Genomic DNA, 57,138 nt, shown 5'->3' on the forward strand with positions numbered 1-57,138 from the left:
TGGTGGGGACGGTCCGGGTCCCTCAGAAGGAGGACCCTTATCGCCCCTACTGGATCTCACGCAACCAGGCGATGTACTGGGGCGGCGATGCTGCGGTCCAACTGCGCAGCGGCATCGACGGCTGGGAGTTCACCAACGCCAATGCCATCAACGATGCCGGCGTCATCGTCGGCGCCGCTGCCGATATCGGGCCGGACGACTTCTTCGCGACGGCGACGCGAGCGGTCACGTGGAAGGACGGCGTGATGAGTTTTCTGCCCGGCACACAGGCGGCAGAGGCAAGCGCCGCCTTCGACATCAACGAGCACGGCTGGATCGTGGGTGATATCGCGGGGGACGCCGTGTTGTGGATGGACAACCGGGCTGCGAGCCTTGAATCGCTCGTCGATTCTCCCGGTGGACGCTGGGACCTGCAGGCCGCCACTGTGGTGAACGAGGCTGGCCAGATTCTCGTGAGCGGGCTCACCGAAGACGGGCTCGTTGGCTACGCAGTCCTCACCCAGGTGCCGGAGCCGGGCTCCGTGGTGCTCGCGCTGACAGGCCTTGGCATGGTGGGGGCCGGATGCCGTCAACGCTCGCACCGTCCCAAGGACGGTCGCCATCCCTCTATGCCCGGGTCGTCCCGCGCGCGACGTGCGCCCTTCATTGTTCTTGATCTTTGAATGGTTTTATCGGGGGATGGTGATTTATTGCCAGTTGTCCTCCCAATAAGCTGCTTCTCATCTCTCACTCAAGGAGCCGCTTATGACACGCAAGATTAAAGGCCCTTCCTCCTCACACAGGCGCTACTGCCGCTGATCGCCTACGACGAGCAGGCCAAGACTGAGTTGGTTGCGCTGTGCGCAGCACCAGGCGCATCGGTGTCGCGCCTGGCGCGCGAATGCGGCGTGAACGCGAACCAGTTGAGTCGCTGGGTGCGTGAGAACGCCGAACGCCGGCAACGTGCGCTCGCTGCGCCGGCTGTGCCTGCGCAAGCGGCAGTCGTGCCGATGACGATGGAGATGTCGACGCGCAGCCCGGCGGAGCCGACGATATGCGTTCACGCGCGGCAGCCCAACGGCGTGGTCGTGGAGCTGGGAGGCTGCGACCTAATCCAGGCCGGCCAGGTCATCGAAGTCCTCGGGAGGATGCGGTGTTCCGTCTCGACGAAGGGCCCAAGGTCTACTTGCACCGTGAGCCCATCGACTTCCGGCTGAACATCAACGGCCTGTCGGTGCTGGTGGAGCAGGGCCTCGGCCTGGACGCGTTCGCGTCATGCGTGTACGTGTTCAGCAACCGGCGGCGCAACCAGGTGAAGATCCTGGGCTGGGATCGAAACGGCTTCTGGCTGCTGCTCAAGCGCCTGGACAAGCGGCAGCTGTTCGCCGCCAAGAGCGAGGTCAGCGGCCTGCACCAGATGGACATGTTCTTCAACGAGGCCGAGGCCGAGGGCGCTTCGACCCAGGCAGCCGCTGAAGAGACCGACGACGACAAGATCGACGTCCCCGCCCACAAGCGTGCCAAGCGCGGCCCTAAGGCGCTGGATCCGGCGCTGCCGCGCGAGGTGGTGCGCCACGAGCTGCCCGAAGGCGAGCGCGTGTGCCCGCACGACGGCACACGCCTGAGCGAGATCGGCGTGGAGGTCAGCGAGCAGTTGGACATCGTGCCGCAGCAGGTGCGCGTGATCGCCACGAGCGGGTGAAGTACGCGTGCCCGTGTTGCGACGGCGGCATGCGCCTGGCGGCCAAGCCGCCGCAGGTGATCCCCAAGGGCCTGCTCAGCGAGGCGGCGCTGGCGTGGGTCATCACCTCCAGGTACCTCGCCAGCCTGCCGCTGTACCGCCAAGCGGCGCTGCTGGGCCGCTTCGGCGGCACGGACGTGTCGCGCAACACGCTGGCAGCCAGCGTCGTGAAGGTGGGCCAGGCGGTGCAGCCGGTCATCAACCTGATGCGCGACCAGTTGCTGGACTCGCCGCTGGTGTTCGGGGACGAGACCGAAGTGCAGGTGCTCAAGGAGCCGGGACGCAAGGCGCAGGTCAAGAGCTACATGTGGGTGCAGATGAGCGAAGCGTCAGGCATCGAAGGCACCGGGCCGCCGATCCGGATGTTCGCCTACTCGCCCAGCCGCAGCACCCAGACAGCCCGGCAGTTGTATGCCGGCCTGCGCAAGGCCGGCGTGCTGATGACCGGCGGCTACGAGCCCTACGAAGCGATCGCCAGGGAGCACGACCTCATGCACCTTGGATGCTGGGCCCATTGCCGGCGGGCGGTACGTGAACGACGCCCTGCAGGCGCTGCCCAAGGACAAGCGCGGCCCTGAGCAACTGACGATGCGGCTAATAGAGCTGATCGGCAAGCTCGCCGACACCGTCGCCGGTGCCCACGCAAGCGCCTACCTGTACTCGCTGCTGCAGACCTGCCGGGTCAACGGTATCGACGGCTACCGGTACCTACGAGTCCTGTTCATCGAGCTGCCGAAGGCGAAGACGGTCGATGACTACGCCGCGTTGCTGCCGTGGCGACTTTGACAGGCTGGTGCCGAGCCGTCTGACAAAGCCCTCGTCTGAGATACTGACTGGAACCCTGTCTCCGAATCGTCCGCGCAACGTCGGACTCATGGACCGCTCATGAATGTCGCTCTTGAATCGCCGAAACAGCCAGAGGTCGTGAAACTTATAGCCGACTTGGATGCCTACCAAGATACGCTGTATCCCGCTGAAGCGCGCTATGCGCTTGATCTCGACTCCTTGGCGCTTCCCAATGTACTGTTCGCCGTCGCGCGCGCCGACGAAGGCCTCGCCACCGGATGCGGTGCAATCGTCCTCAACGACAGCTACGGCGAAATCAAGCGCATGTTCGTCCGTCCAGAGGCTCGTAGAAATGGCACCGCGAGGCAAATCATCAAATTCCTGGAGGCAAGTGCCCGTTCTCAGGGCTGCCGAACACTCTTGCTAGAAACGGGCCCATATCAGCCAGAGGCACTGGCGTTTTACGCCAAGCAAGGCTATGAGCGATGCGGACCATTCGGCGACTACCCTGACCATCCGCTGAGCGTCTTCATGCGGAAGCAGCTTGCTTCGTGACTGTCAACCATGGCTGGCCCACAAGGCCGTGGTCTATTGATCGCTTACCAAGAAGCAGCACCACCAACGCGAGGATGTGCCGCCCCAAGATGACCTTTTCGACCCTGCTGCGCCTGTGCTTGCGCGTTGCCAGTGTGTTCAGCCGCATCGTTGTCTCCCTTGTTGTTGGCAAGTCCGCGCGCGCGGCGCCGGCTAAGCGCCGATGTGCGCGAGCGCAGCCCACAGGTCGTCGCACAGGTCTTGCGGGGCCTCCAAGCCGATGTGCAGGCGCACCAAGCGGCCTTCGTTCGGCTGTACCGGCAAGGCACGCAAGTGGTGGGCGATGGCGGGCATCACCAGGCTCTCGAAACCGCCCCAACTTGTGCCCAGCCCGAACAGTTGGAGGCCGTTTATGAAGCGCTCGAAGGCAGGTTCGCTGCACGATGCCAGCTCGACCGTGAACGGGCCAGGTGCACCCGTGAATTGCCGCTTCCACAGCGCATGCCCAGGGTCCGAGGCCAGGGCAGGAAACAGCACCTGCTTTATCTGGGGTTGCTCTTGCAGCCAGGACGCAACTGCGATGGCACTGGCGTGGTGCCTGTGCATCCGCAGGGCCAGGGTTCGCATGCCGCGCAGAGCCAGCGCGTACGAGTCGGCCGACACATGGGTGCCGTTGCGGTCGCACCACGCGCGCGTGGACTGCAAGGCTTCATAGGAGCCCGTGATCAAGCCGAGCATCACGTCGGAATGGCCGTTGATGTACTTGGTCGCCGCGTGGATCGAGATGGCGATGCCGAGCGCGTGCGCATTGAAGAACACCGGTGTGCCCCAGGTTGAATCGCACGCGACCGGAATGCCCTTGCTCGCGGCGAACCCGCAGACCGCCGCCACGTCGATCATGCGCATCGTCAGCGACGAGGGCACCTCGATGAACACCAGGCTGGCCCGCTCGGTCAGCTTGGACTTCAAGCTGTCCACGCTGTCGAAGTAGTCGATGTTGCACTGGAGCGGGGTCAGGACCTTGTCGCACAGGGCCTGCGTCGGCCCGTAGACGCCTTCCTGCACCAAAATCTGCCCGCCCACCTGGGCGTGCGCGCCGAGCACTGCGGCAATGGCGCTCAGGCCCGAGGGCGTCGCGATGCAGGTCTGCGCGCCGCAGATGCCCGCCATGGCGGCCTGCAACTCGAAGTTGGTCGATGTGCCCGAGCGGCCGTAGCGCGGCGACTCGAACACCACGCCCTTGTACGAGTCCTTGAACTCGGCCAAGGTCTGGAACACTGTGGTCGATGCCCGAACCACGGGCGGATTGACCGAGTTCACCGCCACGCTGGATTCGCGGCCGAGGTGGGTCAGCGCCGTGTCCAACTGCCAGGCTTGGTCGACCGGCGCTTTGCCGGGTTGCTGTTCGTTCGTCATGGTTCGATGGGTGGTAGGTTGGTCGGTGGTCAGCGTGCGACCGCGCGCCGGCGGGTGTTGGGCAGGAAGACCGTGGTCAAGCCGAGCAGGGGGAGGAAAAAAACGAGCTGGTAGACCCACACAATGCCGTAAGGCCTGCGGCTGCACCGACGATGCGGACGATGAAGCTTTGCAGCTTGGCGGTGGTCAAGCTCTCGGTGGCTCCGACATTGACGGTCTTGGTTGACATGAACGTGGCTCTGGGAAATGTTGGCGGCTGGCACAAAACGTGTGGCTGCACCGGGAGGCTCGAGGTTACGGCTGTACGAGAAGTCCGTCTCCCGACATCCCGCCAGAAGCTGTAGAGTTCCCGACATGGAACATTGCGGCCCCAAGAAGCACCTCGATTTCCACAACCATCCTCGCCCGCTGGTGGCGATGGAGAACCGCTGGGCTGCGGGCACCTCGACCGGCTGGCACTCGCATCCCCGAGGTCAATTGCTCTACGCGACCGAGGGCGTCATGGTCATTCACTCGGACGTGGGCTCATGGGTGGTGCCACCGAACCGTGCCCTGTGGATGGTGGCGGGGTTGCGCCACAGCGTCACCATGTCGGGCGACGTGCTCATGCGTACGGCCTACGTGGACGAGACGGTCGTCAAGCGCTTGCCAAAGGCAAGCTGCGTCATCAACGTGTCGCCGCTGCTGCGTGAGTTGCTGGTGGAGGCCCTGCGCCTTCCTGTCACGGGCGAACTGTCGCCACGGGACAAACGCCTCATCGGCCTGCTGATCGACGAACTTCGTGTGTCCAGCACGGTCGCGCTGCACCTTCCCATGCCGAGCGACGACAGGCTGCGGCCCATCTGCAATGCGCTGATCGCGCGGCCCGACGACCAGGCCAGCGCGACCGAATGGGCGCAGACCATCGGCGTGGGCGAACGCACCCTGCAACGCCGGTTCGCCAAGGGCACCGGCATGACCTTTTCGCAGTGGCGTGAGCAGGCGCGGCTGCTGGCCGCTCTGACTGCCATCGCGCAGGGTCGGAAGGTCATCGACGTTGCCCTGGACTGCGGCTACTCCAGCCACAGTGCGTTCACAGCGATGTTCCGGCGGCATTTCGGCTTGCCACCGTCAGCGTTCTACCAGTAGCGCGCTGGGCAGTTCCGCAAGCCGTGCCGTCACAGATTGGAAGGCTCGATAGTCCGGCACCGCGCTCGTTTGGCACCTTGTCTCACACTTCGACAGCTTCCCGCCGCTTGCTGCCGCAATATGTTCTGAGAACAAGTGTCTCAGACTGGCATGACCGAGACCAGTTGCCGGCTGCACAACGTCGACCCGTACACCTGCTTCGTTGACGTGCTGCAGCGCGTGGGCCAGCACCCGGCATCGTGCGCAGCCCCACTCACCCCAGGGCTGTAGAAGCAGAACTTCGCCAGCAACCCCCTGCGATCGGACCTCTACAACGTCACCGCCGCGCGGCGAACAACGCCGTCCAGTTACCGCTTACCGTCCGCGTCCAGCGTGGCCGCTTACACCAAGCTCGTGACGCCGAACGGATGTCAGCCCGAGAGCTTGCTGTCGGCCACAGCGGCCTCTTCTTAACTCGCCCATAGAGGAGGCGGGAAATCCCCATTGCAAGTTTTTGTGTCCTGATGCAACTTCCGCTGGCGTTGGATTTTTTCCTCGTCTCGGCTGCGCCGAGGCAAGGAACAGCGTCTTGTCGCGAGCGCAGACCGCCGCCGACGAGGATCGTGCGGGGCTGAAGGAGAACTTGCGAATGGACCGTCGTCGATTTGTCAGCCGGCTTACCGGAGCAGCTACCGCGCTGGGCACGGCCTCTTGGGTCGGCGGCAGCTGGGCAGCCGATGGGGCTCTGTCGGCCACCCACATCACCATCGGCAGTTCGCTGGCCCTGAGCGGGATGCTGGGCGGCTCCGGCGCTGACTATGTCAATGGCATGAAGGCCGCCTTCGAGGTGGTGAACCGCAACGGCGGCATCCATGGCCGCGAGTTGCGGCTGCAGGCCTTGGACGACGGCTACGTGCCGGCACGGACCGCCGCCAATGTCAAACAGATGCTCGACAGTGGCCAGGTGTTCTCGCTGATCTCCATCATGGGCACGGCCAACAATGCCGCGGTGCTGCCGATGATCGAGCAGCAGGGGGTGCCCTGTGTGGGGCCGATCACCGGCGCCGGCTCGCTGCGCCATGCCAAGCAGCGTTGGGTCTTTTACGTGCGCCCCAGCTACCAGGACGAAGTGCTGCGCGTTGTGCCGCAGTTGGTCCAGATGGGCCTGCAAGGCATCGGCATCGTCTACCTCGACAACCCGTTCGGCAAGGAAGTGCTCGAGGCGGCCGAGCGCACCTTGAGCAACAACAAGCTGCAGGCGGTGGGTGCCTTCGCCCTGGCGGTCGACGGCAGCAATGCCAGCCAGGTGGCTCAGCAGGTGTTCGACGCCAGGGCCGGCGCAGTGCTGATGGGCACGACCGGCGGTGCGACGACCAAGCTCGTATTGGCCCTGCGCGGCAAGGCGGCGGCGCTCCCTCTGCTGGGCGTGTCGGTGGCAGTGACCGCCGCAGAGGTGCCCAAGCTGGGCAGGGCAGCGCAAGGCATCGCCCAGGCGCTCGTGTTTCCCGACGCGAGCAGTGCAAAGTCGGCGGCGGTCCGCAACTTTCACAGCGCGCTGCGCACCGCCAAGCTCGACAACGGCGAGGCGAAGTCCGTCGAAAGCTGGATCAACGCCCAACTGCTCATCGAGGGGCTGCGCCGTGCCGGCCGCGACCTGACGCGCGAGAGGCTGCGTGCCGCCTTGGCGGGCATCCGGGAGTTGGACGTGGGCGAGTTCATGCTGGGGTTCCAGGGCAGCGCGCCTTTTGTCGCCTCGAACTCCATCAAGATCGGGGTGTTTGACGAGGGCGGGCGCCTGCGGGCTTGAGCCGGCGTGGCAGTCGCCCAGCGCCGCCGATACAGGCGGCCCCTGGCCCCGGGCCCTTGGTCGCATAGAACGAAGTGCAGCCGCGCCACCAGTCGCCCCTGTAGGTGGAGCGTGGTAGGCGATGGCGGTGGCGGCCGGTGCGGGCGCGGCGACGAAGGCCAGAGTGGCCGCTGCAAGCAGGGCAACGATCGAGCGCTACCGTCCGGCACAGGTGGCCAACGGCAACACGTGTCCGCACGACATGGGCTCCAGCAGGCGTGAAGTGCTGCCCACCCAGTCGTAGGCGTCCTGCCATGTCACCTCACCTCATCTCAGTGTGAGGGCAGCCTTGGGATATCGTTCATGTTCCGCGTATCACTTTGGTGCTGTGTGTGCGGGCTTCGCGTCGCCGGGAGGATGGGAGATCGGGTCGAGCGCGGCCCGAGCGTACTCCTGTCGGGCGCGTTGGTGGGGGCAGGGCTGCCAGGACAGCTCGGCAGCCTGCAGGTCGACGGTATAGGTGTCGGCATGCAGGGGAAAGGCCTCGAAGCGTGTCTCGTCACCTTCCAGTGTGAGGCATGTGGCGTCGAAGTACAGCGCGCTGCCATCCGCGTCGACCCAGCAGCATCGGCGCTGCAGGTCCACCACGTAGCTCGGCGTGCCCAGGTGCCCTTGCAGGCAGACATACCGCCCGCTGGCATCGCGCAGGCCCCGCTTCAGCCAGACGGCCAGTGCCGGCGCACGGACGTCGTCGCCCAACAGCACCCGCGCGGCGTCTTGCACCCAGGGCTGCAGGTCTGAGGGCGGCGTCGGCACTTCGGGTCGCCGAGCTTGCAGACGCAGTGCTGCGCGCAGCCGTGCCAGTGCTCGTGCAAGCCACATCGTCCAAGTTCCTTTCGATCGAAAGCGTCGCCTGCCGACGCCTCGACATCATGCCGCCTGAAGTTCGTCGATGTGGCGCACGCATCCGCGCCGAGCGGGCCCGATACCTGCGGGCAAGGTGTGATGAAAGGGCGCGGCCGGCCGCGTCGCCGGTCGAGCAGCGACGGCCGCCATGAAATCGCCACCGGCCGGCCGGCGCGAGTGGCGGCCCAAGGACCAATGACCAATGACCAATGACCAATGACCAATGACCAATGACCAATGACCAATGACCAATGACCAATGACGGCGGGGCCGATTCTGCGGTTTACAGGGTTCTCAGGCTAGATCCTTTTGAACAGTATTCAATAGCTTGCTTCACTGGTATTTTTTGCGCAAATTTTTGTCGGCAAAACCAATGGATGACAGCTCCTTGCAGGCTCATTCAATGGGATCACAAATGCCGTCTTCGGTAGAAAAACAGGGCCAAACACCAACGCGGATTCATCCAGTCAACACCCTGGATGGGTTTGTTTCATCTCCACTGTCTTCGGCCTGAATCGCCGGTTCGTTAATCAGTTTGCGGAGGTTTGCATGGAAAGCGCGGGAAGTTTGATCTACAACAACAAGGACTACAGAGAGGTACTTAACAAGCACTTTGTGGCAAGCCGCCACATCCACCAGGGCTTCTTTACTGGTTTGGAGTATGAAGATCGGATAGTATTCAATGGCAGATCCAGTCTGGAGGGTGGGCAGTTCCACCACTCCTTCAGTAAGGTAATTGATGACTTTTTTGCCACCCTCTTCAATCGAGCGCAGGAAAAGTATCTGGAGGAGCTGCTTCATCCGCTGGGCATCAAAGCTGACCATCGCATTCTGGATATCGGGTGCGGAGTCGGGTCGAATGCGATCTGGCTAGCCAGAAAGTATGGTTGCCAGGTTCACTGCATCGACCTGTCGCACGAGAACATTGAAACTGCCCGTCGCTATACAAGGGAAGAAGGGCTCGATCACTTGATCACCTTCGAGTGTATTGATGCGGCAGAGGTGAACTATCCGGATGCTTCATTCGATCATGCATTCTCTGTGGAATGCTTCTATTTCATTGATCAGAAAGAAAAGCTGCTCAAGAAATTACTCAAGCTGCTGAAGGATGATGGCATCTTCGCCATTTCGGATTATGTATTGAAGCGCCGGTGCGGCTATTTCACGCGCTATCTGGTCATGTGCCAATATGGCACATTCAATATTATGCAAACTTCGCTTTATCAGCCGCTGGTGAATTCGGCGGGATTTCAGCGTTGTACGGTGCGGGATGTAACCGCCGACACGATCATCCCTGGACTCAATCTTTTCAAGCTAGAGGATTTCAGAAGTGTTCAGGAGGAGTATCAGGCGCTGGAAGGAAAATGGATGGGTCTGCTGACTACCGCATTGGTCAAACGCTATGCACTCCCATTGGTTGAAGAAGGAAGATATGGCTTGAATTTCTTCCATTGCTATAAGTAGTCGGTCCTGAACGACTCGTTGTCACGCTCTAGCCACGCGTTGTTGGCGCGGCGAGGGCGAAGGCAGTTGCATGGCAAGCCGGGCGACGAGAGCGAAGTAGAGCACCCAAAGGTGCGCCAGGATCATCCTGAGGTTGAGGTGATCCTGCTCAGCGGCCTGAGCCTGCTTGGCTGGCAAGGCCGTCGTCGGCGCCAGACGGCATCCTGACGGGTGGCCGACGCAGGTCGCCGCCTGTCCTCAGGCCTCGCCTGCCTGGGCATGACGCCGCCGGCGCGGCGCCAAACGCATCCTCAAGCCCACCGCCGCCATCCCGATCGCGGTGTGCTCGGTCAGCGGGCGGCCGTCCGGCAGTGCCACCTCGACCAGCTCGAAGTTGCGCGCCAGCATCGCGATCACCATCCGCATCTCGAGCACGGCCAGGTAGCGTCCCGGGCACAGCCGCGGCCCCGAGCCGAAGGGCATCGACAGCCGCTTGGCCGTCGGGGCGGCGGCCGCCCCGGGATCGCTCAGCCAGCGCTCCGGCCGGAACTCGCCCGCCTGCTCGACGCGCTCTTCGTCGATGGCTCCCTTGCGCATCAGACACCAGACCGAAGTGCCCTTCGGGATCGCCACATCGCCGACGACCGTGTCTTCGTTCGCTTCGGCCCGGCTGATTGGCGCCACCGGGTGCAGCCGCATGGCCTCGTGAATGCAGCCCTCGATGTAGGGCAAGGTCGTCGCCTGTTCCAAGCTGGGAGGCAGCGCCGCCTCGCCCAGCGCGGCATCGGCCTCCTTGACCACCGCGCGCCAGGCCTCGGGATGGCGGTAGAGCAGCTGCAGGGTCCAGGCCAGCGAATGGGCCGTCGTGTCCTCGCCGGCCAGCAAGGTCGTGAAGACGTTGCCCACCACTTCGTGCTCGGGCATCTCCCGCCCGTCTGCGTCGCGGGCGACCAGCATGGCCTCGATCAGGTTGGGCGGCTTGCGGGCGCGGGCCGGGTCGGCCGCCAGGCGCATGCGGGCCGCAGCGATCAGCTCCCGCACCACCCGGTGGATGGCCTGCACGTCCCGGTCCAGCCGGCGGTCGGCCGGCAGGCGGAGATAGCGCCAGGACGCGAACAGCGCGGCCCTGCGCCGGAAGATGCGCGGCAGGGCCTTGTCCAGGTGAGCGTGCAGTTCGCTATAGCCCTGCTCGACCGTGTTGATGTCGACCCCGAAGGCGAGACCGGCGGTCACGTCCACCGTGTAGCGCATCAGATCGTCCGGCAGATCAAAGGAGCCACCGTCACGCGCTGCCTGCGACCAGCGTCGGCGCAGGCGCTCGGTCACGACGGCGAGCGATGGGAAGAACTGGCGCAGGTGCTCTGGATCGAGCGCCGACATCACCAGGCGGCGCTGGCGCCGCCAGTTGTCGCCTTCTGCGGTGAGCAAGCCGTCGATGCCGACCTCCTTGAACACCTCCTCCGTCTTGTGCCAGCGCCGCCACGTCCCGGGCCGGGCCCGCAGCACCTGCGTGATCGTGTTCGGGTCGGAGATCACCGCCAACGAGGTGCGCCCGAGTCGCAGCCGGTAGACAGGCCCGTAGCGACGCTCCCACTCTTCCAGACGCAGGTGGATGCGCTGTCGGTCGAGCTGCAACAGATTGCCCACCAGCGGCCAGGGCCGGGGACCCGGCAGCTCGTCGATGCGGCGCGTCCGGGCGGGCAGCGGTGGGTCGGGAACTTCGATGTGAATCGTGTCCATGTGAGGTGCTCCTGGTACTTGCCACGTCAAGTGTTCCTGCCGGGCCGTCGCTTGCAAGGCGCCGAAGAGGCAGGAGGACAGGCAGCTTCCCACCCACAACGGCGGAAGCCGAGAGCCTGTGTGAGCAAGGGAATTCACCCTCTACAGGGAGACGCCCCTTGGGCGAAGGCAGTGAGGCTCACGGTGAACGTGTCTTGACGCACCTGGTATGCGGCTGCCGGCGCGACGGCCGCTGGCTGAATGCTGCCGCCCGGTGTGCTGGGGGGTGAGTCTGCACCCCCGCTCACCAAACAGTGCCGCTCAACCGTCGCAGCCCTGGAACGCCATCGCAACAGAGAAGCCAAGCCGTGCGGCCTGGCACCTGCAGACCGGTCTTGACCTCGAGTGCGCTCTAGCCGTTTCAATCCGGTCTCAGGAGCAGACCACGGGCCGCGCGGAGCACAGGCCCTGGGTCTGCTCGACGTCAAGATCGATTTTCGAGCACTGGCCGGACCGCGGGAAACGGCCGCCGCTCGATCCCATGCGTTTTCCCGCGCCGATCCGGAGACTTTCGAGATGAGCCACGACAACAAACAGCTGATGCAAGGAATCTTCGACGAAATGGCCAAGGGCAACGGCCGGCCCTTTGTCGACGCGATGGCCGAGGACTTCTGCTGGAGCATCCCCGGCCAGTCCACCTGGTCGCGCCGCTGGGAGGGCAAACAGGCGGTGGTGAACGACTTGTTCCGGCCCTTGTTCGCGCGTTTCGCCGACACCTACGTCAGCCGGGCGCACCGCTTCATCGCGGAGGGGGACCACGTGGTGGTCCAGTGCCGCGGCGAGGTCACGACCAAAACCGGCAAGCGCTATGACAACGACTACTGCCTGGTGTGCCGGATCGTCGACGGCAAGCTGCGCGAACTGACCGAGTACATGGACACGGAGCTCGCGACGACAGCGCTGGGGGCGCCTTGAGCCCGATTGCACCGGACGGGCAACCCGACGAAGGACCCGCCGGTCGGTGCCGCTTGCGATGGCGGTAGCGTCCGTAGCGACGGCCGGTCTCGCGGAACGATACCGCGGCCTGTGATCGCCGCCGCGCAAGAGGCGCTGCTACGATGCCGACCCAAGCACAGGAGGGCGGCCTTGAACCTGCGTCTGGCACTGTATGAACTCGCGGAGCGGCATCGGCTTGATAGGTCGGAGATGCGGCAATTGCACCGGCTGGCAGGCCTGGCATCGGAGCCGGCCGCGCTGTCGTACTGGCTGCCGCGTGTGACCGCCGTGCTCGCGGCGGCGCTGGGCGGTCTGGGCCTGATCTTCTGGATCGCCGCCAACTGGGAGACCTTGGGTCGCTTCGGCCGCTTCGCGTTGCTGCAGGGCCTCGTGCTCGTGAGCTGCCTGGGAGCGCTGTGGCGACCCGGCGCGCGGGCGCCGCTGGCCGTGCTGGCCTTCCTGGGTGTCGGTGCTCTGTTCGGCTACTTCGGCCAGACCTACCAGACCGGCGCGGATCCGTGGCAGCTGTTCGCGCTTTGGGCGGTGCTGGCGCTGCCCCTGTGTCTGACGGTGCGCAGCGACGTGGTGTGGACACCCTGGGCGCTGGTGGCGATGACGGCCATCTCGCTGTGGGTGCATGCCCACAGTGGACACCGATGGCGGGTCCAGGCTCAGGACCTGCCGGTTCATCTGGCCGGGTGGACGGCCGCCGTCGGACTGGTGGCGGCTCTCGGCCCCGCATTGAGGCGGTACACCGGCGCAGGAATGTGGGCGCAGCGGACGGCCCTCACGCTGGCCGTGGTGGCGATCACGGCGACGGCGCTTGGCGGACTCTTCCACACCGACGTGGCGCCGCACTATGCGCTGGGGACAGCCGTCCTGGCCCTTGCGGCCTTTGTCATGGCCCGGCCGCTCACCTTCGACATCTATGGCCTCAGCGCGGCCGCGCTGGGCTGCAATGTGCTGCTGGTGGCCGGCCTGGCGCGCTGGCTGTTCGACGGGCCGGGCGGCGACGCAGCCGGTGATCTGTTCGTGCTGGGCCTTCTGGCGGCCGGCCTGCTGGCTGGGACCGTCACAGCGGTGCTCGGCCTGGCGCGCCGTCGTGTTGCCGTGGAAGCAGGGAGCCAAGCATGAAAGGCGCGGACCACCTCGATCGCACCTTGCAGGCGGCGATCGCCGCCGGCGTGTTGCCCGCGACGGCCCAGCGTCCCGTGCAGGACGGCCGGCCCTGGCCGGTGCTGCTGCTGACGGCGCTCGGCGCGTGGCTCGCGGCGCTGCCCCTGCTTGGGGTGGCGGGTCTGGTGCTGGATGACCTGCTCCGAGAGGGTGTCGGTCCCTATGTCCTGGGTGTACTGGTGCTCGCGGCCGCCGTCGTCGCACTGCGTGGCCAGGATGTGCCGCTGTTTGTCGAGCAGCTGGCGGTGCCCGCCTTGCTGGTGGGCGGCGGCTTGCTGGGGTTCGGGCTCTTTCGTGACCTGCCGGATCAGGCCGCGGCCGGGGCGCTTGCCGCGGTGGCCGGTGCGCTGGCGTTTCTCGTATCGCATGCTGGGCTGCGGGTGCTCTTGGGGGCCGCCATTGGCACCCTCACGTTCGGGGCCTGCCTGTCGCCCGGCCCAGGGTCCGTACTGGCCGATGCCTGGTGGGCCTGGCATGGCAGCCTGGCTGTCGGGGCCGTCGCGCAAGCCCTGCCGCATGCGCCTTGGAAGCTTCGCGAGAGGCCGCGCTACGCCGCGGTGATGGAAAGCCTGTCGGCCGGGTGGCTGCTTTCGGTGCTGGCGGGACTGTGCTGGTGGTCGGGCACCACCTTGCTCGTCGGGGCCAGCGTCGGCGGAACCGAGGTCGGCGCGGTGGCCGGCGCCGTGGCGCGCAGCTTCACCTCACGCTGGCAGGACGCCGCCCCGAATGCAGGGTCGGTGCTCCTCGCCCTCGCAGCGGCCGGGCTCGGTGCGCTGCGCTGGCGGGCGCTGCGCCAAGGTACGTCCGCCGGCATTGCGGCCGTGTTGCTGGTGCTGGCCTGGTTCGTGCCGGCGCTCGGGGCCATGCTGCTGGCGCTGGCCTGGTGTGCCACCGCCCAGCGCTGGCGACTCGCCACGGCAGCGGCAGTCGGCAGCGCCTGGGTCATCGGCAGCTTCTACTACCAGCTCCACTGGTCGCTGGTCGACAAGGCGGCGGTGCTGGTCTTGAGCGCAGCGGTGCTGGCGGCGCTCGCCTGGCACGCGCACCGCAGCCAAGGCGATGCCGGGTTGCAGGAGAGCGCCCCGGGTCCGGCGGCCCTGCCACGATGGCGGCAGGTCGGCATCGCGTCGACCGCGGCGCTGGTGCTGGTCGTCGCCAACGCCGGCATCTGGCAGAAGGAGCGGCTGATCGGGCAGGGCCAAGCCTTGTACGTGGACCTCGCGCCCGTCGACCCGCGCTCCTTGATGCAAGGGGACTTCATGCAACTGAACTTTCGCTTGCCTGCCGTCGTGGAAGCCCGGCTCGGTGGCCCGGTCTCGCATCGGCGTCCGCGGGTCGTGGCCCGCCGGGACGCGCGAGGAGTCGCCACCTTGCTGCGTCTGGACGAAGGGGCCCCGCTGGCCGCGGGCGAACTGCTCATCGAGCTGACGCCAAAGAACGGCCGATGGGTGCTGGTCAGCGATGCATGGTTTTTCAAGGAAGGCGAAGCGGAGCGCTGGGCCGCGGCGAGGTACGGGGAGTTCCGGGTGGATGCACACGGGCGCGCCTTGCTGGTCGGCCTGCGCGGCGCCAACCTGGAGCGCCTCTAGAGGCGGGCTGCCGCTGCACGCTGCGCAGATGTTTGGGTGTGGCCTTCACCCACTGCCGCTGTGTGCGCGCCGGAGCCGGCCGCTGAGCGATTGCGGGGCCGGCTCAACCTGGCACCGCCATCAAGCCCGCCGGGCTCCATGGCTCGCAGACGCGAAGCACGTCGGCCAGCGTGCCGAGTGCCGTCCCGCTGTACGCCAGCCCCACACGCCGAGTGGCGGCCTGAAGCTCGGGCACATCGCGTCGCACCACCACGTCGTCCCGCACCGACACATGGTGGACCGGCACGATGGTCACACCGAGCCCGGCCGCCACCAGACCCAAGGCCCATTCCTCGTTGTGCACCCGGGCCCGCACGTCGGGAACGATGTGCCGCGCGTTCAGCCCGGCGTGCCAATGCGCCGCCAGCTCGCAATGCGTCCGGTCGATGAAGGCGGTGCCGTGAAGGTCCTGCAAGGTCACGGTCTCCTGCACGGCCAATGGATGGTCGACCGGCACGGCCAGGACATAACACTCCTCCCACAGCGGCATGAAGGTGCGCCCTGCGGGGGCGCAAGACTCGACCGTCAGGCTCGCATCGGCGGCCGACTGGGCGGGCCCCTCGGCCGCTCGGCCCTCATCGCCCAGCACCGTCACCTCCAGCTGAGCCAGCTCGCGCCGAAGGTGACGCAGCAGTTGCGCCACATGAGCGAGGCTCAGCGCAGGATGGATACGCAGGCTCAGCTGAGGTCGGCTGCCGCGGTCCTGGAAGGACTCGACGATGGCATGGGCGTCAGCCAGCAGCTTGCCGCCCAGGCGGAACAGGCGCTGCCCCGCGGCAGTCGGCTGCAGGCCCCGCTGCTGGCGGGTGAACAGGCGCGTGCCCAGCTCTTCCTCGAGCTGGGCGATGGCCGTCGAGATCACGGGTTGTGTCACATGGCATTGGCGCGCGGCGCCGACCGTGGAGCGGGTCTCGAAGGCAGCGCAGAAGTAGCGAAGATTTCGCAGATGCATGGATGCGAATAGCTGTGGTGGTCACGCCGTCATTGCGGGCAGCCGCGCCCGTCCTCACCCTTGCAGTGCAGGAAAGCTCGGCAGCGTCTTGAGCACGTTCTCGTCGTGCGCCGGCACGATGGTGATGTCCGGATGGTGCTTCATGATGTGGTGCAAATGCAGGATGGCCGCCTGGTTGGAGCGCTCGTCGTGGTCGAGCGGCAGGAGGCGGCGCAGCAGCCATGAACGGTCGGCAGCCTGCTGCACGCCTTCAATGGTCCACGTGACATCGCCAGTGAAGAGATAGCTGCGGCCGGAGGGCAGGCGCAACCACAATCCCACTTGGCCTGCCGTGTGTCCTGCCAGCGGCAGCAGCACCACACTGCCGTCGCCGAAGACGTCGTGGCTGGCGGAAAAACCGAGCCGCGGTGGCCCGTCAAACCGCAGGTCGCGCCAGTGACGCACGCCGTCGAACTGACTTTTCAGAAAGGCCGGCGGCTGGCCCCGCTGGGCGTGCTCTCGTTCTTCGGGCGTGACCCACACCTGGGCATCGGGAAAGTCGGGCAGGCCGCTGACATGATCCCAATGCAGGTGCGATGGCACGATGAAACGCACGAGCTCTGGATGCCATCCGGCGCGCTCGAGTTGGTCGAGCGCGGGCAGGAACCCGCTGCGCTCGTACCTGAAGGCGTGACGATGGAATCGATCGTTGACCGCGAACTGCGCGTCCACCTGCCTGCCCAGCCCGCTGTCGTAGAGCATCACGCCGTGCGGGTGACGGATCAGCACGGCGGATTGGGACGGCCGGCGATGTTCGGTCCAGCGGCCGCGCCCCACCAGCAGCGCTTCGGCAGCCCCGCCGGACACGCCGGTTTGCAGGACGCTGAAAGCCAAGGTGGAGGGGGGTCTGGCGGAAGGCAAGGGGTCGGTCACGCCGGCCGGCGGGGGGCCGGCGTGCAAGGGCGCATCGAGGGCATGAAGCGCGGTCGCCCCGGCCGCCACGAATGCGACGAGCGCCGCCAGCAAGATCGTCCCTCGACGGCGCCACCGTGCACCCCGGGGGGGCTCGCTGGCGGCCTGGGATGCGGCGTCCTGTGCAAAAGGGTGGGGAAGGGTCGTCATGGTCGGCCTCGATGTCGTGCCCTGCAGCGTACCGAGGCCTTGGCTATAAGAGAAATTGAATTATCTTCTAGGAATTCAAAGAAACTCGAATATCTCGGGCCAGCATGACGACCTCACCGGCCCGAGGCTGGCAGGGCGGGAGGGCCGATCACAACACGCGCCAGACCGGGAAGGGTCGGCCGCTGGGCGGCCAGGGGCCGGTCAGAGGGTAAAGGCACATGGCCATGATCAGCCCGCTGGCCGGCTGCTTGATCACCCCGGCGACGCCATAGGTGTACTGGGGTGTGTCGGAGCCGGTGAAGAACAACAGAAAGCCGTCGCCCGACGCCGGGTTCGAAGGCAGCCCCGAAAACGTTCCAGCGCGCCACACTGGCCCGGCGGCAGTCGCGAATGAACCGATGAACTGCCCATCGACCCTGGGCACCTGGTCCGCGCGGGTGACCAGCAGGCTCAACTGGATCGCCTGGCCCGGCTCACGCATGTTCCGAGCGGCATACGTGCCGCTCAAGCCTTGGAAGTCATAGGACGCGCCGAGGGGAAAGCCCGCGCATTCCGGGAGCGGTGTCCAGGGAGCGGTCTGCTCGGCGGGTACCTCTGCGGCGAACGAGGGCAGCACGGCAGCAATGGCTACAGCCAGGGCCATGAGGCGGCGAAGCAAGGTGGGAAGCGGCATGTCAGTTCTCCCTCCAGGGATCGACACGGTGCTCGGCTCGGGCCTCGACGAAGCCCGGTCCCCGAGGTGTCCTGCCAGAGGCTATAGCGCTCGGTCACCGCTTCCACAAGGCACGGGCAGACATCGCCAGGGAACGGTTCGTCGAACGATGGGGTCACATGACCCTCATGGCCGGATGCGGCAGCCACCGCCCGTGCCCCTGTCAGCGTGGGCGAGCATCAACAGCCGTACTGTTTCGCGCCCTCACAGTCGCTTTGAGTGAGGCCCCGGTCCAGACGGTTCTGGTTCTATCACCTTGGGGAATGCACGCCGGTGCACCTGACCACCTTGGTCCCCGCTATATAGTCGCCGATGCGGCGTCGTTCTCGTCCCACCAGAGGGACGCAGTCGAACACGCCGAGCACGATCAGGGAAGTGTTGCGGACCAGAGAGCGCCACAAGCCGCAGGGCGCTCCATCACGGACGCGCACGACGGCGATCTTGGTGACTCGCTTGCCAAGGCTCTGACCGCCTGGCAGGGCATCGCACAGCAGCAGGTACAGCACCCAGGCGACCAGCGACCACTCCAGCGAGAAGCCCATGTGACGCATGGTCACGAACACGCCTGTTCCAACGGCGAGCGCGCACAGTCCATCGATGAACTGCCCCGTGAACCGATCCCCTATCGACGCAAGCACGATGGTATTCCCTCACTCCATTCTTCGTTCGTGGCGATCCACCGCTTTGCGCCATCGCGTGCCGGTATCCCTTCGGAAACGAGCGTGGCCTGTTCTCGTGGGTGGAGCCTTGCGCGAATTCTGCCAGCGACAGAAGGAAGGTGAAGTTCGGGCCGAAGCGCTTTCCGTGGCAGAAGTCCTGCTAGTGCGAGGCGGCTGCTCGCCGGCGTCCGAGCCGGGCTGCAGGTGTGAACGTCGCGGCCGCGCAGCATCTCGAACACGCGCGCCTGCCGCTCCGCCGTGAAGCTACAGCGCTCGACGCGCTGCTGGGGGTTGGCGAAGGTGCCGAACGGCAAGTCCCACAGAGGCAGGCCGTCGTTCTGCGCGTGGTGATCGAACTGGTGGTGCACGCGGTGCATCTCGGGTCGCTGCACGTCGTAGTCGAGCCAGCGCGGCGACGCGGTGTCCGAGTGGATGTACGGCTTGAACAGCGACACGAACAGCGGGGCCCAGGCCAGCGAGGCATCCGACTGCTCGAGCACGAGATAGGCCGTTGCGCCGCTCACGAACGTGGCTGCCACCGCATCGAAGGGGTGTGCATAGAACGCCGTCAAGCTCTCAACGTCTTCTCGAAGGTTGGAGCCTCCACACTTCCCCGGGGCGGTTCAGACAGCCAGACATCTATTGCTGAAGCTGTTGGAAACGTGAAACCGCTTCATCCAGCTGTGCAGGCGTCGCAATCACTTCGTGAAACACCCGGCCGGTCTGACCCGGGTTGTCGTTGAGGAGTCGTTCGGCAAGATCTTGCAGTTCGTCGACGAATTCCTTGCGCTGGAGGAGTTGATGTTCCGCCGGATTGGCAAGCACTTGCCGGAGGCGCTCACCCAGCTCGTTGTTGGTGAGCTCGGAAATCTGCTGGCCGGCCCCCGTTTCAACACCATCGCCGAGCAGCTTTTCAGCCATCTGGTGCACCGTGACCTGCGTGCCATTCAGGCCCAGTTCCTTCAGCAGGCGCCCGTAGGGCTTGCTGTAGTTCTCGGCGGCGCGTGGCTCCACCAGGTCCGAATCGCTTTTGGCCAGCTCATGCAGTGGCTTTGAGGCCGTCATGCCGTGCCCGGTCACGGCTTTCACGCCCCAGCTCGCCATGTGCGCCAAAAATCCCTTGGCATCCAGCTTGTGGCCTTCTGTTTTCAGATAGAGATAACGTTGGCCCTGGATGGTCGGCATGTGAACCAGAAGCTCCTTGTAGCCCTTGAGGAAACGATAGCCCTCCGCGGCAGAGCCCCCGGCCTTGTCGAGGTGAGAGCTGGGGCGGGGGGAGCAGTGCTCGGCGAACGCCCTCTGCACCGCGCTTTGTTGGGCCTCGTCGAGACCGGACAGATTGATCATGTAGCCGCCCTTCTCGGTCGGATGGTGCGCCCAAGCAGCGGTAAACAGGGCTTGAAACGACTTGGGGCTCCACGTGGCGTCTGGCTTGGAGAGCTGATCGGTCGGCGATCCGCTCAAATTCCCTTCGAAGAACTCATTCCATCCTCCAGGGGTCTGGAACACGTCTTTGAAAATGTCCTTGCGTCGCGAATCCGCGGCGACAAAGTCGCCGATGAAGCGTTTCTCATTCCTGACACGACTCGTGCTCGCTTCGAGCACTTCGCGAACGGCGGTTTCCTGATCGGCGGGCATTGAGGGGTAGCTTTCAAGAGAAATGATGGGTTGGAATCAGCGCGCGAGCGATTCGTGCAACTGGTCCAGCGCGCCAAGCAGCGGCGTGCGGATGTCGTCGGCAAGTTCGGACACGTCGTACACGACCTCATCGGCGCCGAGGTAGTTCTGCAACTCCTGGACTTGCTGCAGCGTGGAGGGCTCGGGGATCAGGTTTTTCATGACCTCCTGGATCTCCATGATCGCCGCGGCCGATCTGGCGTGCCTGGCCGCAGCGATCTGGGTGGCAACCGACTTCAGCGAGGCGACCGCGGCCGATCTTCTGGCCTTCCACTGCGCCATCGCATCGCGGACGCTCGCGTTGCTGGCGTCGTCTTGGCCTGAGTCGGGTGAGGTTGCTGCGAGCAAGTGCTCGGTCTCGTCAAGGAGTCGATGAGCCAAGGTGAACTCCCCCTGGCGCGCCGCAAGCCCCGCCTCGCTGGCCTTGGACCGGATGTCCTGCGGCGCGGACTTGAGCTTCGGCAGCAACGCGGCAAGCCGCGCATTGAACGCGGCACCGACGCCAGCATCGGCCTCCGGTGAGGTCTGGTCCTCCGCCTCATCCTGCTCCAACACCGCGCCGTCGGGACTGTAGAGCAGCACCTTGGTGATCCGAAAGCCGCACTCGCGCACGGGCGCACGCACCTTCTTCACCAGCCCGCTCACCGCCTTGTCCACCTGCAGCACCAACTCGGTGTCATTGCGGATCCAGGCGATGCCGTGGGCGCCCGTCTTGACCCCGGTCTCGTCGCGCAGTTTGGCGAACAGCTTCTGGCCGGCCAACTTGGGGCTCAAGGCCAGCACAGGCAGCGTGTTTTTGTCTGCCGCGTCCACAAAGCCGAACTGGACCCGGCGCTCGGGATCACGCTTGCACAAGGTCAGCTGCCGCAGCAGCTTCCCGGCGTCGAGGAGGGCGCTGGCAGGCTCGTCCTCGTCTTCTGGCTGAACCCCCGTCTTGGCCTCGACCTCGCTCAACTTGCGCTGCTTGCCCAGCGCTTTGTCCAGCCCGTCCAAGTGACTCGCCAGCTCCTTGTTGCCCTTGGCGCTTTTGCGCAGGGCATCCGCCTGCTTCTCGATCCCGTCGAGCGCCTTGAGCTGCTGCTCCGGCCCCTTGGCCAGCTGCAGCGCCGCCAGTGCCTTCGCCATCGCCTTCACCAGCGTTTCGTCGCTCAGCTTTTGGCGTTTGGCGAAGTTCCTCCAATCCGATTCGCCCAGATACTTGTCGGTCACGTTTTTTTTCCCTGTTGGTGGTCGATAGGGCTGTCCTGGTCACGGGAGCGCCGGTCCCGGGCCGGTGCCGGTCTTGAGCCTGTGGAGGATGAGCGTCGAGCCCATGAGTGGACGGGTACTGCCGAGAGTTCCAGCGAATCGCCCCCGTCGCCGCCGCGGGCAAGGTGCCCCTTGCCACCAGCGCGCGGGCGTTTGGCGATTTCCTGTGCAAGGCCTTCGGTCCGGGCGGCTGCGGCCGAGGTTCGCCGCAGCCTTTGATCTTCGGGTGCCACCCCGAGCCCGCCTCAAGGCACAAATGTCAGATGAGGGCACCTTTGAAGCATGACCGATTTGTGTTCGTTGGTGATGTCTGCTCTGGATGCGCCTTCAAAAATGGTTTGAGGCGTCGCGTCATTCGTGTTGATGCTATAGCTGAAGTGAATGCCTTTGGTCTGAACGCTGTTGTTTTGCACGTCCACCAGATAGACCGCGAACTTGGTCCTCTTGATTCCCGTGTCTCGGCCGGCGATTTCCCTCGGCTTGTCGACGAGGACCCCGCCGCTGGCGTTAGCGAAAATCAGAGACGCGGCCGTGCCGGCCGCGGCATGGTTGTCGACGTTCCATCTGCCCGGGACATTGGTTCCTACGGCCACACTGGGGAATATCAGCTGACAGAGCGGTCTTCCGACGCTGCTGCTCACCGTGAAGTCCATGCCGAACTGAATGTCGGCGCCGGGTTCGGCATTGGTGAACAAAGTATGGTGTATGGTAAAGACGCCGGCTTCGCTTTTCACCGGAACATTCACACCGAACACGGTGCTGATCCAATCATCCTGTGCAGGCATTGACTTTTCTTCCTATGTAAATAAATGGGCCACCCGGTTCCCGCCGCACCGGCGGCGGACCGCGGCGGTGGCGATGCGCGGTTGAATAGAGACGAGGACGTTCAGTCCAAGCGCCTGGACCTGTATCGAGGGGGACCGGTGCAAGGCGGTCCTCACCGGTCGGTTCCTGGCCGGTGTTTCACGGGGCGCGGACATGACGACGGGCTTGGGCTCAAGCGATCAGCTTGGAGAGGGTGCCCAGCGTGCCGACCAGCGTGGCGCGCGCTTGCACGGACACGAAGGGATTGGCATCGAGTTGGGCGAGGAAGGAGTCGTTCGCAGCCCGGTCAAGGAAGGTCCGGATCGCGGCTGCAGCTGCCTGATGATGGCGTCGTCGCTCGTCAGCCTGCGCGGCGTTCAAGGCCTGATCCAGGGTGTCGGACAGGTCCTCCGCGAAGGACTGCAGAACGCCGCCCAGCTTTTCGCGCACCTTGACCGAGAGTTCCTCAAAGACAGGGCTATCGCGGTACTGGTCCAGGATGGCCTGCTCCAGCGTGGTCAATTCGGTCTGGACTTTCTTCTTGGCAGCATCCCAGGCGAGACGGGACTTTGCGTAGTCGACCGGAGGCAGATCCGTGCTGCCGGGTGCGGCTGCCGGCAGCGCCAACAGCAGCGTGTCCAGTGCATCGAGTGCCTGCAGCGCGGCCTTGAAGTTCCCGCCTTGAGCTTTCTCGCGCGCGAACTCGGCCAAGGCGCGGATCTTGGACGAAGGGCCGACCTGTGCCTGCAGGGCCGCCAGGACGCGAGGTTCCAGGGCCGCCATGCGGCCGTCGAACTGCGTCTTCGCATCCTCTGGCGTCTTGGGCTGGGCGCCTTGCGCCTCACCCGGGGCTTCCTGCGCCTCGGTCGCCTCGGTCGCCTCGGCCGGTTCGCCGTCGTCGTCCACGCCGTCCGGGCCGCTCACCCGCACCTTCAGCTTCAGTCCGGTCTGCTTCAGCAGCGCCGCCTTGAGCTTCTTGGCCAGGCCCGCGGCCGGCTCCTGCAGCGCGAAGGTGTAGGCGTTGTCCTCGAAGACGCAGCTGCCCTCGAAGGGCTTGACCGAACTGGCCTGCAGATAGTCCTGCAGCAGTTGACGCTTGTTTTTCGAGATCGCCTTGGGCGACATCAGCACCGCCACCTCTTGGCCCGTGCTGCCCAGCAGCACGTGCATCTGCTCGCCCTTCTTCACCTTTTGCAGCAGCGGGATCAGCTTGGTCGTCAGCAGATCCGGGGCGTCGTCCCCGTCATCCTGTGCAGCGGCCTTCCGGGCCTCGACCTCGCTGACCTTGCGCTGCTTGTCCAGGGCCTTGTCCAGCCCGTCCAGCTGGCCCGCCAGCTCCTTGTCGCCCTTGTTGCTCTTGCGCAGGGCCGCTGACTGCTGCTCGATCTCGTCCAGGGCCTTGAGCTGCTGCTCCGGCGCCTTGGCCTGCTCCAGCGCCGCCAGCGCCTTCACCAGCGCGGTGTCCTTGAGCCCTCGGCCCTTTGCGAACTTCTTCCAGTCCGATTCGCTCAGTTGTTTGTCCATCATCATTTCTCCTTCTGATTCGGCCCGTCCCATGACGAGCTGTTTGCAAGCAGATCGCCTCAGTCCAAGGACTTCAGCAATGCGGCCAGCTCGGCATCCACCTCGGTGTCGGCGGGCTCCGCGGTCGCGGCCTCTTCGGACGCCGGCGTGTCCGACGCCGTGTTGCCATTCAGTTCAGCCAGCAATGCGTCCAGCGACACGTCTTCCGAGGACGTGGCGGAGGCGTCTTCGGTCTCCACGCCGGAGGACCTGCCGTCAGCCGCCGGATCGGCCTCGGCCGGCACCCGGGGTGGGGGTGGCGGGGCCGCGGCGGCCTGCAGCGAGGGTCTTCCGGCGGCTCGCGACAGCGGTGCGCCATTGACCGCCGCCAGGGCCTGCATGCGCACCATCGGCTCGTTCTTGGCGGCCAGCAGCGGCTGCACGCCGAATTCACGCAGGGTGACAGCCATGTCCGCGCGGATCAGCCGGTCGGTGCAGGGCAGGGCGGTCGTATCGCCGGCCTCGTCGCGCAGGACCTGCATCGGCATGTCCCGCAGGCAGATGCCGCCGTCCTGCATCCACGCGCAGAGGGCGGCCAGCGCCGGATGGCCCCACAGCAGCGAACGCAAGCCTTCGCGCGGGTTGAACTCCTCGAAGTCGAAGCTGGCGATGGGGTCGGTGCGCCGACCGTAGGCATGGCGCAGCAGAAAACGCGGCCCCGCCAGGCACAGGAAGCCGGCCTCCGGCAGGCGACGCAAGGCGGCGAGCGCCTCGCGAACCTCTGCCGGCGGCGGCTTGCGGCGCTCCGCCAGCAGGTCGGTCGTCATGGCACTGAAAACCGGCGCGCCCGCGTGGGACGCGACCCGGGCCAAGCGGCCCAGCAGCGCCGCGTGTGAGGGTGTCGGCTCGAAGCCATGCAGCGCTGCGATCGCCGCATAGCCGCCGCCAGCTTCTTCCCCGGGCTGGCTCACCAGCCAGCGGTACAGGCCGGTCTCGGCCAGGTCGTTGGTGCCGGCGAGGTCCGCTGCCAGCTCTTCGGCGCTCACATCCAGAAGGTGAACCTCCAGACGCGCGCCTGTCTCCAGTTGCCGCAGCAGCAGATCGACACCGCGCCACAGCGATTCGAGCTGCTGGAAGTCGCGATCGTGCAGCACCGCCCGAAGCGTATCGCCCATCGCGTCATCGACCGCGCCCAACAACTCGGCGAGCTGCGGCGAAGGCGCCGGCCTGACGAAGGGGCCGACGGCGCGGCGCACGAGCGCATCGAGCGCCGCGTCCATCCCGAGCGTCGCCGCGCCGTCTGCGCGGCCTGTGCGCGGACGCTGCACCAGCCGGGCGAAGTCGTCCAGTCCGGCGGCCGTCGGATGCGGGATGGCACCCGCCCGGCCGGAGCGTCCTGTGGCCAGCGACAAAGGCCGCCCGGCATCCTCGGCCCATTGCCGCAGTTCGGCCGCCGCCGCGCTGAAGGACGAGGGCTGGACCAGCCGGCGCCGCAGCTCGCGCAGGGCGGCGAACATCGGCAGTTCACGGATCAGCGTGTCGGGATGGAAATCGTCGAGCGCCCTGAGCGTCACCGGCACGGTGGATCCGTCCGGTCCGAGCGGCAGGGCCAGGCGCAGACCCGCCCGCTCGATGGCCTCGTCCAGGGTGTCGAAGCTGACGTCGCGGGGACGGCGCGCCGCCAGCGTCGCGCCGGTGTCGAGCCGTCCGGCGAGAGCGCCGGCGCTGAAGTCGCCCAGAAGCGCGATCCGCAGCGGCCGGCGCTGGGACCAGGGGGGAGGCGTCGATTCGAGACGCCCGATGTCTAGCAAGAGTTCGTTCATGCGGTTTCCTTGGCCGGTCGACGGGTGTGGACACGCAGCAGCGTCGGGAGATCGCATCTCATGCACGCACCGCCCACAACTGAAGTTCCAGTCCCGGGAAGTCGCCGCCGACATGGAGCGCCAGGCCGCCCGAGTGCTCCAGCTGCCGCCACAGATCGTTGCCGCGGGTGTCCAGCTCGAAGTAGCTGAACCCGGCGTGGAAAGGGATCTGCCGTGGCGCGACCGGCAAGGCGCGCAAGGGCACGCCAGGCAATTGCAGGTTGACCAGGTTTCGGATCTGTTCAACGCTGCCGATCTTGACCTGGGCCGGAAAGCGCGAGCGCAGGGCTTCGGTCGGCATCTGCGCCGAGGCGGCGAGCACGAACTGGGCCTTGCGTTGCATGTCGACATCCGGCACCAGTGCCACCCGCACGCCATGCTTGCGCTCTTGCAGCGGGATGGCGATGGCCCCTTGCTCGAGCACCAGCGACAAGGATCGCCGCAGCACCTCCATCAGCGCCTGGAAGCAAGGCCCCGGATGGTCGTGCACATAAACCGGCAGCGCGGCAGGCCGGCGCGTCCCGTCGAAGACCGCCAGGTCGCCGGCCAGTGCGGCCCCCCAGGCATACACCTGCTTCGGATGCAGGACCGAGCCCTCCAGCCATTGGGTCAGGGCGGGCTCGTGACGGTTGATGCAGCCGAGCAGCAGGAAATCCGCGATGTCGCTCACGCCGGCGCTGCTCGGTTGGACCAGCCGCGCGGCGAGAGCATCGCCGCGCTGCCTCAGAAGTCCCTGCAGTTCGCGCAGGTGGCCCAGGAGCAACTCGTTGCCGAGAGCGTCCAGGGTGGGCGGGATGTACTGCGCGTCCAGCACCACCTGATGGTCGCCGCGCCGCTCGCGCACCTGGCAGACGCCCAGCGTGACATGTCCGTCGCCGCAGTCGCGTGCCAGCATCAGTCGCAGATGCGGCCGCCCCAGTTGCAGCCTGGCCGTCCGCGACCCATCGACGTTGCTGTCAGGGACATCGGCCTCGCCGACGAGGTAGCGCAGCGGCGCCTCGCCACCGGGCCCTTCGGCATCGGTCTCCGCCAGGCCCGGCCGCGCCAGCGCCAGCGCCAGCACCACCAGTTCGTCGCGCGCATCCGGCGGCACGTCCAGCGCCAGCGGCGCGACGTCCTCGCCGGGCAGGTCGATCGCCAGGCCGTCGGGCAGCAAGCCGCGGGCGCGCAGCAGCGCGATCTTGCCGAGCGCCAGCGCGCTGCGGTCGAGCTGCAGGTCCAGCCAGCCCCAGGCGTAGGGGATCAGGCCGGTGAGCCGGGCCTGCCGCTGGTACGCCTGATGGCGATCGTGCTGTTGGAAGTGTTGCGGTTGGAGGAAGGTGCCTTCCGACCAGATGACGTTTTGGTGCCAGGGCATAAGAGATGTTGGAAATCAGGGAGATGAGAGCGGGGGTTCAGCGCTTCATAAACGGGCAGGGCTGGAGCGGCGGACCCGAGCTCAGCGCAGCCCGTAAAAGCGGTTGTCGATCCACGCCAGCCGCAGCGGCAGCTGACGGAGGTGGCGCTGATCCTGCGAGCGCGCGCCGAGCGCGGGTCGGCCCTCCGGGTCCAGGCACTCCAGCAGCCGTCCGCCGGCCATCGGCTGCAGGACGAAGCGCGTGGAGGGGGGTTGCCACTGCCAGGCCTGCCCGTCGGGCGCGCGCAGGAGGGTCGATCGGAGCTGGCCCTCCTGCTCTGCAGCGTCGCGCTGATAGGCCGTGGCCAGTTCCTCGCGGGCCAGACGGGTGAGCGCCAGCCAGGGATCTGCGTCGCCTCGGTTGAGCGCCAGCGCGATGCCTTGCAGGAGAGCCTGCGCCTGCGCCTGCAGCTCCTGGGTGAGCGCAGCGACCGGTGCGTCCAGCCAGCGCCAGCGGGGGAAGGCCAGCGGCAGGTCCACCTGCTGGCGCAGGACCGGGGACGGCGCGTCCGGTTCCTCTTCGGACGACCCACCCGGCGCCCAGGCCAGCCGGGCCAGCTCGCGCGAGCGCTCGCCGCCGGCCACGTCACCCATGCGGGTGAGGTGCAGGTCCACGGACGCGCCGATCGTCGCGCCATCGGTGGCCGGCCGGTCCAGCGTCAGCGGATCGATGTGCAGCTCCAGCGAGTTGGACCCGCGCACCATGAACTCGTGCACCGCCAGGCAGATCCGCGGACTCTCCGGCGTGGCGCGGGCCACCGAGATGCCGTTGAGCCAGGCCTCTGCGTGGCAGCCGGCAGCTTCCAGCCGCAATGTCAACAAGCGCTTCATCAGCTCCAGCTCCATTCGACAAGACGCAGCCCGGGCATCAGGTCCAGGCTCTGCTCCAGCCGACCGGTCCAGGGATCCACCTGGGTCACGCGGACCTTCACCGGCTCCAGCGAGGCCTCGAAGTACCACTCCAGCCCACCGCCGCGCTGCCGCTCGCGCAGGCCAGCCCGCCCGAGCAGTGCCGGGGCCTCTCCGGCCCAGGTCCACTGCGCCAGCGCGGCGCCGGGCGCCGTGACCGCTTCGGTGCTCAGCGCCATCGGCAGCCGGAATTCGTGCTGCGGGGCCGGCGCGGACCGGTCCTCGGCGCTGTCCCAGCTGAGGCGCCAGTCGGCGCGCCCGTCCACCCGCAAGCGCAGCGAGGTATGGCTCTCGCCGCGACGCAGGGTCCCGGAGAGCGTCAGGGCCAAGTGGCAGGCGCACAGGTGCAGATGGCCGGCGACACGCAGGACGGGCGGCGATACCCAGGCCGGCTCCAAGGACTGATAGCCCCAGGTCACGCCGGCCTCGCCGGCGAGTGCGCGGGGCCGGGCTTCCAGACCTGCACCGCTCATGCCATCAATGCCTTGCCACTGGTCGAACAGCCGTGACAGGCCGTCCCGCAGTTGCTCATCGAGCGCGGCGAAGCCGCGCTGCCAGTGAGCTGCGTCGTCGGGCCGCCCGTCGGTCTCGAGGGTGATGGGGCGCAGCGGTGCTGCGGGTTGGACGGGGGAGCGGGGCGGCGCCGCCGGCCACACCCGCGTTTCGACCGGCCCCCGGGTCCAGGCGAGCAGCCGTTGCGCCGACGGGTAAAGGGCCAGGCAGGTCGACTGCCGTCCCCACGCGGGGCCGCGATCGCGCAAACCGCAACTCTCGATGCTCAGCGTTTGCAGCAGCGGTTCGCGGCTCACAGCCAGGCCGTCGGGCAAGGCGACGGCCGGGAGCGCGCAGCGCCAGTCGAGGGCTTGCGCGCCACGGCGCACCTCGACGCCGGTGGCGCTGGCGTGGCGGAGGGACGGATGATCATGCTCGGCACAGCTGCCGAGCATGCGCGTGCGCAGTCGCAAGATGCTGCCTTCGGTCGGCGAGGCTGCTCCGAGCAGATGCAGCGCTTCGGGCAGCGGCTGGTCCGCCGTCGAGGACCAGCCCTGCGGCAGGGCCGCCGCGGGCTCGCGACACCAGCGACCGTCACGGTGGCGGTACAGCAGCGGCGGCGCGGCGTGTCCACCGTGGAGCCGATCGAAACGCAGCGCCAGCACGTCGCACGCGCTGGTGGCCGTCAGAGGGCTGCGGTCGCCCAAGGTGCCGACGGCACCGCAGGGCCCGAGCGCCTGGTCGAGATGAGCCAGTGCCTGGCGGAAGCGCTCCGTCGCCGGCCCGGGCGGCGTGCCGTCGCCGGCCTCGAGCGCCTCGACCGCCTGCCGGCCGAGTTGATAGACCTTGGCCGCCTCCGGCGCCGGCCTCTGCAGCGCCTGCAGCGCCCAGGCGTGGGCAGGCAGGTCTTCGAACGCCTCACCGAAGAGGGCCGTCAGCGCGAGGTAGCGCCCCACCGATAGCGCATGCGACAGGCCGTGGGCTTGCGCGCGCCGCCAGGCGCGCATGAGCAGCGGTGGCTCCAGCGCGACGTCGGTCCGGAGTGCTTCCGTCACAGCGGCGCCGATGCGCGCCAGGTCGTGCTCCAGCGTGCGGGCTTCCAGCCGCAACTGTTGAGCGGGGTTGAGGGCGATCATCGCGTCACCTCGTGCCGGTCCGTCAGCCGGTGGCCCTGCGCCATCCGGTGATGGATCCAGACGCTGCCTTCGTTCCAGGAGAGCGAATCGAGTCCGTCGAGGAGCGCCGCCTCCTGGCCCGGATCCGCGAGCGGCAGCAGCTCGCGCAGCACGCCCGGGTCCAGCCAGTTCAGCGCCATCACGCGCCCGTCCGGCAAGGCGGCCTGCATGCGTGCACGCGCCCAGGTCCGCATCGCCATCGGCGCGAGCGGCGATCTCAGCAGCACGCCCCAATCGCTCATTGCGGGCGCCGCTTCAACCAGCAGCCAGTCCGTGAAGCCGCCTTGCGGCGCCAGCGCCAGCAGATAGGCGGCCCGTGCTGCGTGGTCGTCGTCGAGGGCACCGCGGGTCAGGCATTCGCACTCGAGCACCTCGCCCACCTGCCGGGCCGCCGCCACACGGCCGAGCGCGCCGGGCACCCGCGAGGCCTGCAACACGGCATAAACACGGACGGCCGGGTCGCGCCAGAGCGCCTGTCGGAACTCGCCGAGCGACAGCGGCTGGCCCCCGGACGTCGCAGCGGTGATGACGGTGTCGTCGCTGACGCTCTCGATGACGGTGTCGGCGTTGTGGTCCGTCTCGATGGCGGTGTGGGTGTCGCTGTCCGGGTCGATGACGGTCAGGATGACGGTGGTGTCGATGACGGCGTTCATCGCGGCCCCTTCGTCAGCGGATCGACATGAGGCGGCATCGGCTCGGGAACCTGGGGGACGGCCGGCACGGCGGGCACAGCCGGCACGATCACGCCGGGTACACCGCCCTGGTACAGGCGGATTTGCGGGCCCATGATCGACACGCCTTCCGGACCGATGGTGATGAAGGAGGCGCCGACCCGCAGGCTGATCTGGGTCGTCGCCTCCAGCACCAGGGACAGCGCCTGAAGACTCAGCTGGGCGCCGCTGCTCAGGCCGGCGGCTTGCGCCACATCGATGTTCAGCGCACCGCCGGAGCTCAGCGTCACCCCGCCGTCGGCCTTGACGGTGAACCCGCCGCCCAGCGAGGCATCCACGGCGCCGCCGACGCCGAGCAGCAGGTCCGCGCCCAGCGTGGCGTGCGCGTCGCGGTCCACCCGGACCCGGCATTCGCCGCCGACACCCAACTGGAAATTGCCGCCCACCTCGGCGCGGCTCTGGCCGGCGATGGTGCTGGCCTCGTCGTTCAGGACGGTGCGCAGCTGGTCACGGCCGACCCACTGATGCAGATCGCGCTGCGCCTTCAACCAGACATGCTCCTCTCCGAGCGCATCCTGGAAGCGCAATTCATTGCCGCTGTCGGGCGCGCCGCCGCGGCTCGACCGGGTGCGCACGCCGGCGACGGTGGCTCGCTCCGGCAGGGGATAGGGCGGCGGATTCGCTCCGTTGTAGACGCGTCCGGTGACGATGGGCCGGTCGGGCCAGCCGTCCAGGAACTCCACGATCACCTCGTCGCCGACACGCGGCAGCGCGATCATGCCGAAACCCTTGCCGGCCCACGGATGGCTGACGCGCACCCAGCACGAGCTGCGTTCGTCCCGGCGTCCTTGCCGGTCCCAGTGGAACTGGACCTTCACCCGCCCGTGGCGGTCGACATGCAGTTCCTCGCCGGCAGGCCCTACCACGATGGCGGTCTGTGGCCCGGAGATGCGCACACGCTCCGCCTGCATCGGCGGCTGATAGGCGAGGGCCTTGGGCACCGCGTTGAAACGGCAGCTGTAGCTGGTGCTGCGGGCATCCGTGTTGGCTTCGTAGCCAGCGAACTCCATGTCGGCCACGGCACCGGTGACCAGGTAGGCACCGGCGTCGTCATGTGCCGCGAACTCGAAGGTCTGCCCGGCGGTCAGCGCGCGATAGGGGGTGATGCCGGTCGCGATGCTGGCCTGCGCATCGAAACGGTCGACCTGCCGGCGCAGCCGGGCCTCGCCCACGGCGCGCTTGGCCTGCAGGTTGGCCGTCATCGCCAGATCGTCGTGTCCGGCGGGCCAGGCATAGCGCTCGTGCCCGCCGATGGACCGGCCCACGCCGGTACGGCGGGCCTGCTGCATCAAGGTGGAGTCCGGCGATTCGGCCGCGAAATCGGTCCCGGCCGCGGCCAGCGGCTGCAGTGAGTGGGCCCTCGACCATTGCAGGATCACGTCTTCCCGCAGCGCGCTCACGCCTTGTTCCTCGTTCCAGCGCAGCGTGCCGGCCGGGGTGGGCCGGTGGCTGGCGGCGCCGCTGCACAGCACCAGGACATGCCGGTCACGCTCATGCCGGAAATGGAAGTAGAGGCCTTCATCCTCCATCAGCCGGAGGATGAAGTTGAAGTCGCTTTCGTTGTATTGGACCGTGTAGGGGCGCCGCGTGAAGGTGACGCCCCGCGGCTTTTCCACCGGGCCCGCGCCGGGATAGGCGGCGAACACCGCATCCAGGATCTGCAGCACCGTCATGTCCTGGAAGATCCGGCAGTCCGAGCCGAGCGTGAGCTGCCACAGCCAGGGGCGCAGGACGATCCAGTAGAGGTCGAAGCGGCCGACGTGACCACCGCGCTCGACATGGACGATCAGGCCGTGGAGAAAGCGCTCCTTCTCGTCGTCCAGGCGCAGCGCCACCGCTGCGGGCCGGCCCAGCAGATCGGCAGGGCGGAGCGGCGCCTTCTGGCTGGAGCGCAACAGCTCCAGTCGGAACTCGGGCAGGCGGCCGAGTTCCTCATGCAGCTGAAGGCGCCGGAACAAGAGTTCCTCGCCCGGGACCGGGCCGAGGAATCGGGCTTCGTTCAAAGAGTCTGTGGTCGGCATGACGGTCGCCTCACTCGCGGACAGGGATGAATTCGCTCTCGGTCGTGGCCTCCTGCGTCATGGGCCGGTGGGCCGCGCGCCGCTCGGCGTTCAGTCGCAGCTCGTCGCCGTCGCGATCGCGTGCACGCACCCCCAGCCAGAGACAGTGGCCGAGGCCAAGGCCGGCACCGCGGTCCTTCCGGCCCAGGCGCGGGCGTGGCACTTCGCGGCGGTCGAGCACCAGGCGCAGCTCCCAGTCGAGCTCCAGGCCCACCCACTGGCGCACCATGGCCCTCAGCCGCAGCAGGTCAGGGCCGCCGGGCAGAAAGGCGCGGTAACGCTGCAGCGTCAGCGGACCCAGCACGATACGGAAGCGGTGCTGGACATCCCAGACGGTCCGGCCCAGCGCCGCGCCGCGGCCGAGCCCGCTGTTCGCCGGCCCCGCGGCCGGCAGGCCCTGCAGGCGGGCGCAGGCCTGCGCGGGCAGTGACACCCAATGACCGACCCAGGGTTCGATGCGCACCGCGACGCCGAACACCGACTGGCACCAGGCCTGCAGTCCATCGGCATCCCGGACCTGACGCGACAGGCGTCCGATGAATCTCAGCTTGGCGTCATCGCCCAGGGCGTCGCGCTCCGAGAGGGCCGGCAGCCCCAGACCGCCCCAGGCACCCAGACGGGCGGCCCAGCGCGCGCCGATGTCCGGACGATCGACCGAATGCACGGGCTGCGCCTGTGCCCAGGCCCGGTAGAACTGCAGCGCGAAGCGGTGGGTCAGCAGGTCCAGGAAACGCTGCAGCACCGGATCGGCGTGGTGCCGGTCGCGTTCGCGCGCCAGTTCCGTCAGATGCAGCGGCAGGGGGCCGTTCGGGCCGACCAGGCCGAAGATGCGCTGCAGCAAGTGCGGCACCCCGTCTACCTGGGCGATCGCCTGCACCGGCGCCGGAGCGAAGTCGAGCTCGGCGCGCTGGCCGATGCGCAGCGGCTCGTCGCCGGGACGCAGCGCCTCTCCCAGCGCCGGCAGCGCCGGGTGGGTGGCCTCCCAGCGGCGCAGCAAGGCGAACAGGTCGTGCCGGTGGGGCCGTGCGGCGGCATACCGCAGCCACTCGGGCCGATCGGCGGCAGGCGGCGGCAGGGGGAGGGTTGCGGACATCGGGCCTTCCTTCACAACACGGCACGGGCGCCGGTCAGCGGACGCCAGCGGGCCACCTCGCCGCGCGACAGGGAGACCAGCACGGTCTCGACGAAGCTGTTGATCGACACATGCCGCGCCAGGTAGTGATGCAGGGCGGCGCCGAGCAGAAATGCGCTATAGCCGGACTGGCTGCGTTCATCGAGCTCCAGCCGCACCTCGACGCCGCGCGAATAGACGATCGGCCCCGGGGTCGGATGGCGGCGGTGGACCGCCGATGCGCGTACGGCGCGGATCGCCTCGATCTGCCGCACCACCGCCTCATCCTGGGCCTGCGGCAGCTGCAGCAGCAGCTCGCGCAGCGCGCCGGCGGCATCGCCCGCTTCGGCGTCGATCAAGGACAGATAGTTGAGCGAGAGCAGATTGAGCAGACGCCAGGCCGCGGCGCTTTCCGGCGGCGCGGGCCATGGACGGGACGGCCCGGCCACGGCGCGTACCGAGCGCAGACCAATGCCGGCGTCCAGCTCCAGGGGCAGCTCGGTCAGGGCCCTCAGGAAAAGCGGCAGGTCGCGGTTGGTGCACAGCAGCTGCAACGCCACCTGGTCCAGATCGAGGCCGGCGGGCGCCGTGTCCGCATCGGACCAGGCGATGTAGACCTCGCTGCCGAGATAGGCCGAGCGAGGTCCCTCGCGGCGCGACCGCTCGCTCGCCAGGCGGGCTTCGCGGCGCAGCGTGTAGGCCTGCCGCTGCGGGGCGCTGCCGTGATGTGTCGTGCCGTACAGCGGGGTGAAGCGCTGCGCCTGGCCGGAGGCGTCGAAGCCGGTCATCGCAGTCACGTCGTAGACCTCGTGGTCCAGCGGGGCTGTGCGGTCCGCGACGACGTGGAACTCGTGGCGGTCGGGGCCGGCCTGCACCCGGTCGGCCCGGCGCGGAAAGAGGTTGATCGCGGGCACGCAGTTGAGCCGGAAGTTGGCCGGCCCGATGGCGCCCGCCAGCACGTCTTCGGGGCGGGACAGCAGCAGCACCAGCTCGAGGCTGGCCCCCGGCGTACCGGCGAAGGCGGGGCGCAGGCCGTCGATGTCGACGAACTGGAAACGTTCCGGGAAGGTGAGTGTCTCCTGCAGCACGCGCAGGCCGGCAAAACCCTGTGCGGGCGTCGGCAGCATGGCGTCCTCGTCGCGGTATCCGACCGGCGACACCGTGGCATGCGGGCACAGCCGAACACCGCCGGGCGGCCCGGCCATCAGGCCGATGACCGCCGTGAGGCACAGTTCGATCAGACACGCCGCCACCTCGGCCGATCCGGTCAGGAAAAAGCGCAGCCGGTCGGGCTCCAGCTGTTCGAAGCGCATGCCCTCGGGCAGGCGCAGCTCCAGCACGAGCGCGGCGCGCGGCCGGAGGCCCGGCGGCAGGCGGGACAGGTCGAATCCCGAGAGATCCAGCGTCTGACGCGCGCCGCTCACCTCCACGGGCGTGAGCAGCGTGTCCTGCGCGGTGCGGAACTCGCAGCGGTTCGCGGACACCGGCATCACGGGGCCGTACAGCGCGCTGCCGCGCGGCAGGCGGTGCCCGGCGAGCAGATGCGGGTCCGGCAGCGGGTCGACCTGGGCCACCAGCATGGCGGGGATCGGGGCGTTGAAGCCCGGGTAGACCATGTCGAGCAGGCGGTGCGACAGGCGCGGAAACTCCGCGTCCAGTTTCAATTGCACCCGGGCCGCGAGAAAGGCACACCCTTCCAGCAGCCGCTCCACATAGGGGTCCTGCCCCGGCACGCCGCCGAGGCCGAGGCGCCCCGCCGCCTTCGGGTGGACCTGGGCGAACTCGTCGCCCAGGTCGCGCAGGTAGCGGAGTTCCTGGTTGTAGTACTGCAGCAGGCGAGGGTCCATGAGGCAGCTCCGGTGTCAGGCGCGCAGTTCGCGCAGCCGGGCGTGCCCGGTCTCGAGGTCCAGCTCGGCGGCCAGCCACAGGTCCAGGGGCACCGGATCGCTCAGGAGTTGGCCCTGGATGACGAGCCGCAGCTGGTTGTGGCACCGCTCGCTCGCGGCCCCTTCGACGGCGACATGCAGCGTTTCCGGAATCAGCCGCGGCTCGAAGCGGCGGATCGCCTCGGCCAGCTCGCGTTGCAGCCGGCGGCTGTCCAGCGAACCTTGCGACAGGCCGGTCATGGCCGGCAGTCCGAAGTTGAGGACGGAGGCCCGGGCATGTGAGGCCTCGCGCCAGCGCCGGCGCTCATCCCCGCGCGTCGGCAGCGTCGGCGCGTCCAGCCAGGGGTCGTCCTCCTGCGAGGGTTCGGGACGGGTCGCATTCAGCAGCCAGACGAGGTCGCGCGCGACCACTTCGCGCAGCTGGCGGCGGCTCAGGGTCCGGCCCGCGCCATCGCGCGATGTGTCAGCGTCGATCAGCCGGTCGAGCAAGGACGGCTGCAGGCGGTCATGGGCCAGAGGGAGGGTCATGGACATCAGGGCAGTCATAGGGAGGGTGGCAGTGCGCGGCGCCGGGTCGGCTCCTTGTCGCTGCTGTCGCCGGACAGGCCGGCGCGGCGGCGGCTTTCGGCCAGCATCTCGTCCCAGACCTCTTCGAGCTGGCGCACCGACAGCCGGCCGGCCAGCTTGAGCAGCTCACGCTGCGGCGCGTCCGGCGCCTCCACCGAGGCGCCCGCCAGCCGCACCAGCGAGGTGGTGATCACGCCCGACTGGCGGTCGGCGCGGTATTCGAAGCTGGCCAGGCGGTAGTCGATGTCCCAGTCTTCCATCAGCCCGGCAGCGCTGTCTTCGTCCTCCAGGTCGAGGCGATAGCTGGTGAAGCGCGCCTGCTCCAGACGGATCGACAGGCTCATCATCTCCAGCGAGGCTTCTTCCATGCGCAGGGTCACCGTCATGGCGCTGCCCTGGTCCATGGCGGTGAGCAGGGCGGTGCTGGATCGATCCATGCGCTTGGAGACCGTCAAGACCGACGGCTCCGGGTGCTCGCCCGCCTCGCCGGACGCGCGCAGCGACCATTGCCAGTCCTCCACCTCGATCCAGCCGCGCATCGCAGGCACCTGAGACTCGCCCTGGATGGTGCCCGCCGACTCGCTGACGACGGACATGAAAAGCCTTGCATGTTCAGCCATAGGATGCGTGCCTCATTCATGCCGGCTGCTTCGCAGCAGCACGTTGCTGGGGATCGGGCGGCGCAGCCGCGCCGGATCGAGGGCGTAGTAGTGGATGCGGATGTCCTTGAAGGACAGCGAGATCTGCTCCACGATGGGCTTGGCATGGGTGCTGTCGCTCGTGCGTGTCGCAATCTCGATGACGGTGCCGTCCTGCAGGTCGAGTTCCAGCATCGGAACCGGCCGGTCCCCGGGGCCGACCAGCGCCGGATCGATCACCGTGATGCGGGCCCGGTCGTAGCGGCGCGCCTCGTTGGCGCATCGATACAAGGCCATGCTGCTGCGGTCCAGATGTTTCGAGATCAGGACATGGCCGGGCCTCAGTTCGGTCCGCTGGCGCTTGACCTTCGAGGCGCTGTGCTCGGCCGTTGCCGACCAGGACAGGGTGAGCAGCATGATCTGGTTCTCGAACCCTTGCACCCGGCTCTCGCCCAAGACAGGGCGGCCGAGGCAGGCGAAGTCCAGGAAGGCGATCGGCAAGGACATGATGTGCGGCTCAGGCCAGCTTGCCGCTGATGGCGGTGGCGGTCTTCATGTCCTTGACGCTCCAGTCGAAGGCCAGGGCCTTGTCGAGCAGGCCGTCGTTCTTCTGCGGCTTGTAGCCGATGAAGATCTCCTTGAACACGAACTCGACGTCCTGCTCGAGGCTGCCGTCCTCACTGCCCTTGGTGGCGACCTTGGTCACGAAGGCATCGGTGACCTTGATCTGGAAATAGGTTTGCGGTCCGTCGACGTTGCCGGTGGCCTTGAGCATTTCGATGGTGATCATCGGGAAGTGCTTGCCCGCCACGATCTTCGAAAGAATGGCCGGCGACGAGGTGTCGAAGTAGTGGGTGATGCTGAGGTTTCCGGGTGTCGGCTTGCCGACGGCGGCGCCGGTACCCTTGGTGACGCTGTGGTCGGCCTCGACGTCCCAGCTCCAGTCCGAGATCTCGATCCAGCCCTGGTCGCCGTGATGGCCCTTCTGCAGCGACTCGCCCTGCGGGACGTCGGCCTTGCCGAAGTTGATGAAACTATTGCCTGCCATGGTCGGTCCTCAGTTGATGGTCAGCTTGATCTCGGGTGTCTGCTGGGTCATCTCGGCGATGTTCCAGCGGAAAAACAGTGCCTTGTCGAGCACGCCGTCGTTCTTCTGGCGCTTGTAGGCCACCGCCAGCTGCTTGAAGACAAACTCGACGTCCTGGTTGACGGCGCCGTCTTCGCCGCTGCTGCTGCCCACCTTGGTGATGAAGACGTCCTTGGCGACCAGCTGGAAATAGAGCTCGGGCTGGTCTTTGCCGGTCTGCTTGAGCATGTCGATGGTGGCCGTCTTGAAGTGGGTGCCCTTGACGATGAATTGCAGGAGCACCGGGGACGACTTGTCGTAGTAGTGCGAGAAACTCAGCACGCCGGGGGTGGGCTTGCCGACGGCCGCGCCGGTCCCCTTGAGGTGGCTGGCCTCGGCCTCGACGTCCCAGCTCCAGTCGCTGATTTCGATCCATCCGGCACTGCCGAGATGGGACAACTGCAGCGATTCGCCGGGGGCGGTGCCGCCGTCGACTTTTTCAAACTTGATAAATGCGTTTCCTGGCATGGAAAAACTCCGAAGGTCGGCGACGCGCAGGGTGCGCGCCGGAAAGGCCCCGCACGGCGGGGACCGGCTGAGGACCTGTTCGCAGGCCCTGGATCACGGGGTCGAGGAAGTCCGGCTCAGGACTTCTCGGAAGGCAGCTTGGACACCAGGCGCAAGGACACTGACAGCCCTTCGAGCTGGTAATGCGGCTGGAGATAGAACTTGGCCTGGTAGTAGCCGGGCGAGTCCTCGATGTCCTCCACCACCACCTGGGCAGCGGCGAGCGGGCGTTCCGCCTTGGTCTGCTCGGTGCTGTTGGCCGGATCGCCATCGACGTAGCGAAAGATCCAGTCATTCAGCCAGCGTTCCATGGCTTCGCGTGACTTGAAGGAACCGATCTTGTCGCGCACCATGCACTTGAGATAGTGGGCGAAGCGGTTGCAGGCGAAGAGGTAGGGAAGACGCGCAGCCAGCGCCGCGTTCGCGGTCGCGTCGGGATCGTCGTACTCGAGCGGCTTCTGCAGCGACTGCGCCCCGATGAAAGCGGCGAAGTCGGAGTTCTTGCGGTGCACCAGGGCCATGAATCCGTTGCGCGACAGTTCTGCCTCGCGGCGGTCCGATATGGCGATCTCGGTCGGGCACTTCATGTCCACGCCGCCATCGTCGGTCGGGAAGCAGTGCGTCGGCAGGTTCTCGACGGCACCGCCGGACTCGACGCCGCGGATCTGCGAGCACCACCCGTACAGCTTGTAGGCGCGATTGATGTTCACCGCCATCGCATAGGCGGCGTTGCACCAGGTATAGGTCTCGTGATGCACGCCGGCCGTATCTTCTTCGAAGTCGAACTCGTCGATCGGGTTGGTCTTCGGGCCATAGGGCAGCCGTCCGAGGAAGCGGGGCATGCACAAGGCCAGGTAACGCGCATCCTCGCTCTCGCGCAGGGAGCGCCAGGACGCATATTCAGGCGTGGTGAAGATCTTGGTCAGGTCGCGCGGATTGGCCAGCTCCCCCCACGACTCCATCTGCATGACCGCCGGCGAAGCCGCCGCGATGAAGGGGGCATGGGCGGCCGCCGCGATCTTGGACATCTCGCCCAACAGCTCCACGTCCATCGGCGAGTGATCGAAATGGTAGTCACCGACGATGGCGCCGAACGGCTCGCCGCCGAACTGCCCGTACTCCTCTTCATAGATCCTCTTGAAGAGCGGTGACTGGTCCCAGGCAGAGCCCTTGTAGCGCTTCAGCGTGCGGGCCAGCTCCGGCTTGCTGATGGGCATGACGCGGATCTTGAGCTGATCGTCGGTCTCGGTGTTGTTCACCAGGTAGTGCAGGCCGCGCCACGCCGATTCGAGCTGCTGGAAGTCTTGATGGTGCAGGATCAGATTGATCTGCTCCGAGAGCTTGCGGTCCAGGGCGGCGATCAGCGCCTCGATGCGGCTCACCGCATCGCTGTCGATCAGGGTGACCTGCTGCAGTGCCTGGTGGGCGAGGGTGCGCACCGCCGCCTCCATCTGCTGGCGGGCTTCGTCGGACTTCGGCTTGAAGGCCTTGTTGAGCAGCGTGGAAAAGTCGCTGCCCTCGATGGTGGCGCCGGCGAAGTCGGCGCTGGTCTGCGTGGATTCGAGCATGGGAGTGCGCAAACGTGGCGGTTCGAGAGTCGATCGGATGTCGCCACTCAGGGCGACGCGGAGGTCGGAGCCGGATGAGAGGCGGACCCTCCGCTCACTCGGCGGCATCCGGCGAGGCAGCCGCCGTGAGCGACTGCAGCAGCGCAGGATCGCGCAGGAGGCGTGCGATGAGCGCTTCCGCGCCTTCCTTGCCATCCATGTAGGTCAGCAGGTTGCTCAGTTGCTGACGTGCCTGCAGGAGCTGCCGCAAGCCGTCCACGCGGGCGGCAACCGCCGCGGGCGAGAAGTCGTCCATCGATTCGAACGTCAACTCCACCGGCAGCTGGCCCTCGCCGGTGAGGGTATTGGGCACGGTGAAGGCGGCACGCGGCCTCATCGCCTTCATGCGGCTGTCGAAGTTGTCGATGTCCACCTCGAGGAAGCTGCGCTCCGCAACCGGCGGCAAGGGTTCCTCGGGCCGGCCGGCGAGGTCGGACATCACCGCCATGACAAAGGGCAGCTGCACCTTCTTCTCGGCGCCATACAGCTCCACGTCGTACTCGATCTGGACGCGGGGGGCGCGGTTGCGCCCGATGAATTTCTGACTGCTTCCCATTGGGATCTCCATGTGTGCGTCCGAGCCGCCTGAGGGCGGTCGGTCGCTGTCGGTCAGGATGAATACGGTGTGTCGGCGGACGACTCGGTGTCGACGCCCAGGATGCGCGCCGCATCGGCCAGGCCACCCGGGGCGATCTCCCGGACCAGTTCGAAGAAGTCCTTGTCGATGACACGTTCGGCGCGTCTGAGCATGAGCTGGGCCGGGTTGGTCGGCTCGGTGCGCTCCAGAAAGGCGCGCACCTGGCGCAGCGCCCGCAGCGCATCGGCGCGAGTTTCGATGGACAGCGCGTGCGGCGAGGACTCCGTCGTCATGGGGCGCGGTGTGGGGGCCACTGGCGAGGCCTCGTCGGGGGCCGGCACCTGGACGCCGGCCGCAGTCACTGGCGGCGGCAATAGCGATCGCAGCAGGGCCAGCATCTGGCGCAGTCCCTTGAACTGCACCGGCTGTGCCGCGCCGAAGCGCCTTGTCATGACGTCGCGCAGGGCGTTCAGCGCACCCTCGGCCTCGGCGACTCGCTGCGCCAGATGCTGCGCCACCTCAGGAAGCTCTGCGAAGGCGCGCCGGATCTGCTCGGAGGTCAGCGGCTCGTCGGACTCACGTGCAGGAAGGTGATCGAGCGCGACCTCGATGTCGCGCAGACGCAAGCTGGGCAGGCGCCGATCGTTCGTCAGGATGGCATGGCGCAGGTCGCCCAGCAGGCCCTTGGCCGTATCGAGGTCGGTGAACTGGCCGAGCCGGACAAAGGCGTCGACATCCTCGGGGTCGGGCTGCGGATGCAGGTGGTCCCAGCATGTCTCCAGGAGACCGGCCAGCAGGCGCAGCGTGGCGGGAAGCTCATCGATGCCTCGCAGCGCCACAGCGGCACGGCCCCACATCACCGCCACGCGCAGATCGCGAGTGCGTGGCATCAGTGTTTCGGCCAGGGTGTGCACTTCGAGCCAGTCCGGGGGCTGCGCAGGGCCGAACAGGCTCTCGGGCTTTCCGGCGGCCGCCGCCATCAAGGTGATGAAGTCGGCGTCGTATTCGAGGTTGGGCCCGCCGGGTTCGCTGCCCTCCAAAGGCATCCACCAGCCCTCTGTCATGCCGAGGCTCCGGCGAAGACGCGATGCAGCGCGTGAACGCTGCTGCATGCTGACAAGGTGAGGGCGTACATGTCTAGGGTCCTTCCGCAAGGGGTGGATGGGGACGGCCTTGGGCCGGCGTCGGTCTTCCGCACATCCCGTCGGCGATGAGCGTTGAGTCCATGAGTGGATGAGTACGGCGGGCAGTTCCGGTGGCGAGCGATATATCTCGCTGAGCACCTAGACCTAGGGGGGGGCGTCCAGGAGGGTCAAAGTGAAACATGATGGATAAGCTCTTCATTGCCGCTGCGGATACCGTCCCCAAGGCCGCGTGCGTGTCCTGGCGCCGGCGGCCTTCGCCAAGTGCGAACTGGTCCCCCGCCTGCCCGGGCTGCGCACCCTGTATTCGTGGTGAGGCGTGACTTGGACAGTGGCCGCCTGGTTCGGGTCCTGCCGCACTGGAGCATGCAGCCCCTGGAGGTCCGGGCTTTCGCACCGGACAAGGTGCCCCTTGCCACCAGCGCGCGGGCGTTTGTCGATTTCCTGTGCAAGGCCTTCGGTGCGGGCGGCGACGCGACGCACGCGGAAGCTCCGGGCCGGCACCCGCTTGCCGGGGCGGCTGCGGCCGAGGCCCGCCGCGGCGGTTGATCTTCGGCTGAGGCGATCGCCCCTCTGACTCGCGGGCACGCGTGTCCGTCCTGCTTGCAGTCGGGTGCGAGGTGCGGTCCCGCCGGACTTGTGGCGACGGAGGCGGAAGTGCCGGCCCGTCCCGCCGAGAAACGCCGCCGCCCAGACGTGGTGCTCGCCCGGTCGCCCGACCCGGCAAGCACCCATCAAATGCGACAGCCGTTCGCGAATACCGTGCCCACCGTCGTCGTTTTGTGACGCCGAGTGTCTGCCGGGCAGGTCTTCATTCCCGATCCTGCCGCCCCAGGTGGGCGCCCTTGTCTTGCCCCTGTTTTGCGCGGTCTGGCGCCAAGGTGAGAGTCGGTCGATCGAGCACCCCGGGACCGTTGCACGCGGTTCCACAAGTCGCATTCAACGGCCTTACCGAAGCGTCGATCCGCCGTGCCCTTTCTACATTGCCACGGGATGGAGTCGCTGAAGGCTCCGCTACACCCACGGAGGAGGAACCGTACATGGAAGGGAAACGCTGGTCCCTGCTTTCCACCGCGTTGGCCGCAATGGCCTCCGCCAGCCTCGCGCAAAGGGGCATGCCACTGCAAGGCGATGTCGTGCCGCGCGGGGTTCCGCGTGTTCTGCCTCGGGCAACGGTCGCGGCTCTCGCCGGCGTGCCTCTCGGCGCGGAGGCGCACGTCAAGTGGTTCTCCAGGGTCGTCAATTGCGCCACGAGCCCGCTGGGGATCGCCGATGTCGTGACGGCGCCCCTGTTCATCGGCTTGTATCTGTCAGCACTGGTCACGATCGGGGCGGTGTTGTGCGTCGATCGTGCCGTGCCGCGGTACACCTTTCGAGGCGCGGGTCCCTTTGCGCTGGCCGATGCCTCGCGGGCGGCACGTTTCCTGCGCGGCGCTGTCGCGGTCTACTTTGTGTCTGTCGCCGGGTATGCGATGTACCGTCCCTACATCCTGACTCCCGAGCTCTTGAGCTCGGCGGCATGGCTGCCTGCTGTTCAGCTGGGGATAGCGCTGACGGTGTTGTGGCGCCCCACGGTATGGATCGGCGTTTGCGGCCTGCTCCTGCTTTACGCCTACGCGATGTGGATGTATGGCTGGTTCCACATGCTCGACTACCTCTACTTCATCGGCATCGCGGGTTTTCTTGCGCTGCATGCGCTCGGCTCGTCCCGTCGAGACACGGCTGCGCCCTGGGTCCTTCGGCTGTTCGTCGGCTTCAGCTTGATGTGGGTGGGCGTCGAGAAGTGGGTCTATCCGGCCTGGTCCTATGATGTCCTGAATCGCGAGTTGAGGCAGCTTTCGGTGGGCGTGGACCATCGCCTTTTTGTCATGGCCGCCGGCTTCGTGGAGTACTGTCTGGCCTTCCTGATCGTCTTCGGCGGCTTGTCGTCGCAGGTGGCGTCTGTTGTCCTGCTGACCTTGTTGCTCGGCGCCATTCCGCTCGCGGGGACACTGGATGCCGTCGGCCACCTGCCCCTGGTGGTCGCGCTCCTGATCGTCGCGGTCGCTCCGCAGCCCATGACGTCCCCGGCCGCCGGAGGGAACACCGGCAAGACGCGCTGGGACCTGTGTTCGTTTGCGCTCAGCATCCCCGGGCTCATTGCCCTGTATCAGCTGGCTCATCGCGTCGCCTATCCATTGCCCGCCGCTTGGCCTTCGGCCGAAGTGTTTGCGGCGGTCTCGCTGGCCGCGCTGTTGGGCTTGCGCCTCGTGTGGGCGAGTCGCTTCGTCTAGCCTTTGGCCGCGTCTTCCGGAAGCGCTCAGACGAAAGGTGCTGTAACGCCGGTGTCGCAGTCTTCCTTGTGCACAGTAGAGTCGAGCGCCGAGGCCTCGTAGACGCGAGCGCGGGCCGGCCTCGCAACTGCCCAGCTGCCCCGGGGCGCGCCTGCTGGTCCCGTCCCGGCGGCTGGCGGTTGTTGTCCAGGACCACGCCATTGACCAGGAGACACGCCGTGCACAGCAGATCGTCTGGCTGGCGCTTTTCGCGCCAGCTCCTACGCGCATTTTTTGTGTCGTCCTTCCTGCTCGCAGGACTGGCCGGCTCCCCGCGGGCCGACACCTTGTTCGGTTCCAGCATCCATCGCGAGCCTTCCAACGAAACGTGGCCGAACGCCTTGGCGCGCCATGACGCGCTGTTCGGCCCGCTGAAAGTCGTGCGGATCTTCTTTCCCGGCGCGCCCGAGCCATGGACGCATGGCGCGCTCAACCACGACCGCGCGGTCGTCGTGTCCTTCAAGCTGCCGCCCCGTGAGGTGCTGAGCGGGGTCCACGATGCGCAGATGCGCACTTGGTTCGCGGCCGCGCCACGGGACCGCAAGGTCTGGTGGGTTTACTGGCACGAACCGGAGGACGACATCCGCGACGGCCGCTTCACGGCACAGGACTACCGGGCCGCCTTCCAGCGCCTGGACAGCCTGGCCGATGCGGCGGGCAACCCGATGTTGCGCACCACCCAGGTCCTGATGGACTGGACCCTGGACCGACGCTCCGGACGCAACTGGCGCGACTACTATCCCGGCGCACAGGTGATCGACGTGCAGGCCTGGGACCAGTACAACTACACCGATGCCGGCAGCTGCGCCTACACCTCGATGGAGGACCACGAGGCGAACCGGCCGGCCCACCAGATCACGCAGGCCGAGGGCAACGAGTATGCGATTGCCGAGATCGGCTCGCAGGAGTGTCTGCAAGGGCGGCCCGACTGGCTGCGTGCCCTGGGCCGCTGGGCGCGCGACCGGGCCGTGTTCGTGACCTACTTCCACGCCACCGTGGGCGGCGACTTCCGCCTCAACGACGCCGCCAGCCAGGAAGCCTGGCGCTCGGTGACCACCGGCTCGCTGTTCTGGGGAGCGCCGGTCCTCGGCGCGCAGCCGGCCGGCAGTATCGCCCGCACCTCGGCAACCCTGCATTGCGACGTCGATCCGCGCGAGTTGAGCACCCAGTTCTGGTTCGTGTCGTGGCGACCCCATCCGGGCGGCGCACTCGAATGGCAGGCACATCCCAAGGTCACGCTGTCGGGCGGACTGAAACACCGGACCCTCAGCTTGACCGGCTTGACGCCGAACGCCCGCTACCGCTACACCTGCAAGGCACAGAACTCCGCGGCAGCGCAGCCGGTGAGCAGCGACATGGTCGACTTCCAGACCCTGCCGTAACGCACCCGCAGTCAGGCCGGCCGGTTCCTCCGTATCGCCGGCGCCCGAGGTGAACGCGGCGGGCGCCGACCCGGCCTCAAGGCGGCGCGGCCGCTGCTGCGGTGGAGAAGGGCACCGCCTTGTCGCGCCGGTGTGCGAGCCGGTACAGCACGGGCAGCACGAGCAGGGTCAGCGCCGTGGAGGACAGGATGCCGCCGATCACGACGGTGGCGAGCGGCCGCTGCACCTCGGCGCCGGTACCGGTGGCGATCGCCATCGGCACGAATCCGAGCGAGGCCACCAGGGCCGTCATCAGCACCGGCCGCAGCCGGCTCAGGGCACCTTCGCGGACGGCCTCGTCCAAGGGGCGCCCTTTCTCGCGCAGCGTGCGGATGAAGGACATCATCACCAGCCCGTTGAGCACCGCGACGCCCGACAGCGCGATGAAACCCACCGCCGCCGAGATCGACAAGGGGATGCCGCGCAGCCACAGCGCCAGCACACCACCGGTCAGCGCGAAGGGGATGCCCGTGAACACCAGCAGCCCGTCCTTCAGGTTGCCGAACATCGCGAACAGCAGCGTGAACACGAGCAGCAGCGAGACCGGCACGACGATCTGCAGCCGCTCGGTGGCCGACCTCAGGTTCTCGAACTGGCCGCCCCAGCTGGTCCAGTAGCCGCTCGGCACCCGTACCTGACGCTGCAAGGCGTGCTGGGCCTCGGCGACGAAGGACCCGATGTCCCGGCCGCGCACGTTGGCGCTGACGACGATACGGCGCTTGCCGTCCTCGCGGCTGACCTGGTTGGGGCCCGGAGCGAGCTCCAGGCTCGCGACTTCGCTGAGCGGGATGAAGCGGGTGCGAGCGCCTTCCGTCCTCGGCAGGGCCAGCGGCAGCCGCTGCAGCACGTCCAGGTCGCCCCGCAGGTGCTCGGGCAGGCGCACGAGGATGTCGAAGCGCCGGTCGCCCTCGAACAGGGTGCCGGCCTCGCGGCCGCCGACCGCAGCGGCCACCGTCTCCTGCACGTCGCCGACGTTGAGGCCGTAGCGGGCGGTCTTCTCGCGGTCGATGTGCACGGTGAGCATCGGCAGGCCGGTGGTCTGCTCCACCTTGACCGCGGTCGCGCCCGGCACCTCCTGCAGCACTCGGGCGATCTGCTGCGCGGTCGCCTCGAGCCGGGCCATGTCGTCCCCGAAGACCTTGACCGCCACGTCGCTGCGCACGCCCGAGATCAGCTCGTTGAAACGCAGCTGGATGGGCTGCGAGAACTCGTAGTTCTGGCCCGGCAGCCGGGCCAGTTCGGCCTCCACCGCGGCCAGCAGCTCCTCGCGGGTCCTGCGTGGCTCGGGCCAGTCTTCCTGGGGCTTCAGCATGATGTAGCCGTCTGAGATGTTGGGCGGCATCGGGTCGGCGGCGATTTCAGCCGTGCCGGTGCGGGCGAAGACGCGCTCAATCTCAGGGAACTTGTCCTTCAGGGTGCGTTCCAGCAGCCGCTGCATCTCGACCGACTGGGTCAGGCTGGTGCCCGGCATGCGCAGGGCCTGGACGGCGAAGTCGCCCTCGTCGAGGCTGGGCACGAACTCGCTGCCCAGCCGAGTCGCCAACAGCCCGGACAGCACCACGCTGACCCCGGCGAACGTCAGCACCACGGCGTGCGCGCCCAACGCCCGCTCCAGCACCGGCGCGTACCAGCGCCGCGCCGCCTGCATCACGCGGTTGTCCTTTTCGGCCACACGTCGGCCGATGAACAGCGCCACCGCGGCCGGGACGAAGGTCACCGACAGGATCATCGCGCCCAGCAGCGCGATCACGACCGTCAGTGCCATCGGATGGAACATGCGGCCCTCGACGCCGGTGAGCGCGAAGATCGGCAGGTAGACGATCATGATGATCAGCTGCCCGAACAGCAGCGGCCGCCGCGCCTCCTGGGAGGCCGCGAACACCTCGTGGAAGCGCTCGGCACGGGTGAGGGGGCGGCCGTGGCGGGCGTGCGCATGGGCCAGGCGCCGCACGCAGTTCTCGACGATAACGACCGCCCCGTCGACGATGATGCCGAAGTCCAGTGCGCCCAGGCTCATCAGGTTGGCGCTGAGCTTCTGGCTCACCATGCCGGTGAATGTGAAGAGCATGGACAGCGGGATCACCGCGGCCGTGATGAGCGCCGCGCGCAGGTTGCCGAGGAAGATGAACAGCACCGCGATCACCAGTACTGCGCCCTCGAAGAGGTTCTTCCTGACGGTGGCGATGGCCTTGTCGACCAGCACCGTGCGGTCGTAGACCGTGACGGCCTTGACGCCTTCCGGCAGCGTGCGGTTGATCTCCTCCATCCTGAGGGCCACGGCCTGGGAGACCCGGCGGCTGTTCTCGCCGATCAGCATGAAGACGGTGCCCAGCACCGCCTCGCGGCCATTGTCGGTGGCGGCGCCGGTGCGCAGTTCGCGTCCGATCTCCACGCTGGCAACGTCGCGCACGCGGATCGGCACGCCGTCGGCATGGCTCAGGATGACATGGCCGATGTCCTCCGGCGTGCGTACCTGCCCGGGGGCACGGATCAGGTACTGCTCGCCGCGCTTTTCGATATAGCCGGCGCCGACATTGCCGTTGTTGCGCTCCAGTGCCGTCACGATGTCGCTCATCGTCAGGCCGAGCGCGCTCAGCTTCTCGGGCAGGGGCGCGACCTGGTACTCCTTGGCGTAGCCGCCGATGGTGTTGATCTCGGTCACGCCGGGCACGGTGCGCAGCTGCGGCTTGATGATCCAGTCCTGGATCTCGCGCAGGTCGGTCGCGGTGTAGGGCGTGCCGTCGGGTTTCGTGGCGCCGTCTTCGGCCTCCACGGTCCAGAGATAGATCTCGCCCAGCCCGGTGGAGATCGGACCGATTGCCGGCGTGAGGCCCTCGGGCAGCTGCCCGCGTGCCGACTGGAGGCGCTCGTTGACGAGCTGGCGCGCGAAATAGATGTCGGTGCCGTCCTCGAAGATCACCGTGACCTGCGAGAGGCCGTAGCGCGACAGCGAGCGGGTCTGCTGCAGGCCGGGCAGGCCGGCCATGGCTGTTTCGACCGGGTAGGTGATGCGCTGCTCGGTTTCCAGCGGGGAGTAGCCGGGCGCCTCGGTATTGATCTGGACCTGGACATTGGTGATGTCCGGCACGGCGTCGATGGGCAGCTGGCGATAGCTGAAGACGCCGAGCGCGGCCATGCCCAGAACCGCCAGCAGAACCAGCCAGCGCTGCTCGATGGCGAAGCGGATGAGACGTTCGAACATGGATCCTGCTCCGCTTCAGTGGACGTGCTCGGCCGTGGTCTTGCCCACTTCCGACTTGACGACAAAGCTGCCCGCTGCGGCATGCGCGACGCCGGCCTTCAGCCCCTGGACGATCTCGACGCGCCGCGCATCGCTGCGGCCGGTCACCACCGGCTGGGGCAGGAAACCGCCCGGCACCTTGACGAACACGACCTGCCGCCCGTCCAGCGTCTGCAGCGCGTCCTTGGCGACCGTCACCGGGGCCTCGGCGTCGGAGGCGACCCCCTCGACCGTGACGAACAGCCCCGGACGCCAGGCGCCGCGCGGGTTGGGCAAGGTCACGCGCGCCTGCGCGGTGCGGGTCTGCTCGCCGATCAGCGCGCCGACATGGGCCACCGTGCCGCTGGCCGTCTCGTCGAAGGCGCTGGAGCGGATCTGCACCTTGTCGCCGACGCGCAGCTGATTCAGCGCGCGTGCCGGCACGTCGATCACCGCCCAGACGCTGGACAGGTCGGAGATCGTGAAGATCCTGGTGTCGTCCTTGACGACTTCGCCCAGCGCCAGGTGTTTCTCCACCACCATGCCCCCGAAGGGCGCGCGCAACTCGAAGCGGTTGAGCGAGGTGGCGCTGGCGCCGGCGCCCAGGGCCTGCAGCTTCTGATGGGCGTTGGCAACCGCGATCTCGGCTTCGCGCAGGGCCTGCTGGGCCTGCAGCAGGTCCTGCTCGGGCGAGATCTTCTCCTCCCAGAGCTTCTGCTCGCGCTCGTAGGTGGTTTTCGCCAGCGCTTGCCGCCGCTGCGCCGCCTGCAGTTCGCTGCGCAGCTCCGACACCTCGGGGCTGGAGATCACCGCGAGCACCTGGCCCTTGCCGACCTGCTGGCCCAGGCCGGCCGACACGCTCTCGACCACGCCGGCGACCCGCGGCACGACGTGGGCGGTGCGGTCCTCGTTGAAGCGGATCTCGCCGGGCAGCTGCAGGGTCGATCCGATGGGGGCCGGGCGACTGGCCTCCAGCGTGATGGCGGCGCTGCGGATCTGCGCATCGGACAGCCGGATCACGCCTTCGTGGCGGGCGGATCGGCCGTTTTCGGCGCTCTCGTGCCGGTGGTCGGGCGTTTCGGCCTGCTCGTCGGCATGGCCTTCGGCCTCGGCATGCTGATGAGCGTCGCCGTGCGGCTGGCCGTGGGTCTCGCCCGGCCTGGCCGGCTCGGTTCGGAGGATGGCAACGCCGCCCGCCACGCCGAGGGCGAGCAGAACGGCGATGACGAGCGCCTGTTTTTTGCGGATCGAGGGGAAAGTCGGTTGCATCGAAAGATTCCTCAAGGCTGGATCGCGGCAGACGCCGCTGGCTCGACGCCGGCGCCGCTCAGGCGCTCGATCTCGGTGGCGGCGCGGTGGGCATCGGCCAGGGCGCGCAGGAGCTGCGCACGGGCATCGAGCAGCGTGCGCTGCGCATCGAGCACGTCGAGGAAACCGAACTTGCCCAGCTCGAAACCCCGTGTCGCGGCGTCGTAGGCGCCCTGGGCGCTCGGCAGCAGGTCTCGCTGCAAGTCCTCGGCGCGGGCACGTGCCGTGTCCAGGCGTTCCGCCGAGCGCTGCCAGTCGGCCGCCAGTCGCAAGGCGAGGGCGCGGCTGTGGTCGGCGGCCTGGTCCTGGCGGCGCAGCGCCTCCAGCTCGGCGCCGCGGTTGCGATCGAACACCGGCAGCGGCAGGGCCACCCCGATCACGGCCTGCTGGCGGCCCAGTTCCTCGGAGCGCTTGACGCCCAGGCTGACCCGGAGGTCGGGCACCCCCTGCGCGCGCTCGAGGGCGGCCAGCGCCCCCTGGCGTTCGACCTCCAGGCGGGCGGCTCGATACGCCGGCCAGTCCACCACCGGGGGCTGGCCTTGCCGAGGCGGCGCGGGGGGCAGATCGAGGCTGCCTTCGACACGCTCGATGGCCGGGCCGGTGTGGCCGATGGCGGCGGCGAGCTCCTGCAGCGCGGTGCGCAGCCCGCTGCGCGCCTGCAGCAGCTCCAGCTGCACGCCGGCTGCGGCCACCCGGGCCCTGGTCGCTTCGACCGGCGAGATCTTGCCGGCGCTGACGCGCCGTTGCGCGGCGTCGGCCGCGCGCTGCGCCAGCTGCAGCGAACTCTCGGCGAGCCGCACCTGCTCCTGGCCAATCAAGGCGTCGACGAAGGCGATACGCACGGCAGCACGGATGTCCGAGCCGCGCGCTATCAGCTGCACCTCAGCCAGCTCGCGTGAGCGGTCGGCGGCCGCCACGCGGGCCGGACGTTTGCCGCCCAGCTCGACGGGCTGGCTCAACTGCAGCGTGGTGCTGCGGGTGCGGCGCCGGGTATCCTCGACCTCCAGGCCCAGTTCCGGGTTGGGGCGGGAGGCGGCCTGCAGCCGAGCGGCGTCGGCCGCGTCCAGCCCATGCCGGGCGGCCGACAGCTCGGGGTGCCCCCTCGCTGCCCGGGCCAGGGCTTGCGAGAGGGTGAGGGCGGGGGGCTCGCTACGAGCCTCCTCCTGGGCCTGTGTGGGAGGTGGGAGGGTCAGGGCCGCCAAGACGGCGACCGGCATCCAGATCCTGGGCATCGAATTCTCCGGGTTGTGAACGAGACAACGGGGGGAAATCCGGCGCGGAATCAGTCAGCGGTCAGCCGCAGAGGACGCTCGACGTCGAGCAGGGAAGGGGACCGCGCCGGATCAGGCGCGGTGCCAGTTGGGGCGCTCGATGCGTTCGGCGAGCTGGAAGTCGTGGCGTCCGGGCAGCGCGGTCACCCACACGGCGCGCTCGACGCCCCCGAGGGGCAGGGCGAGCGCCGGAGTGATCGGCTTGGCACAACCGAAGTGGCAGCAGGCACAGTCGACGTCGTCGATGCCGAACAGCTTGGCGGACTCCATGCCGCCGTCGCCTTGCGGGCTCTCGGCGGCATGGTGCGCATGCTCGTGGTGCCCGAAGTGGTGTGCGGCCGTGCCGCTCTCGTGCCCGCAATACGCAGCGGCCGCAGCCCAGGAGAACTGCAGCGGCAACAACACCCAGAGGAAGATGGCGAGCCAGCGGCGCATCGGGGCAGTATATCGGCGACAGGTCGTGGTCGGGGCCGTCGGCCCGGCTGCGTTGACCCGGATCAGGCCGGCACCTCCAGCCGCACCCTCATCAGCCGCAGTCCGTTGGCCACCACCAGCAGGCTTGCGCCCATGTCGGCGAACACCGCCATCCACATGGTGGCGTTGCCGAACACCGCCAGCAGCAGGAACACGGCCTTCAGGCCGAGCGCGAAGCCGATGTTCTGCCACAACACCGTGTGCGTCTTGCGCGACAGGCGGATGGTGGCCGGGATGCGCCGCAGGTCGTCGTTCATGATCACGACATCGGCCGCCTCCATCGCCGTATCGGTGCCCGCCGCACCCATGGCGATGCCGATGTCGGCCCGCGCCAGGGCCGGCGCGTCGTTGATGCCGTCGCCCGCCATCGCGGTCGGGCCGAAGCGCCGCTGCAGGTCCTCGATCGCCTGCTGCTTGTCCTGCGGCAGCAGGTTGCCGTGCACCTGCTCGATGCCGGCCTCGCGGGCGATGCTCCGGGCGGTCGCGCTGTTGTCGCCGGTGAGCAGCACCGGCGTGACACCCAGGGCACGCAGTTCGTCGACCGCAGCGCGCGAGGACGGCTTGATCGTGTCCGCCACCGCGAACACCGCGAGCACCTCGGTCTCGGACGCCAGCAGCGTCACGCTGCGGCCGGCGGCCTCATGGGCTTGCAGGCGGGCCTCCAGCTCGTTGCTGCACTGGCCCCGCTCCTCGATCAGCCGATGGTTTCCCAGCACATGGACGCGGCCTTGCACGCAGGCCTGCACCCCGCGGCCGGGCAGAGCCTTGAAGCCCTCCACCTCGGGGCCCTGGCGGCCCAGGCCCTCGGCGATCGCCTGGGACACCGGGTGGTCGGAGCGGCCGGCCAGGGCGGCGGCCAGCGCCAGCATGTGTTCCGGGTCGCCAGCAAGCACCTCTTGCGCCACCAGCCGCGGGCGGCCTTCGGTGACCGTCCCGGTCTTGTCGAGCGCCACCACACGCAGCTTGCGGGCGGCTTCGAGGTGGCTGCCGCCCTTGATCAGGATGCCGCGGCGCGCCGCCGACGCGAGCGCGCTGACCACCGTGACGGGCGTCGAGATCACCAGCGCGCAGGGGCAGGCGATCACCAGCAGCACCAGCGCCTTGTACAGCGCCTCCAGCCAGCCCCAGCCCATCCACAGCGGCATCAACAACGCCACCGCCAGCGCGATACCGAACACCGCGGGGGTGTAGACCTGCGCGAAGCGGTCGACGAAGCGCTGGGTCTGGGCGCGTTGGCCCTGGGCCTGCTCGACGGCATGGATGATGCGCGCCAGCGTGGTGTTGGCGGCCGCCGCCGTGACGCGGAACTCCAATTCGCCGGTGTCGTTGATGGTGCCGGCGAACACGGTGTCGCCGACGCCTTTGTCCACCGGGATGCTCTCGCCCGTCACCGGGGCCTGGTTGAGGGCGCTGCTGCCCCGGCTCACGACACCGTCGAGCGGCACACGTTCGCCGGGGCGGACGCGCACCACGGCGTCCAGCGCGACGTCCGCTGCACGCACGGTGTGCCAACTGCCGTCGGACTGACGCACCTGCGCCTGCTCGGGTGCGAGCGCCATCAACCCCTGGATCGCATGGCGCGCACGGTCGACGGCACGCGCCTCGATCAGTTCCGCAATCGCGTACAGCGCCATCACCATCGCGGCTTCCGGCCACTGACCGATCAGGAAGGCGCCGGTGACGGCCACCGACATCAGCGCGTTGATGTTGAGCTTGCCGCGGCGCAGCGCGGTGTAGCCCTTGGTGTAGGTGTCGAGCCCGGCCAGCCAGATGGCCGCGAAGGCCAGCACCATGCCGAGACCGGTGCTCCAGCCGCTCTCGGGCGCGAGGAACTCGACCAGCTCCGCGGCAATCGCCAGCCCCAGGGCGAGCGCCAGCCGTCCCTGGCCCGCCTCAGCGCCGTGGTCGTGGTGGCCGTGGTGGTCGTGGACATGCGCCGGCGCCTCTGCGCCCGGATCGGCCTCGACCGGCTGCGGCTTGAAGCCGGCCTTCGTGATGGCCTCGATGGCGCGGGGCAGCACCTCGGCCGGCGCCGTGATCGCCAGCGTCCGCGCACGCAGCTGGAAGCTCAGTGCCTGCACGCCCGAGACGGACTCGAGGGCGCGGCGAATCTCGGCTTCCTCGACGGCACAGTCCATCGTGGGGATGCGGTACAGAGCGGCCCCCTTCGAATGGATTGGGCCGGCCGCGGGAGCAGGGGCGGGCGGCGCGTCCGCCCCGCAGCTGTGGCAGGCAGGGCCGGAGCAGGCGCGGCCGGCCTGGGAAAGCGGGTCTTGCAGTTTCATCACTGGTCCTCGTTTCACCTGCATTCGAAAGCCTGTAGCAGGTTGAGAGTCAAGCAGCATTCAACGTGCCGCTCGGGGTGAAGCGAGGCCGGCGATCGCTGGTGCCCGTTGCGGCGTCGGCGCAACAGCGCCTCTACCCGCCCCATGCAGATGTGAATGAAGCGGTGAAGACGTGAGCAGCTGCTCACGGGGGGGCTTGAGATGACGGCGCGAGGCTCGCTCAAGCCACCTCTCGCCGTCCCGAAGTGCAAGGGCGCACTCACCGGCGGCGACGTCGTGGTGGGTCGCGGGCAGCGCCGAAAGCCGCGTTTTCCAGCCGCCCCCTCACCTCAGGGGGCGCCTCTCGAAAGCCCATGCCGCGGGAGTCAAGACGACCCTAAACTGCGCCCGCGCCGATGTCTTCAGGACGCTGGCGCATCCATCAACAATCTCTCGGGGAAGTCAACATGAAGAGATTTGCTCGGTTCAGCCTGTCCGCCATTGCCACGGCCTTTGCGCTGCTTGCGCCCATCGGGTCCGCGCAGGCCGGCATCTACCTGTCCACCGGTGAGCCCTCCGTCGATGAGGCGCAGTACCAGGACGGCCAGTACTACCACTGGATCACGGTGGCGCACGATGCCAAGGTGGTGAACCAGGGGGGCGACTTCGGCTATTTCGGGGCTTACGACGAGTCGCATGTGGTGCTGCAGTCCGGCGACCTCGACACCTACGGCGGCCACGAGCAGAGCTCGATGGAAATGAGCGGCGGCACGGTCAGTTGGATGGAGCTGACCGGCAGCGCGCAGGCATCGATCAGCGGCGGCTCGATCTCGACGCTGTACCGCAGCGGCGAGGCCCGCCTGACGATCTTCGGCCGCGACCTGAAGCTCGAGAACAACCTGCTGTCGGGCGTCTGGTCGGATGGGTCCTCATTCTCGTTCTCGCTGTTCGACGGCTCGCCCTATCAGCAGTACAGCGTCAGCCTCGACTACGTGTCGCTGGTCTCGCTGGCGCCGGTGCCCGAGCCCGAGACCTATGCGCTGATGGCGCTCGGTCTCGGCATGCTGGGTGTCGCGGTGAAGAAGCGCCGTCGCGCCTCGGGCCAGGCCTGAAGCTCCGCAAGCTGGTTCTTGCGCCGGTGCACCTGCCGGCTGCCGCTAGACAAAGCCCCGCATCGCGGGGCTTTTTCTTGGCTGCACGGGCGCTGCCGGGCTCGGCTTCCGCCTCGCAGCGCACACCTTCCCGGTGCCCGGTGCGAGGCTGTTGGATGGGCACTCACTCGCGCTGTAGCGCGCGACAAACGTTTGTGCCATGTTCCGATGGAGGGTCTTGCGCATCGGCACGATCTCTCTATGATGGGCAGCAAGTCACAAGGCAGACCGGTTGGCAAAGCAGCCGGTCCCCTGCGATGACATCAGCCCGTCACTCTCCAACCAGGAGTTCACCGTGTCCCGCTTCGCCTTCTTCCTCTTTGCATCCGTGCCGTCGCCATCGACGCTCGGTTGCCATGCCGCTGCACTGCAGCGACGCATGAACGGGGAAGCTGTGGTCGCGATGGCGTGGCACCGAGAACCCGTGTCTCCGCCGATCCCCACCCGGGGCGCCCGGAGGTCGAGCCACCGCTGAACGGCGCAGCTCTCTCCCGACGGCCCGGATCTTCCGGGCCGTTTGCTTTTCCGAAGCTCTCGACGGCCCGGCAGGCTGAACCCGCCGGGCCGCTTTTGTTGTTTTTCTCTCGTCACAAGGAGTCCACCATGCCAGCACAACAGCCTCTGATGCCTTCTGCCCTGTCCTCCGGCCAGCAGGCCGCACTGCCGTCGGCCGCAGGGCACCCGCGACGCCAGTCGCTGCACGCCATCCGCCGGCTGAGAAGCCAGCCTCCCCCCTGTCCCTGAACCCGGCGGCCGCCGGTCCCCCTGTGTCCTTTGCCAGCGGCGGCCGCCCTTGAGGAGTTCTCTCATGTTGTCGAGCTACCAAACGCACAAGCAGGCAGCCCGGGTCGAATCGCAAACCCTGTGGGGGCTGCCGCGGCGCCTGCTGTGCCAGGTGTTGCTGTACACCGGCGACGCGCTGTTGCGCGCGGCCGAGAGCCTGCAGCCGGTGCGGCAGGCGGCGCAGGCGCGTGCCTGTGATGCCGACAGCCCCATGGAAGAGCCGCGCGTGGAGTTCCACGCCGAGCCGGGTGCCTGCGACGGCGCCCTGTATGTCGATGGCGAGTACATCGGGCGCTTGCCCGGCGTGCGGCGCCTGTGAGGCCCGGCGGCGAGGCGGGGGAGCCGGCTCCCCCGCCTCGCCGTGACCGCGGTGTCCGCGTGGCAGTAAGGACATCGACGCGCCCCTACTCTCTGCCCCTTGTTGTCCGTCCCCGATGTGATGCCGATGTCCAGACTGCAGCGTTTTGTCGCCGAGAGCCGGGCCCTGTCCCAGCTGGCCGTTCCCATCATCCTGTCCCAGGTGGCCTATGTGCTGATGGGGCTGATCGACACCGTGATGTCCGGCCAGGCCGGCGCCGTGGAGCAGGCCGTGGTCGGCCTGGGCGTGGCGCTGTGGGTGCCCATCTTCATCGGGCTGATGAGCGTGGTGCAAGCCGTCAGTCCGGTGGTGGCGCATCATTTCGGCGCCGGCGACAAGGCGGCCGTGGTGGCCGACACGCGCGAAGGCGTGTGGCTGGCAGCCTGGGTCAGTGTGATTCCTTTCGCGCTGATGCCCTTCGTGACCGACTTGTTGTCGCTCGCGGGCATCGCGGCCGAACTCGCCGAGAAGACGGCGCTGTTCCTTTGGGGCATCGCCTTCGGCATGCCGGCGGCCTTGCTGTTCCGCGCGCTGGCTTTCTACTCGGCCAGCATCAACCAGCCCAAGCCGATGATGTTCCTGGCCTTCCTCGGCCTGGGTGTGAACAGCTTCTTCAACTGGGTGCTGATCCACGGGCACTTCGGCTTTCCGGCGATGGGCGGCGCAGGTTGCGGCTGGGCCACCGCCATTGGCATGTGGACCGGCCTGGTCGGGCTGCTCGCTTCGACGGCGCTGGCGCCTGCCTACAAGCCCTACTACCTGTGGCACGGCTGGTCGCTGCCGACCTGGGCCGGCCAGCGGCGGCTGCTGCGCATCGGTTTGCCCATGGGCGGGGCCGGGCTGGCCGAGGTGGCGGCCTTCTCCAGCGTGGCGGTGCTGGTGGGGCGCTTCGGTGCGGTGCAGATCGCGGCCCACCA

At 67.8% G+C, this 57,138-nt stretch carries 52 protein-coding genes (2 of these 52 running past the window's edge); 18 read left to right on the plus strand and 34 right to left on the minus strand.

From position 1 onward, the window contains the following. From OOT46_RS17665 to OOT46_RS17675, 6 genes are all read left to right on the plus strand, one after another. Positions 1-662, plus strand: the 3' portion of a protein-coding gene (locus OOT46_RS17665) for a PEP-CTERM sorting domain-containing protein (protein WP_265404943.1). It extends 631 nt beyond the left edge of the window; only the last 662 of its 1,293 coding nucleotides appear in the window; its start codon lies off the left edge, out of view; the stop codon is at positions 660-662. Positions 663-797: 135 nt separating this feature from the next. Further along, positions 798-1,196, plus strand: coding sequence for a transposase (locus OOT46_RS30960; protein ID WP_416136216.1), 399 nt, complete (start codon positions 798-800; stop codon positions 1,194-1,196). After that, positions 1,133-1,681: an IS66 family insertion sequence element accessory protein TnpB gene (gene tnpB / locus OOT46_RS30965; RefSeq protein ID WP_416136213.1), complete on the plus strand. Its 549-nt coding sequence runs from the start codon at positions 1,133-1,135 to the stop codon at positions 1,679-1,681. Before OOT46_RS30960 ends, tnpB begins: the two co-directional genes overlap by 64 nt. A 29-nt stretch (positions 1,682-1,710) precedes the next feature. Then, the gene (locus OOT46_RS30970) at positions 1,711-2,298 is read left to right on the plus strand and encodes an IS66 family transposase (protein ID WP_416136214.1); all 588 of its coding nucleotides are present in this window, start codon (positions 1,711-1,713) and stop codon (positions 2,296-2,298) included. Beyond that, positions 2,252-2,506, plus strand: a complete 255-nt coding sequence (locus tag OOT46_RS30975) for a transposase domain-containing protein (protein ID WP_416136215.1) — start codon at positions 2,252-2,254, stop codon at positions 2,504-2,506. The genes OOT46_RS30970 and OOT46_RS30975 overlap by 47 nt, the downstream gene beginning before the upstream one ends. Before the next feature lie 99 nt (positions 2,507-2,605). After that, positions 2,606-3,061 (plus strand): GNAT family N-acetyltransferase, encoded by a 456-nt coding sequence (locus OOT46_RS17675; protein WP_265404944.1) that lies wholly within the window; start codon positions 2,606-2,608, stop codon positions 3,059-3,061. Between the two features lie 192 nt (positions 3,062-3,253). Here OOT46_RS17675 and OOT46_RS17680 read toward each other — a convergent pair whose 3' ends face one another. Together OOT46_RS17680 and OOT46_RS17685 are read right to left on the minus strand one after the other, a co-directional pair. Next, positions 3,254-4,456, minus strand: a complete 1,203-nt coding sequence (locus tag OOT46_RS17680; protein ID WP_265404945.1) for a trans-sulfuration enzyme family protein — start codon at positions 4,454-4,456, stop codon at positions 3,254-3,256. Between the two features lie 76 nt (positions 4,457-4,532). Next, a complete protein-coding gene (locus OOT46_RS17685; RefSeq protein WP_265404946.1) occupies positions 4,533-4,685 on the minus strand; it encodes a hypothetical protein in 153 nt (50 codons plus the stop codon). 125 nt (positions 4,686-4,810) lie between these two features. Here OOT46_RS17685 and OOT46_RS17690 point away from each other — a divergent pair, with 125 nt between their 5' ends. Together OOT46_RS17690 and OOT46_RS17695 are read left to right on the plus strand one after the other, a co-directional pair. After that, complete coding sequence (locus OOT46_RS17690) at positions 4,811-5,584, plus strand: AraC family transcriptional regulator (protein WP_265404947.1); 774 nt, start codon at positions 4,811-4,813, stop codon at positions 5,582-5,584. 628 nt (positions 5,585-6,212) lie between these two features. After that, positions 6,213-7,370: an ABC transporter substrate-binding protein gene (locus OOT46_RS17695; protein ID WP_265404948.1), complete on the plus strand. Its 1,158-nt coding sequence runs from the start codon at positions 6,213-6,215 to the stop codon at positions 7,368-7,370. Positions 7,371-7,724: 354 nt separating this feature from the next. On the opposite strand, the gene OOT46_RS17700 is transcribed toward OOT46_RS17695, so the two are convergent. Beyond that, entirely contained in the window at positions 7,725-8,231 is a 507-nt protein-coding gene (locus OOT46_RS17700; RefSeq protein WP_265404949.1) for a hypothetical protein, read from the minus strand. 573 nt (positions 8,232-8,804) lie between these two features. Here OOT46_RS17700 and OOT46_RS17705 point away from each other — a divergent pair. Further along, on the plus strand, positions 8,805-9,719 hold the full coding sequence (locus tag OOT46_RS17705; protein ID WP_265404950.1) for an SAM-dependent methyltransferase: 915 nt from the start codon (positions 8,805-8,807) through the stop codon (positions 9,717-9,719). A gap of 237 nt (positions 9,720-9,956) precedes the next feature. On the opposite strand, the gene OOT46_RS17710 is transcribed toward OOT46_RS17705, so the two are convergent. Beyond that, the gene (locus OOT46_RS17710) at positions 9,957-11,438 is read right to left on the minus strand and encodes a cytochrome P450 (RefSeq protein ID WP_265404951.1); all 1,482 of its coding nucleotides are present in this window, start codon (positions 11,436-11,438) and stop codon (positions 9,957-9,959) included. Positions 11,439-11,993: 555 nt separating this feature from the next. Here OOT46_RS17710 and OOT46_RS17715 point away from each other — a divergent pair. The 3 genes from OOT46_RS17715 to OOT46_RS17725 all read left to right on the plus strand — a co-directional run bounded on the left by OOT46_RS17715 (position 11,994) and on the right by OOT46_RS17725 (position 15,178). Then, positions 11,994-12,392, plus strand: a complete 399-nt coding sequence (locus OOT46_RS17715; protein WP_265404952.1) for a nuclear transport factor 2 family protein — start codon at positions 11,994-11,996, stop codon at positions 12,390-12,392. 171 nt (positions 12,393-12,563) lie between these two features. Next, entirely contained in the window at positions 12,564-13,547 is a 984-nt protein-coding gene (locus tag OOT46_RS17720) for a DUF2157 domain-containing protein (protein WP_265404953.1), read from the plus strand. Then, complete coding sequence (locus OOT46_RS17725) at positions 13,544-15,178, plus strand: GDYXXLXY domain-containing protein (protein ID WP_265404954.1); 1,635 nt, start codon at positions 13,544-13,546, stop codon at positions 15,176-15,178. The genes OOT46_RS17720 and OOT46_RS17725 overlap by 4 nt, the downstream gene beginning before the upstream one ends. 103 nt (positions 15,179-15,281) lie before the next feature. On the opposite strand, the gene OOT46_RS17730 is transcribed toward OOT46_RS17725, so the two are convergent. The 25 genes from OOT46_RS17730 to tssA all read right to left on the minus strand — a co-directional run bounded on the left by OOT46_RS17730 (position 15,282) and on the right by tssA (position 41,581). Beyond that, on the minus strand, positions 15,282-16,169 hold the full coding sequence (locus OOT46_RS17730) for a LysR family transcriptional regulator (protein WP_265404955.1): 888 nt from the start codon (positions 16,167-16,169) through the stop codon (positions 15,282-15,284). A 54-nt stretch (positions 16,170-16,223) separates the two neighbouring features. Continuing rightward, positions 16,224-17,174 carry an MBL fold metallo-hydrolase gene (locus tag OOT46_RS17735; protein WP_265404956.1) on the minus strand — a complete coding sequence of 317 codons (951 nt, stop codon included), beginning with the start codon at positions 17,172-17,174 and terminating at the stop codon, positions 16,224-16,226. A gap of 244 nt (positions 17,175-17,418) precedes the next feature. Further along, positions 17,419-17,943: a hypothetical protein gene (locus OOT46_RS17740; RefSeq protein ID WP_265404957.1), complete on the minus strand. Its 525-nt coding sequence runs from the start codon at positions 17,941-17,943 to the stop codon at positions 17,419-17,421. Positions 17,944-18,233: 290 nt separating this feature from the next. Further along, the gene (locus OOT46_RS17745) at positions 18,234-18,620 is read right to left on the minus strand and encodes an RDD family protein (RefSeq protein WP_265404958.1); all 387 of its coding nucleotides are present in this window, start codon (positions 18,618-18,620) and stop codon (positions 18,234-18,236) included. Continuing rightward, a complete protein-coding gene (locus OOT46_RS17750) occupies positions 18,605-19,213 on the minus strand; it encodes a sterol desaturase family protein (RefSeq protein WP_265404959.1) in 609 nt (202 codons plus the stop codon). The genes OOT46_RS17745 and OOT46_RS17750 overlap by 16 nt, the downstream gene beginning before the upstream one ends. A gap of 67 nt (positions 19,214-19,280) precedes the next feature. Next, a complete protein-coding gene (locus tag OOT46_RS17755; RefSeq protein WP_265404960.1) occupies positions 19,281-20,279 on the minus strand; it encodes a hypothetical protein in 999 nt (332 codons plus the stop codon). A gap of 36 nt (positions 20,280-20,315) precedes the next feature. Further along, on the minus strand, positions 20,316-21,527 hold the full coding sequence (locus OOT46_RS17760; protein WP_265404961.1) for a hypothetical protein: 1,212 nt from the start codon (positions 21,525-21,527) through the stop codon (positions 20,316-20,318). 284 nt (positions 21,528-21,811) lie between these two features. Further along, the gene (locus OOT46_RS17765; protein WP_265404962.1) at positions 21,812-22,351 is read right to left on the minus strand and encodes a hypothetical protein; all 540 of its coding nucleotides are present in this window, start codon (positions 22,349-22,351) and stop codon (positions 21,812-21,814) included. A gap of 211 nt (positions 22,352-22,562) precedes the next feature. After that, entirely contained in the window at positions 22,563-23,894 is a 1,332-nt protein-coding gene (locus OOT46_RS17770; RefSeq protein WP_265404963.1) for a hypothetical protein, read from the minus strand. A 59-nt stretch (positions 23,895-23,953) separates the two neighbouring features. Continuing rightward, on the minus strand, positions 23,954-25,696 hold the full coding sequence (locus OOT46_RS17775; RefSeq protein ID WP_265404964.1) for a type VI secretion system contractile sheath domain-containing protein: 1,743 nt from the start codon (positions 25,694-25,696) through the stop codon (positions 23,954-23,956). A 58-nt stretch (positions 25,697-25,754) separates the two neighbouring features. Beyond that, entirely contained in the window at positions 25,755-27,092 is a 1,338-nt protein-coding gene (gene tssK / locus OOT46_RS17780; RefSeq protein WP_265404965.1) for a type VI secretion system baseplate subunit TssK, read from the minus strand. A gap of 81 nt (positions 27,093-27,173) precedes the next feature. Then, complete coding sequence (locus OOT46_RS17785; protein WP_265404966.1) at positions 27,174-27,962, minus strand: hypothetical protein; 789 nt, start codon at positions 27,960-27,962, stop codon at positions 27,174-27,176. Beyond that, positions 27,962-29,668: a hypothetical protein gene (locus tag OOT46_RS17790; RefSeq protein WP_265404967.1), complete on the minus strand. Its 1,707-nt coding sequence runs from the start codon at positions 29,666-29,668 to the stop codon at positions 27,962-27,964. Before OOT46_RS17790 ends, OOT46_RS17785 begins: the two co-directional genes overlap by 1 nt. After that, positions 29,665-30,360, minus strand: a complete 696-nt coding sequence (locus tag OOT46_RS17795; RefSeq protein WP_265404968.1) for a DUF4123 domain-containing protein — start codon at positions 30,358-30,360, stop codon at positions 29,665-29,667. The genes OOT46_RS17790 and OOT46_RS17795 overlap by 4 nt, the downstream gene beginning before the upstream one ends. Next, positions 30,357-32,459 carry a type VI secretion system Vgr family protein gene (locus OOT46_RS17800; RefSeq protein ID WP_265404969.1) on the minus strand — a complete coding sequence of 701 codons (2,103 nt, stop codon included), beginning with the start codon at positions 32,457-32,459 and terminating at the stop codon, positions 30,357-30,359. The genes OOT46_RS17795 and OOT46_RS17800 overlap by 4 nt, the downstream gene beginning before the upstream one ends. A gap of 10 nt (positions 32,460-32,469) precedes the next feature. Further along, positions 32,470-33,591: a type VI secretion system baseplate subunit TssG gene (gene tssG, locus OOT46_RS17805; RefSeq protein ID WP_265404970.1), complete on the minus strand. Its 1,122-nt coding sequence runs from the start codon at positions 33,589-33,591 to the stop codon at positions 32,470-32,472. A gap of 11 nt (positions 33,592-33,602) precedes the next feature. After that, entirely contained in the window at positions 33,603-35,456 is a 1,854-nt protein-coding gene (tssF, locus tag OOT46_RS17810; protein ID WP_265404971.1) for a type VI secretion system baseplate subunit TssF, read from the minus strand. A 15-nt stretch (positions 35,457-35,471) separates the two neighbouring features. Continuing rightward, on the minus strand, positions 35,472-36,023 hold the full coding sequence (tssE, locus tag OOT46_RS17815) for a type VI secretion system baseplate subunit TssE (protein ID WP_265404972.1): 552 nt from the start codon (positions 36,021-36,023) through the stop codon (positions 35,472-35,474). A 14-nt stretch (positions 36,024-36,037) separates the two neighbouring features. Then, positions 36,038-36,658: a type VI secretion system tube protein Hcp gene (locus OOT46_RS17820; protein WP_265404973.1), complete on the minus strand. Its 621-nt coding sequence runs from the start codon at positions 36,656-36,658 to the stop codon at positions 36,038-36,040. Positions 36,659-36,694: 36 nt separating this feature from the next. Beyond that, the gene (locus OOT46_RS17825) at positions 36,695-37,207 is read right to left on the minus strand and encodes a type VI secretion system tube protein Hcp (protein ID WP_265404974.1); all 513 of its coding nucleotides are present in this window, start codon (positions 37,205-37,207) and stop codon (positions 36,695-36,697) included. 10 nt (positions 37,208-37,217) lie between these two features. Beyond that, positions 37,218-37,748: an Hcp family type VI secretion system effector gene (locus OOT46_RS17830; protein WP_265404975.1), complete on the minus strand. Its 531-nt coding sequence runs from the start codon at positions 37,746-37,748 to the stop codon at positions 37,218-37,220. 9 nt (positions 37,749-37,757) lie between these two features. Beyond that, the gene (locus OOT46_RS17835) at positions 37,758-38,294 is read right to left on the minus strand and encodes an Hcp family type VI secretion system effector (protein ID WP_265404976.1); all 537 of its coding nucleotides are present in this window, start codon (positions 38,292-38,294) and stop codon (positions 37,758-37,760) included. Between the two features lie 116 nt (positions 38,295-38,410). Continuing rightward, positions 38,411-39,901, minus strand: a complete 1,491-nt coding sequence (gene tssC, locus OOT46_RS17840) for a type VI secretion system contractile sheath large subunit (RefSeq protein WP_265404977.1) — start codon at positions 39,899-39,901, stop codon at positions 38,411-38,413. Positions 39,902-39,995: 94 nt separating this feature from the next. After that, positions 39,996-40,502, minus strand: coding sequence for a type VI secretion system contractile sheath small subunit (tssB, locus tag OOT46_RS17845; RefSeq protein ID WP_416136217.1), 507 nt, complete (start codon positions 40,500-40,502; stop codon positions 39,996-39,998). Between the two features lie 47 nt (positions 40,503-40,549). Beyond that, complete coding sequence (tssA, locus tag OOT46_RS17850) at positions 40,550-41,581, minus strand: type VI secretion system protein TssA (RefSeq protein WP_265404979.1); 1,032 nt, start codon at positions 41,579-41,581, stop codon at positions 40,550-40,552. 444 nt (positions 41,582-42,025) lie between these two features. On the opposite strand from tssA, the gene OOT46_RS17855 reads away from it, so the two are divergent. From OOT46_RS17855 to OOT46_RS17865, 3 genes are all read left to right on the plus strand, one after another. After that, entirely contained in the window at positions 42,026-42,208 is a 183-nt protein-coding gene (locus OOT46_RS17855; protein WP_265404980.1) for a hypothetical protein, read from the plus strand. 491 nt (positions 42,209-42,699) lie between these two features. Further along, the gene (locus OOT46_RS17860; protein ID WP_265404981.1) at positions 42,700-43,932 is read left to right on the plus strand and encodes a hypothetical protein; all 1,233 of its coding nucleotides are present in this window, start codon (positions 42,700-42,702) and stop codon (positions 43,930-43,932) included. 218 nt (positions 43,933-44,150) lie between these two features. After that, on the plus strand, positions 44,151-45,353 hold the full coding sequence (locus OOT46_RS17865) for an immunoglobulin domain-containing protein (RefSeq protein ID WP_265404982.1): 1,203 nt from the start codon (positions 44,151-44,153) through the stop codon (positions 45,351-45,353). A 76-nt stretch (positions 45,354-45,429) separates the two neighbouring features. Here the strand turns inward: OOT46_RS17865 and OOT46_RS17870 are convergent, their stop codons facing one another. The 5 genes from OOT46_RS17870 to OOT46_RS17890 form a co-directional block, all read right to left on the minus strand. Continuing rightward, the gene (locus OOT46_RS17870) at positions 45,430-48,594 is read right to left on the minus strand and encodes an efflux RND transporter permease subunit (RefSeq protein WP_265404983.1); all 3,165 of its coding nucleotides are present in this window, start codon (positions 48,592-48,594) and stop codon (positions 45,430-45,432) included. A gap of 15 nt (positions 48,595-48,609) precedes the next feature. Beyond that, a complete protein-coding gene (locus OOT46_RS17875) occupies positions 48,610-49,881 on the minus strand; it encodes an efflux RND transporter periplasmic adaptor subunit (protein ID WP_265404984.1) in 1,272 nt (423 codons plus the stop codon). A gap of 11 nt (positions 49,882-49,892) precedes the next feature. Beyond that, on the minus strand, positions 49,893-51,152 hold the full coding sequence (locus tag OOT46_RS17880; protein ID WP_265404985.1) for a TolC family protein: 1,260 nt from the start codon (positions 51,150-51,152) through the stop codon (positions 49,893-49,895). Between the two features lie 111 nt (positions 51,153-51,263). Next, on the minus strand, positions 51,264-51,626 hold the full coding sequence (gene czcI / locus OOT46_RS17885) for a cation efflux protein, CzcI family (RefSeq protein ID WP_265405010.1): 363 nt from the start codon (positions 51,624-51,626) through the stop codon (positions 51,264-51,266). Positions 51,627-51,688: 62 nt separating this feature from the next. Beyond that, positions 51,689-53,950: a heavy metal translocating P-type ATPase gene (locus tag OOT46_RS17890; RefSeq protein WP_265404986.1), complete on the minus strand. Its 2,262-nt coding sequence runs from the start codon at positions 53,948-53,950 to the stop codon at positions 51,689-51,691. A gap of 446 nt (positions 53,951-54,396) precedes the next feature. Between OOT46_RS17890 and OOT46_RS17895 the strand changes: the two genes are divergently transcribed. The 3 genes from OOT46_RS17895 to OOT46_RS17905 form a co-directional block, all read left to right on the plus strand. After that, entirely contained in the window at positions 54,397-55,041 is a 645-nt protein-coding gene (locus OOT46_RS17895; RefSeq protein ID WP_265404987.1) for a PEP-CTERM sorting domain-containing protein, read from the plus strand. Positions 55,042-55,888: 847 nt separating this feature from the next. Beyond that, positions 55,889-56,182 (plus strand): hypothetical protein, encoded by a 294-nt coding sequence (locus tag OOT46_RS17900; RefSeq protein ID WP_265404988.1) that lies wholly within the window; start codon positions 55,889-55,891, stop codon positions 56,180-56,182. Positions 56,183-56,308: 126 nt separating this feature from the next. After that, positions 56,309-57,138, plus strand: the 5' portion of a protein-coding gene (locus OOT46_RS17905; RefSeq protein ID WP_265404989.1) for an MATE family efflux transporter. The gene runs 544 nt beyond the window's last position; only the first 830 of its 1,374 coding nucleotides appear in the window; its start codon is at positions 56,309-56,311; its stop codon lies off the right edge, out of view.

It is taken from the genome of Aquabacterium sp. A7-Y (assembly GCF_026153205.1).
Classification (GTDB): Bacteria; Pseudomonadota; Gammaproteobacteria; order Burkholderiales; family Burkholderiaceae_C; genus Caldimonas.

Coding starts and splice junctions, on each gene's coding strand:
- OOT46_RS17700 (WP_265404949.1), bottom strand. CDS start 8,231: ATGTGGCTTGCACGAGCACTGGCACGGCTGCGCGCAGCACTGCGTCTG.
- OOT46_RS17765 (WP_265404962.1), bottom strand. CDS start 22,351: ATGCCTGCACAGGATGATTGGATCAGCACCGTGTTCGGTGTGAATGTT.
- OOT46_RS17795 (WP_265404968.1), bottom strand. CDS start 30,360: ATGAACGCCGTCATCGACACCACCGTCATCCTGACCGTCATCGACCCG.
- OOT46_RS17710 (WP_265404951.1), bottom strand. CDS start 11,438: ATGGACACGATTCACATCGAAGTTCCCGACCCACCGCTGCCCGCCCGG.
- tssE (WP_265404972.1), bottom strand. CDS start 36,023: ATGACCCTCCCTCTGGCCCATGACCGCCTGCAGCCGTCCTTGCTCGAC.
- OOT46_RS17825 (WP_265404974.1), bottom strand. CDS start 37,207: ATGTCCTTGCCGATCGCCTTCCTGGACTTCGCCTGCCTCGGCCGCCCT.
- OOT46_RS17880 (WP_265404985.1), bottom strand. CDS start 51,152: ATGCCCAGGATCTGGATGCCGGTCGCCGTCTTGGCGGCCCTGACCCTC.
- tssC (WP_265404977.1), bottom strand. CDS start 39,901: ATGCTCGAATCCACGCAGACCAGCGCCGACTTCGCCGGCGCCACCATC.
- OOT46_RS17830 (WP_265404975.1), bottom strand. CDS start 37,748: ATGGCAGGCAATAGTTTCATCAACTTCGGCAAGGCCGACGTCCCGCAG.
- OOT46_RS17895 (WP_265404987.1), top strand. CDS start 54,397: ATGAAGAGATTTGCTCGGTTCAGCCTGTCCGCCATTGCCACGGCCTTT.
- OOT46_RS17835 (WP_265404976.1), bottom strand. CDS start 38,294: ATGCCAGGAAACGCATTTATCAAGTTTGAAAAAGTCGACGGCGGCACC.
- OOT46_RS17790 (WP_265404967.1), bottom strand. CDS start 29,668: ATGATCGCCCTCAACCCCGCTCAACAGTTGCGGCTGGAAGCCCGCACG.
- OOT46_RS30970 (WP_416136214.1), top strand. CDS start 1,711: ATGCGCCTGGCGGCCAAGCCGCCGCAGGTGATCCCCAAGGGCCTGCTC.
- OOT46_RS17890 (WP_265404986.1), bottom strand. CDS start 53,950: ATGAAACTGCAAGACCCGCTTTCCCAGGCCGGCCGCGCCTGCTCCGGC.
- OOT46_RS17755 (WP_265404960.1), bottom strand. CDS start 20,279: ATGCCCGCCGATCAGGAAACCGCCGTTCGCGAAGTGCTCGAAGCGAGC.
- OOT46_RS17740 (WP_265404957.1), bottom strand. CDS start 17,943: ATGCCGCTTCCCACCTTGCTTCGCCGCCTCATGGCCCTGGCTGTAGCC.
- tssF (WP_265404971.1), bottom strand. CDS start 35,456: ATGGACCCTCGCCTGCTGCAGTACTACAACCAGGAACTCCGCTACCTG.
- OOT46_RS17715 (WP_265404952.1), top strand. CDS start 11,994: ATGAGCCACGACAACAAACAGCTGATGCAAGGAATCTTCGACGAAATG.
- OOT46_RS17770 (WP_265404963.1), bottom strand. CDS start 23,894: ATGGACAAACAACTGAGCGAATCGGACTGGAAGAAGTTCGCAAAGGGC.
- OOT46_RS17675 (WP_265404944.1), top strand. CDS start 2,606: ATGAATGTCGCTCTTGAATCGCCGAAACAGCCAGAGGTCGTGAAACTT.
- OOT46_RS17725 (WP_265404954.1), top strand. CDS start 13,544: ATGAAAGGCGCGGACCACCTCGATCGCACCTTGCAGGCGGCGATCGCC.
- czcI (WP_265405010.1), bottom strand. CDS start 51,626: ATGCGCCGCTGGCTCGCCATCTTCCTCTGGGTGTTGTTGCCGCTGCAG.
- OOT46_RS17800 (WP_265404969.1), bottom strand. CDS start 32,459: ATGCCGACCACAGACTCTTTGAACGAAGCCCGATTCCTCGGCCCGGTC.
- OOT46_RS17900 (WP_265404988.1), top strand. CDS start 55,889: ATGTTGTCGAGCTACCAAACGCACAAGCAGGCAGCCCGGGTCGAATCG.
- tssG (WP_265404970.1), bottom strand. CDS start 33,591: ATGTCCGCAACCCTCCCCCTGCCGCCGCCTGCCGCCGATCGGCCCGAG.
- OOT46_RS17730 (WP_265404955.1), bottom strand. CDS start 16,169: ATGCATCTGCGAAATCTTCGCTACTTCTGCGCTGCCTTCGAGACCCGC.
- tssA (WP_265404979.1), bottom strand. CDS start 41,581: ATGACAGAGGGCTGGTGGATGCCTTTGGAGGGCAGCGAACCCGGCGGG.
- OOT46_RS17860 (WP_265404981.1), top strand. CDS start 42,700: ATGGAAGGGAAACGCTGGTCCCTGCTTTCCACCGCGTTGGCCGCAATG.
- tssK (WP_265404965.1), bottom strand. CDS start 27,092: ATGCCCTGGCACCAAAACGTCATCTGGTCGGAAGGCACCTTCCTCCAA.
- OOT46_RS17695 (WP_265404948.1), top strand. CDS start 6,213: ATGGACCGTCGTCGATTTGTCAGCCGGCTTACCGGAGCAGCTACCGCG.
- OOT46_RS17705 (WP_265404950.1), top strand. CDS start 8,805: ATGGAAAGCGCGGGAAGTTTGATCTACAACAACAAGGACTACAGAGAG.
- OOT46_RS17875 (WP_265404984.1), bottom strand. CDS start 49,881: ATGCAACCGACTTTCCCCTCGATCCGCAAAAAACAGGCGCTCGTCATC.
- OOT46_RS17685 (WP_265404946.1), bottom strand. CDS start 4,685: ATGTCAACCAAGACCGTCAATGTCGGAGCCACCGAGAGCTTGACCACC.
- OOT46_RS17690 (WP_265404947.1), top strand. CDS start 4,811: ATGGAACATTGCGGCCCCAAGAAGCACCTCGATTTCCACAACCATCCT.
- OOT46_RS17785 (WP_265404966.1), bottom strand. CDS start 27,962: ATGAAGCGCTTGTTGACATTGCGGCTGGAAGCTGCCGGCTGCCACGCA.
- OOT46_RS17855 (WP_265404980.1), top strand. CDS start 42,026: ATGCAGCCCCTGGAGGTCCGGGCTTTCGCACCGGACAAGGTGCCCCTT.
- OOT46_RS17775 (WP_265404964.1), bottom strand. CDS start 25,696: ATGAACGAACTCTTGCTAGACATCGGGCGTCTCGAATCGACGCCTCCC.
- OOT46_RS17870 (WP_265404983.1), bottom strand. CDS start 48,594: ATGTTCGAACGTCTCATCCGCTTCGCCATCGAGCAGCGCTGGCTGGTT.
- OOT46_RS17680 (WP_265404945.1), bottom strand. CDS start 4,456: ATGACGAACGAACAGCAACCCGGCAAAGCGCCGGTCGACCAAGCCTGG.
- OOT46_RS17820 (WP_265404973.1), bottom strand. CDS start 36,658: ATGTCCGTCGTCAGCGAGTCGGCGGGCACCATCCAGGGCGAGTCTCAG.